The sequence below is a fragment of the Cupriavidus sp. 86D6 genome (assembly GCF_057815095.1).
The window spans coordinates 342,396-398,761 of record NZ_JBYPSB010000002.1 but is presented as its reverse complement, the minus strand read 5'-3'; the positions used below and the strand labels follow the sequence as shown (position 1 = coordinate 398,761).

General features: G+C 67.1%; 52 protein-coding genes and 1 pseudogene (2 of these 53 cut by a window edge). 36 read left to right on the top strand and 17 right to left on the bottom strand.

The features are described from left to right. Window positions 1–566, bottom strand: the 5' portion of a protein-coding gene (locus tag AC3G88_RS06855; RefSeq protein ID WP_488771079.1) for a DNA translocase FtsK. The gene continues 1,768 nt to the left of window position 1, outside the view; 566 of the gene's 2,334 nt are visible here — the first part of the coding sequence; its start codon is at window positions 564–566; its stop codon lies off the left edge, out of view. A 181-nt stretch (window positions 567–747) separates the two neighbouring features. Here AC3G88_RS06855 and trxB point away from each other — a divergent pair, with 181 nt between their 5' ends. The 3 genes from trxB to AC3G88_RS06840 all read left to right on the top strand — a co-directional run bounded on the left by trxB (window position 748) and on the right by AC3G88_RS06840 (window position 3,138). Then, window positions 748–1,701, top strand: a complete 954-nt coding sequence (trxB, locus tag AC3G88_RS06850) for a thioredoxin-disulfide reductase (protein WP_488893250.1) — start codon at window positions 748–750, stop codon at window positions 1,699–1,701. Between the two features lie 115 nt (window positions 1,702–1,816). Beyond that, the gene (locus AC3G88_RS06845; protein ID WP_400393241.1) at window positions 1,817–2,482 is read left to right on the top strand and encodes a Smr/MutS family protein; all 666 of its coding nucleotides are present in this window, start codon (window positions 1,817–1,819) and stop codon (window positions 2,480–2,482) included. A gap of 8 nt (window positions 2,483–2,490) precedes the next feature. Beyond that, window positions 2,491–3,138, top strand: coding sequence for a trimeric intracellular cation channel family protein (locus AC3G88_RS06840; protein WP_153946764.1), 648 nt, complete (start codon window positions 2,491–2,493; stop codon window positions 3,136–3,138). Window positions 3,139–3,198: 60 nt separating this feature from the next. Here the strand turns inward: AC3G88_RS06840 and glnK are convergent, their stop codons facing one another. Beyond that, window positions 3,199–3,537, bottom strand: a complete 339-nt coding sequence (gene glnK / locus AC3G88_RS06835) for a P-II family nitrogen regulator (protein WP_006162803.1) — start codon at window positions 3,535–3,537, stop codon at window positions 3,199–3,201. Window positions 3,538–3,653: 116 nt separating this feature from the next. Then, complete coding sequence (locus AC3G88_RS06830; RefSeq protein WP_488771077.1) at window positions 3,654–5,744, bottom strand: NAD(+) synthase; 2,091 nt, start codon at window positions 5,742–5,744, stop codon at window positions 3,654–3,656. A gap of 165 nt (window positions 5,745–5,909) precedes the next feature. On the opposite strand from AC3G88_RS06830, the gene AC3G88_RS06825 reads away from it, so the two are divergent. Continuing rightward, window positions 5,910–7,109, top strand: coding sequence for a GNAT family N-acetyltransferase (locus AC3G88_RS06825; protein WP_488771076.1), 1,200 nt, complete (start codon window positions 5,910–5,912; stop codon window positions 7,107–7,109). Window positions 7,110–7,133: 24 nt separating this feature from the next. Here AC3G88_RS06825 and AC3G88_RS06820 read toward each other — a convergent pair whose 3' ends face one another. Then, a complete protein-coding gene (locus AC3G88_RS06820) occupies window positions 7,134–7,709 on the bottom strand; it encodes a cytochrome b (RefSeq protein WP_488771074.1) in 576 nt (191 codons plus the stop codon). 137 nt (window positions 7,710–7,846) lie between these two features. After that, window positions 7,847–8,374 (bottom strand): inorganic diphosphatase, encoded by a 528-nt coding sequence (ppa, locus tag AC3G88_RS06815; protein ID WP_066739261.1) that lies wholly within the window; start codon window positions 8,372–8,374, stop codon window positions 7,847–7,849. 184 nt (window positions 8,375–8,558) lie between these two features. On the opposite strand from ppa, the gene AC3G88_RS06810 reads away from it, so the two are divergent. The 4 genes from AC3G88_RS06810 (at window position 8,559) to AC3G88_RS06795 (ending at window position 12,433) form a co-directional block, all read left to right on the top strand. Next, window positions 8,559–9,995 (top strand): aldehyde dehydrogenase family protein, encoded by a 1,437-nt coding sequence (locus AC3G88_RS06810; RefSeq protein WP_153946760.1) that lies wholly within the window; start codon window positions 8,559–8,561, stop codon window positions 9,993–9,995. Further along, a complete protein-coding gene (locus AC3G88_RS06805; protein WP_153946759.1) occupies window positions 9,988–10,227 on the top strand; it encodes a hypothetical protein in 240 nt (79 codons plus the stop codon). Before AC3G88_RS06810 ends, AC3G88_RS06805 begins: the two co-directional genes overlap by 8 nt. A gap of 75 nt (window positions 10,228–10,302) precedes the next feature. Beyond that, on the top strand, window positions 10,303–11,064 hold the full coding sequence (locus AC3G88_RS06800) for an SDR family oxidoreductase (protein WP_400394205.1): 762 nt from the start codon (window positions 10,303–10,305) through the stop codon (window positions 11,062–11,064). A 55-nt stretch (window positions 11,065–11,119) separates the two neighbouring features. Further along, window positions 11,120–12,433, top strand: a complete 1,314-nt coding sequence (locus tag AC3G88_RS06795) for an MFS transporter (RefSeq protein ID WP_488893249.1) — start codon at window positions 11,120–11,122, stop codon at window positions 12,431–12,433. A gap of 58 nt (window positions 12,434–12,491) precedes the next feature. On the opposite strand, the gene AC3G88_RS06790 is transcribed toward AC3G88_RS06795, so the two are convergent. The 6 genes from AC3G88_RS06790 to AC3G88_RS06765 all read right to left on the bottom strand — a co-directional run bounded on the left by AC3G88_RS06790 (window position 12,492) and on the right by AC3G88_RS06765 (window position 22,928). Further along, complete coding sequence (locus AC3G88_RS06790) at window positions 12,492–18,542, bottom strand: Hpt domain-containing protein (RefSeq protein WP_488893248.1); 6,051 nt, start codon at window positions 18,540–18,542, stop codon at window positions 12,492–12,494. A gap of 38 nt (window positions 18,543–18,580) precedes the next feature. Continuing rightward, window positions 18,581–20,776, bottom strand: a complete 2,196-nt coding sequence (locus AC3G88_RS06785) for a methyl-accepting chemotaxis protein (protein WP_488771071.1) — start codon at window positions 20,774–20,776, stop codon at window positions 18,581–18,583. 55 nt (window positions 20,777–20,831) lie between these two features. Continuing rightward, complete coding sequence (locus AC3G88_RS06780; RefSeq protein ID WP_488771070.1) at window positions 20,832–21,383, bottom strand: chemotaxis protein CheW; 552 nt, start codon at window positions 21,381–21,383, stop codon at window positions 20,832–20,834. A 119-nt stretch (window positions 21,384–21,502) separates the two neighbouring features. Continuing rightward, complete coding sequence (locus tag AC3G88_RS06775; protein ID WP_092594954.1) at window positions 21,503–21,871, bottom strand: response regulator; 369 nt, start codon at window positions 21,869–21,871, stop codon at window positions 21,503–21,505. A gap of 33 nt (window positions 21,872–21,904) precedes the next feature. After that, window positions 21,905–22,399 carry a response regulator gene (locus AC3G88_RS06770; protein WP_153946821.1) on the bottom strand — a complete coding sequence of 165 codons (495 nt, stop codon included), beginning with the start codon at window positions 22,397–22,399 and terminating at the stop codon, window positions 21,905–21,907. Between the two features lie 358 nt (window positions 22,400–22,757). Beyond that, window positions 22,758–22,928: a rubredoxin gene (locus AC3G88_RS06765; RefSeq protein WP_011298773.1), complete on the bottom strand. Its 171-nt coding sequence runs from the start codon at window positions 22,926–22,928 to the stop codon at window positions 22,758–22,760. Between the two features lie 255 nt (window positions 22,929–23,183). Here AC3G88_RS06765 and hemL point away from each other — a divergent pair, with 255 nt between their 5' ends. Beyond that, entirely contained in the window at window positions 23,184–24,476 is a 1,293-nt protein-coding gene (hemL, locus tag AC3G88_RS06760; protein ID WP_488771068.1) for a glutamate-1-semialdehyde 2,1-aminomutase, read from the top strand. Between the two features lie 117 nt (window positions 24,477–24,593). On the opposite strand, the gene dapA is transcribed toward hemL, so the two are convergent. Next, window positions 24,594–25,472 (bottom strand): 4-hydroxy-tetrahydrodipicolinate synthase, encoded by an 879-nt coding sequence (gene dapA, locus AC3G88_RS06755; protein ID WP_488771066.1) that lies wholly within the window; start codon window positions 25,470–25,472, stop codon window positions 24,594–24,596. Between the two features lie 368 nt (window positions 25,473–25,840). Between dapA and AC3G88_RS06750 the strand changes: the two genes are divergently transcribed. The 3 genes from AC3G88_RS06750 to AC3G88_RS06740 are packed head-to-tail and all read left to right on the top strand — an operon-like array spanning window position 25,841 to window position 27,912. Further along, entirely contained in the window at window positions 25,841–26,458 is a 618-nt protein-coding gene (locus AC3G88_RS06750; RefSeq protein ID WP_488771065.1) for a LemA family protein, read from the top strand. Between the two features lie 37 nt (window positions 26,459–26,495). Then, entirely contained in the window at window positions 26,496–27,335 is an 840-nt protein-coding gene (locus tag AC3G88_RS06745; RefSeq protein ID WP_488771064.1) for a TPM domain-containing protein, read from the top strand. 40 nt (window positions 27,336–27,375) lie between these two features. After that, the gene (locus AC3G88_RS06740; RefSeq protein WP_488771063.1) at window positions 27,376–27,912 is read left to right on the top strand and encodes a TPM domain-containing protein; all 537 of its coding nucleotides are present in this window, start codon (window positions 27,376–27,378) and stop codon (window positions 27,910–27,912) included. A 30-nt stretch (window positions 27,913–27,942) separates the two neighbouring features. On the opposite strand, the gene AC3G88_RS06735 is transcribed toward AC3G88_RS06740, so the two are convergent. Further along, complete coding sequence (locus tag AC3G88_RS06735) at window positions 27,943–29,205, bottom strand: MFS transporter (RefSeq protein WP_488893247.1); 1,263 nt, start codon at window positions 29,203–29,205, stop codon at window positions 27,943–27,945. Window positions 29,206–29,295: 90 nt separating this feature from the next. Here AC3G88_RS06735 and AC3G88_RS06730 point away from each other — a divergent pair, with 90 nt between their 5' ends. From AC3G88_RS06730 to AC3G88_RS06715, 4 genes are all read left to right on the top strand, one after another. After that, window positions 29,296–30,219 carry a LysR substrate-binding domain-containing protein gene (locus AC3G88_RS06730; protein ID WP_488771061.1) on the top strand — a complete coding sequence of 308 codons (924 nt, stop codon included), beginning with the start codon at window positions 29,296–29,298 and terminating at the stop codon, window positions 30,217–30,219. A gap of 1,027 nt (window positions 30,220–31,246) precedes the next feature. Further along, window positions 31,247–32,623 carry a sigma-54 dependent transcriptional regulator gene (locus AC3G88_RS06725; protein ID WP_488771359.1) on the top strand — a complete coding sequence of 459 codons (1,377 nt, stop codon included), beginning with the start codon at window positions 31,247–31,249 and terminating at the stop codon, window positions 32,621–32,623. A 180-nt stretch (window positions 32,624–32,803) separates the two neighbouring features. Further along, window positions 32,804–33,181 (top strand): GtrA family protein, encoded by a 378-nt coding sequence (locus tag AC3G88_RS06720; protein ID WP_488771060.1) that lies wholly within the window; start codon window positions 32,804–32,806, stop codon window positions 33,179–33,181. A 55-nt stretch (window positions 33,182–33,236) separates the two neighbouring features. After that, window positions 33,237–34,457: a glycosyltransferase family 87 protein gene (locus AC3G88_RS06715; RefSeq protein WP_488771059.1), complete on the top strand. Its 1,221-nt coding sequence runs from the start codon at window positions 33,237–33,239 to the stop codon at window positions 34,455–34,457. A 47-nt stretch (window positions 34,458–34,504) separates the two neighbouring features. Here the strand turns inward: AC3G88_RS06715 and AC3G88_RS06710 are convergent, their stop codons facing one another. The 3 genes from AC3G88_RS06710 to AC3G88_RS06700 are packed head-to-tail and all read right to left on the bottom strand — an operon-like array spanning window position 34,505 to window position 38,070. After that, window positions 34,505–35,521: a glycosyltransferase family 2 protein gene (locus AC3G88_RS06710; protein ID WP_488771058.1), complete on the bottom strand. Its 1,017-nt coding sequence runs from the start codon at window positions 35,519–35,521 to the stop codon at window positions 34,505–34,507. Continuing rightward, window positions 35,514–36,800 (bottom strand): glycosyltransferase family 87 protein, encoded by a 1,287-nt coding sequence (locus tag AC3G88_RS06705; RefSeq protein WP_488771057.1) that lies wholly within the window; start codon window positions 36,798–36,800, stop codon window positions 35,514–35,516. The genes AC3G88_RS06710 and AC3G88_RS06705 overlap by 8 nt, the downstream gene beginning before the upstream one ends. A gap of 1 nt (window position 36,801) precedes the next feature. Further along, a complete protein-coding gene (locus AC3G88_RS06700; protein ID WP_488771056.1) occupies window positions 36,802–38,070 on the bottom strand; it encodes a glycosyltransferase family 87 protein in 1,269 nt (422 codons plus the stop codon). Between the two features lie 1,076 nt (window positions 38,071–39,146). Here AC3G88_RS06700 and AC3G88_RS06695 point away from each other — a divergent pair. The 20 genes and pseudogenes from AC3G88_RS06695 to AC3G88_RS06600 all read left to right on the top strand — a co-directional run bounded on the left by AC3G88_RS06695 (window position 39,147) and on the right by AC3G88_RS06600 (window position 55,805). Further along, the gene (locus AC3G88_RS06695) at window positions 39,147–39,323 is read left to right on the top strand and encodes a Flp family type IVb pilin (protein ID WP_488771054.1); all 177 of its coding nucleotides are present in this window, start codon (window positions 39,147–39,149) and stop codon (window positions 39,321–39,323) included. A gap of 93 nt (window positions 39,324–39,416) precedes the next feature. Then, the gene (locus AC3G88_RS06690; protein WP_487523224.1) at window positions 39,417–39,593 is read left to right on the top strand and encodes a Flp family type IVb pilin; all 177 of its coding nucleotides are present in this window, start codon (window positions 39,417–39,419) and stop codon (window positions 39,591–39,593) included. Between the two features lie 41 nt (window positions 39,594–39,634). Then, window positions 39,635–39,808 carry a Flp family type IVb pilin gene (locus AC3G88_RS06685; protein WP_488771053.1) on the top strand — a complete coding sequence of 58 codons (174 nt, stop codon included), beginning with the start codon at window positions 39,635–39,637 and terminating at the stop codon, window positions 39,806–39,808. Window positions 39,809–39,843: 35 nt separating this feature from the next. After that, the gene (locus AC3G88_RS06680) at window positions 39,844–40,347 is read left to right on the top strand and encodes an A24 family peptidase (protein WP_488893246.1); all 504 of its coding nucleotides are present in this window, start codon (window positions 39,844–39,846) and stop codon (window positions 40,345–40,347) included. A gap of 74 nt (window positions 40,348–40,421) precedes the next feature. Further along, complete coding sequence (locus tag AC3G88_RS06675; RefSeq protein WP_488771050.1) at window positions 40,422–41,834, top strand: DUF8689 domain-containing protein; 1,413 nt, start codon at window positions 40,422–40,424, stop codon at window positions 41,832–41,834. A 45-nt stretch (window positions 41,835–41,879) separates the two neighbouring features. Beyond that, window positions 41,880–42,728: a Flp pilus assembly protein CpaB gene (gene cpaB / locus AC3G88_RS06670; protein WP_487523227.1), complete on the top strand. Its 849-nt coding sequence runs from the start codon at window positions 41,880–41,882 to the stop codon at window positions 42,726–42,728. A 66-nt stretch (window positions 42,729–42,794) separates the two neighbouring features. Continuing rightward, the gene (locus tag AC3G88_RS06665) at window positions 42,795–44,666 is read left to right on the top strand and encodes a type II and III secretion system protein family protein (RefSeq protein WP_488771049.1); all 1,872 of its coding nucleotides are present in this window, start codon (window positions 42,795–42,797) and stop codon (window positions 44,664–44,666) included. A gap of 26 nt (window positions 44,667–44,692) precedes the next feature. Next, window positions 44,693–45,040, top strand: a complete 348-nt coding sequence (locus tag AC3G88_RS06660) for a hypothetical protein (protein ID WP_488771048.1) — start codon at window positions 44,693–44,695, stop codon at window positions 45,038–45,040. Between the two features lie 34 nt (window positions 45,041–45,074). Next, the gene (locus tag AC3G88_RS06655; protein ID WP_488771046.1) at window positions 45,075–46,382 is read left to right on the top strand and encodes a pilus assembly protein TadG-related protein; all 1,308 of its coding nucleotides are present in this window, start codon (window positions 45,075–45,077) and stop codon (window positions 46,380–46,382) included. A gap of 9 nt (window positions 46,383–46,391) precedes the next feature. After that, window positions 46,392–46,913 carry a TadE/TadG family type IV pilus assembly protein gene (locus AC3G88_RS06650; protein ID WP_488771045.1) on the top strand — a complete coding sequence of 174 codons (522 nt, stop codon included), beginning with the start codon at window positions 46,392–46,394 and terminating at the stop codon, window positions 46,911–46,913. Further along, window positions 46,910–47,368, top strand: a complete 459-nt coding sequence (locus AC3G88_RS06645; protein WP_488771044.1) for a TadE/TadG family type IV pilus assembly protein — start codon at window positions 46,910–46,912, stop codon at window positions 47,366–47,368. The genes AC3G88_RS06650 and AC3G88_RS06645 overlap by 4 nt, the downstream gene beginning before the upstream one ends. Window positions 47,369–47,417: 49 nt before the next feature. Further along, window positions 47,418–48,611 (top strand): CpaE/TadZ family protein, encoded by a 1,194-nt coding sequence (locus AC3G88_RS06640; protein ID WP_488771042.1) that lies wholly within the window; start codon window positions 47,418–47,420, stop codon window positions 48,609–48,611. 70 nt (window positions 48,612–48,681) lie between these two features. Continuing rightward, window positions 48,682–50,052, top strand: coding sequence for a TadA family conjugal transfer-associated ATPase (locus tag AC3G88_RS06635; protein WP_488771041.1), 1,371 nt, complete (start codon window positions 48,682–48,684; stop codon window positions 50,050–50,052). A gap of 42 nt (window positions 50,053–50,094) precedes the next feature. Then, window positions 50,095–51,072 carry a type II secretion system F family protein gene (locus AC3G88_RS06630; protein WP_488771039.1) on the top strand — a complete coding sequence of 326 codons (978 nt, stop codon included), beginning with the start codon at window positions 50,095–50,097 and terminating at the stop codon, window positions 51,070–51,072. Between the two features lie 52 nt (window positions 51,073–51,124). Then, window positions 51,125–52,096 carry a type II secretion system F family protein gene (locus AC3G88_RS06625; RefSeq protein WP_488771037.1) on the top strand — a complete coding sequence of 324 codons (972 nt, stop codon included), beginning with the start codon at window positions 51,125–51,127 and terminating at the stop codon, window positions 52,094–52,096. 221 nt (window positions 52,097–52,317) lie between these two features. After that, a complete protein-coding gene (locus tag AC3G88_RS06620) occupies window positions 52,318–53,106 on the top strand; it encodes a metallophosphoesterase (protein ID WP_488771036.1) in 789 nt (262 codons plus the stop codon). Window positions 53,107–53,322: 216 nt separating this feature from the next. Continuing rightward, window positions 53,323–53,634, top strand: a pseudogene (locus AC3G88_RS06615) (type VI secretion system tip protein VgrG); the annotation flags it as partial. 50 nt (window positions 53,635–53,684) lie between these two features. Continuing rightward, on the top strand, window positions 53,685–54,584 hold the full coding sequence (locus AC3G88_RS06610) for a T6SS immunity protein Tli4 family protein (RefSeq protein ID WP_488771034.1): 900 nt from the start codon (window positions 53,685–53,687) through the stop codon (window positions 54,582–54,584). Window positions 54,585–54,714: 130 nt separating this feature from the next. Then, window positions 54,715–54,906: a hypothetical protein gene (locus AC3G88_RS06605; protein WP_488771032.1), complete on the top strand. Its 192-nt coding sequence runs from the start codon at window positions 54,715–54,717 to the stop codon at window positions 54,904–54,906. Beyond that, window positions 54,903–55,805, top strand: coding sequence for a T6SS immunity protein Tli4 family protein (locus AC3G88_RS06600; RefSeq protein WP_488771030.1), 903 nt, complete (start codon window positions 54,903–54,905; stop codon window positions 55,803–55,805). Before AC3G88_RS06605 ends, AC3G88_RS06600 begins: the two co-directional genes overlap by 4 nt. Window positions 55,806–56,135: 330 nt before the next feature. Here the strand turns inward: AC3G88_RS06600 and groL are convergent, their stop codons facing one another. Next, window positions 56,136–56,366 carry the final stretch of a chaperonin GroEL gene (groL, locus tag AC3G88_RS06595; protein WP_092595012.1) on the bottom strand. It continues 1,413 nt past the right edge of the window, so only the last 231 of its 1,644 coding nucleotides appear in the window; the start codon falls outside the window, past its right edge — the gene reads right to left on this strand; the stop codon is at window positions 56,136–56,138.

The following is a 56,366-nucleotide window of genomic DNA, read 5'->3' as shown; positions in this document are numbered from 1 at the left end:
AAATGGAAGAACAACGACAGGCCGATGGCAAACATCAGCAGCAGCAGCAGCGTGGCGCCCGAGAAACCCAGCGCCAGCTGCAGCCAGCCGCCGAGCAGGTCGCCCAGTACGCCACCGGGGGCGCGCGGCAGGGCCGAGCGCAGCGGGTACATGCGGATGGCTTCCAGGCCCATGCTGGACACCAGCGTCAGCGCAAACCCGATCCAGCTGACGGCGGTGCTGTGCTGGGGTTCTGGCATGCGCTCGGGCAGTTCGGCGGTCAGCACGCGCCAGCCGCGCCAGCAGCGGCGCATCAGCAGCACGCTCCACCAGTAGGCCGAAAAGCCGAAGATGAAGAAGAGGATATCGGCCACCCAGGCGCCCACGCGGCCGCCAAGGTTGCGGATATCGGACACCTGGCTGGCATGCGACCAGCCGGGGTCCGCCTTGCTGTAGCTGGCCAGCACGCACAGGAAGCCGAGCGTCACGGCAAGCAGCAGGAACCAGCGCACCTCGCCAAGCAGCTTGCCGATGCGCGATGGAAGTGCCGACGGGTCGGTCCGGGTAGTCGTGGTAGCGCGAGCCATGCGTCAGGGTCTGTTCGATCGTGCGAAGTGGACGATGGCGGCCATTTTAACCTCGCCCGCCCCTATCGCCTTCATTGGAATTTGCAACAGTCGGCAAACGCCGCGCCACATATAATGGCGGTTTCGAGTGACACCGGGGCGAATGCCGCACCGGCTCACTTGCTGTCTACAGGAACGCATCATGTCCGCAAAACACGCAAAAGTGCTGATTCTCGGGTCCGGCCCGGCCGGCTACACCGCCGCCGTCTACGCGGCCCGCGCCAACCTGAACCCGGTGCTGATCACCGGCCTGGCCCAGGGCGGCCAGCTGATGACCACGACCGACGTGGAAAACTGGCCCGCTGACGCTAACGGCGTCCAGGGCCCGGACTTGATGCAGCGATTCCTGGCGCATGCCGAGCGTTTCAACACCGAAATCATTTTCGATCACATTCATACGGCCAACCTGACCGAGAAGCCGATCCGGCTGATCGGCGACGCCGGCGAGTACACCTGCGACGCACTGATCATCGCCACCGGCGCCTCGGCACAGTACCTGGGCCTGCCGTCGGAAGAAAGCTTCATGGGCCGCGGCGTGTCCGCCTGCGCCACCTGCGACGGTTTCTTCTACAAGAACCAGGAAGTGGCCGTGATCGGCGGCGGCAATACGGCCGTGGAAGAGGCGCTGTACCTGTCGCATATCGCCAGCAAGGTTACCGTGATCCACCGCCGCGACAAGTTCCGCGCCGAGCCGATCCTGGTGGACCGCCTGCTCCAGCGCGTCAAGGAAGGCCGCGTGGAACTGCGCTACGACCATACGCTCGACGAAGTGCTGGGCGACCAGTCCGGCGTGACCGGCCTGCGTATCCGCAGCACCAAGGACACCACGAAGACCGAGGATCTCAAGCTTTCGGGCGTGTTCGTGGCCATCGGCCACAAGCCGAACACCGACCTGTTCGTGGGCCAGCTGGAAATGAAAAACGGCTACATCGTGACCAAGAGCGGCCTGTCGGGCGATGCCACGGCCACCAGCATCCCGGGCGTGTTCGCCGCCGGTGACGTGCAGGATCACGTCTATCGCCAGGCCATCACCAGCGCCGGCACGGGCTGCATGGCCGCGCTGGACGCCCAGCGTTATGTGGAAGCACTGAAGTAACTTCCCGCCGGTCGGCCGCTGGTCGGCCCCGGCGCGACGCCTACGGGGACGCCCGCCTTGCAGCGGCCGTCCCCGATTTCCTTATAATCGGTGCCGAGATTCCAGAGATTCTGCTATGTCGCAAGGCGCCAAAACCCCACCCAAGCGATTCGGCCTGCACGACCTGGCCGTGGTGCGTGACGGCCTCAAGGCCGATGCCGAGCGCCGCGAGGCCGAACGCAAGGCTGCCGAGGCCGCTGCGCGGCGGGCCGAGGAAGAGGCCAATGTCTTCCGGTCCAGTATCGGCTCGGTCAGCTCCCTGCGCGACCGCAATCGCGTGCAGCATGCCGCCAAGGCGCCTGCCCCCATTCCGGTACAGACCCAGCTCAATGACAAGGCGGTGCTGGCAGCGTCGCTGTCGGACGAGTTCGACGTCGAGAACCTGCTCGATATCGACGAAACCATGTCGTTCCGCCGGCCCGGCATCGGCGAGGATGTGATCAAAAAGCTGCGCCGTGGCGAGTGGGTGCCGCAGGACAAGGTGGACCTGCACGGCCTGCGCAGCGACGAAGCCCGCGAGGCGCTGGCCAGTTTCCTGCGCCGCTCGGTACGCAACGGCGTGCGTTGCGTACGGGTGATCCACGGCAAGGGCATCGGCTCGCCGGACAAGCTGCCCGTGCTCAAGGGCAAGGTCCGCAGCTGGCTGGTGCAGAAGGAAGAAGTGATCGCTTTCGTCCAGGCCCGCGAGTCGCAAGGCGGCGCGGGCGCCCTGATGGTCCTGCTGCGCCAGCCCAAAGCCTGACGCCCCCTATGCACCTTCACCTGCCGTTCGATCTGCTGATGGGGCGGCTGCCCCTGATCCTCCATGTCATGGAGATCACCGGGGTACTGGCGTTCGCCGTGTCGGGCGTGGTCGATGCCCGCAAGCAAAGGCTGGACGCTGTGGGCACGTTCATCGTGGCCTTCGCCACCGCCTTTGGCGGCGGCACCGTGCGCGACGTGCTGCTGGACCGGCGGCCGTTCTACTGGGTCGAGCACGAATACTACGTGCTGCTGATCTTTGCGATGTCGATTGGCGCGGCGATGGTGTTCCGGGTGGTCAGCACCGTGGCGTCCGACCGCGCGATGCTGGTGGCCGATGCCATCGGCCTGGGGCTGTTCTCGGTCACGGGCACGTCGCTGGCGCTGGTGGCGCAGATGACCCCGACCGTGGCCGTGATGATGGGCATCATCTCCGCCGTGTTTGGCGGCGTGCTGCGCGACGTGCTGTGCAACGAAGTGCCGATGATCCTGCGCGACCGCTCGCCCTATGCCAGCTGTTCGTTCGTGGGCTGCTGGGTCTACGTGGGGCTGACGTGGCTGCGCGCCGACCAGGAGGTGGCGCTGCTGTCCGGAGCGCTGGTGACGATGGGAATGCGGCTGCTGTCGGTCCAGTTCGGATGGAAGCTGCCGAGTTAGCCGCGCACAGGCATAAAAAAACCGGCCCATAAGCCGGTTTCTCTTCAAACGTGGTGTCGCTCAGACCGCCGCTTCGTCCTGTTCGCCGGTACGAATGCGGATCACGCGTTCGATTTCGGTCACGAAGATCTTGCCGTCGCCAATCTTGCCCGTGTGGGCGGCCTTGACGATGGCATCGAGCACGGTGTCCAGCTGGTTCTCAGCCACCACCACTTCGATCTTGATCTTCGGCAGGAAGTCGACCACATACTCGGCGCCGCGGTACAGCTCGGTATGACCTTTCTGGCGGCCAAACCCCTTTACCTCGGTCACCGTCAGACCGGTCACGCCCACGTCGGCCAGTGCTTCGCGCACTTCGTCAAGCTTGAACGGTTTGATGATGGCGGTAATCTGCTTCATGGCTGGCCTCTGTCTCTAAAGGTGTCGGAAGATGTCAGATTCTAGCCCGAAACACCACACGCCGATTGCGAGAAGTCCCACATTGCCCGCAATCGGCGTGCCAGACGCCAGGACAATTAGTCCGCCTGATCCGGAATCCGGGCCAGATCCCGGACCCACACGACCGACTCGCCGTCGCTGGGCGCCCGCCAGTCGCCGCGCGGCGACAGCGATCCGCCCGACCCCACCTTGGGCGCGTTCGGGATGCACGACCGCTTGAACTGGCTGGTCCGGAAGAACCGGTCGACGAAAATCCCGAGGATGCGCTTGATTTCCGGCAGTTGATAGCTGTTACGGGCGACATGCGGCCCGTTCGGCCACGTGCCGCGCGCCACGTCGCCCCACGCGTGCAGCGCCAGGAATGCGACCTTGGACGGCGCATAGCCATAGCGCAGCGTGTAGTACAGGTTGAAATCCTGCAGTTCGTACGGCCCGATGATCTGCTCGGTCTTCTGCCCAGGCGCCTCGTCCTGCCCGTTGGCGGCGGGGGCGCCCGGCACCAGTTCGGGGCTGATATCGGTGTCCAGCACCGCCAGCAGCACGTCCTCGCCGCCCTTGCCGATCTGGCTGGTCTCGGCCACCCAGCGCACCAGGTGGCTGATCAGCGTCTTGGGCACGCTGGCGTTGACGTTGTAGTGCGACATGTGGTCGCCCACGCCATAGGTGCACCAGCCCAGCGCCAGTTCGCTGAGATCGCCGGTGCCGATCACGATCGCGCCGTTATGGTTGGCCAGCCGGAACAGGTGGTTGGTGCGCTCGCCGGCCTGCACGTTCTCGAACGTGACGTCATAGACCGGCTCGCCCCGAGCATAGGGGTGATCCAGATCCTTCAGCATGGCCAGGCAGCTTGGCCGGATGTCGATCTCGCGCGCCGTGCAGCCCACGGCCTGCATCAGTTCGCGCGCCTGCTTCAGCGTGCGGTCGCTGGTGGCGAACCCAGGCATCGTATAGGCCAGGATATTGGCGCGCGGCAGGCCAAGGCGGTCCATCGCCTTGGCGCAGACCAGCAGCGCATGCGTGGAATCGAGCCCGCCCGACACGCCTATCACCACTTTCTGGATGCGGCTTGACGACAGCCGTTGCACCAGCGCCTGCACCTGGATGTTGTAGACCTCCATGCAACGTTCGTCGCGGCGGCGCGGGTCGGCCGGCACATAGGGGAACCGCTCGACCTTGCGCTCCAGCGGCAGCGCCTGCGCGGTCGGCAGTGCCACCTGGAAAGCCACCACGTCGAACTTCTCGACCTCTTCCTTGTGCCGGCGCACCGACTGGCCGAACGACGTCTGGTGCATGCGCTCGCGCGACAGGCGCTCCAGGTCGATATCGGCGAACAGCAGGTGCGAGGTGTCGGCAAAACGCTCCGATTCGCCCAGCAGCTCGCCGTTTTCGTAGATCAGCGCCTGGCCGTCCCAGGCCAGGTCGGTGGTCGACTCGCCCTTGCCGGCCGACGTGTAGAGGTAGGCCGCCAGGCAGCGCGCCGACTGCTGCGACACCAGCTGATGGCGGTAGCCCGACTTGCCGACCACGATATTCGACGCCGACAGGTTCACCAGCACCGTGGCGCCGGCCAGCGCCGCAAACGACGACGGCGGGATCGGCACCCAGACGTCCTCGCAGATTTCGGCATGGAAGCGGAAGAACGGGATATTCTCGATCTCGAACAACAGGTTCGCCCCGAACGGCACTTCGGCGCCCAGCAGCGACACCGTGTCGACGGCCGCACAGTCGGCACTGCTGAACTGGCGCGCCTCGTAGAATTCCCAGTAGTTCGGCAGGTAGGTCTTCGGCACCACGCCCTGCACCACGCCGTTGGCCACCACCACGGCGCAATTGAACAGCTGGTGCTCCACCAGCACCGGCATGCCGACGATCATGGCGGCGCCGATGCCGGCCGAGGCTTCGACGATGGCCTGCAGCGCCAGCTCGCATTCGCGCAGCAGCGCGCGCTGGTGGAACAGGTCGTCACAGGTATAGGCCGGCAGGCCCAGTTCGGGAAACGCCACCAGCACGGCGCCGCCGTCGGCGGCCTGGCGCGCCAGGGCAAGGGTCTGTTCGGCGTTGTAGGCGGGATCGGCCACGCGGCACTCGGGCACGCCAACGGCCACGCGCGCAAAGCCGTGGGAATAGAGGTTGAAGAAGGGGTGCGTGGGGTGCGTGGGGTGCGTCATGTCTGGACCCGTACCGGGAAGGCACGTCGGGGGAGTGGACATCGGAAAACGGATATGCGCATTCTACGACGCCCTGCGCCAGGCCGGCGTCAGCGTCACGCTGACGACGCCTGCAGCACAATTTCAATTCCGGTAGACTCGCCCGGCACCTATGCCCACCCGTCCATGAGTGATTCGCGCCCCAACTACCGCACGGAAATCGTGCTGGACCTTGCCGAAATCGATGCCGCCGCCTGGGACGCGCTGCTGGCCGCACAGACCGAACCCACGCCGTTCCTGCGCCACGCCTTCCTGCACGCCCTGCACGCCAGCGGCAGCGCCACCGACGCCACCGGCTGGTCGCCCCGCTTCCTGACGCTCTGGGTGCCCGACGGCAACGGCCCGGGGCGCGACCGCCTGGCGGCGGCCATGCCGCTCTATGCCAAGTCCCACTCGTATGGCGAATACGTCTTCGACTGGGCCTGGGCCGACGCCTATCGCCAGCACGGGCTCGACTACTACCCGAAGTGGCTGGCGGCGGTGCCGTTCACGCCGGTGCGCGGCGCCCGGCTGCTGGCCGAGGACGACCTGGCGCGCACGGTGCTGCTGCGGTTCGCGCTGGCGCTGGCCGAGGAAAGCCAGCTGTCGTCGCTGCACATCCTGTTTCCGTCCGACCACGAGGCCGACCTGATGCAGGAGGCCGGCATGATGATGCGCCACGGCGTGCAGTTCCACTGGACCAACCCGGGCTACGCGGACTTCGACGCCTTTCTGGCCACGCTGTCGCAGAAGAAGCGCAAGAACATCCGCGCCGAGCGGCGGCGCGTCGCCGAGGCCGGCATCACGTTCCGCCAGTTGCGCGGTGCGGCGATCGACGACGCGGCCTGGAAGTTCTTCAACGGCTGCTACCGGCAGACGTACCGCGAGCACCATTCCACACCCTACCTGAACCTGGATTTCTTCCGGCGCATTGGCGAGGCGATGCCGGAGAACCTGCTGCTCGTCATCGCCACGCGCAACGGCGCCGATATCGCCAGCGCCCTGCTGGTCTACGATGCCGATCCGGCGGTCAGCACACTGTATGGCCGCTACTGGGGGGCGCTGGAACACCACCCCTGCCTGCATTTCGAGACAGCCTACTACCAGCCGCTGGAGTTCTGCATCGCCGAGGGCATCGGCACGTTCGAAGGCGGGGCGCAGGGCGAGCACAAGATGGCGCGCGGCTTCCTGCCCGTGGCCACCCGTTCGGCGCACTGGCTGGCCCATCCGTCCTTTGCCGACGCCGTGGAACGCTTCCTGGAGCGCGAGCGCCAGGGCATGGATGCCTACCTGGACGAGCTGAACGACCGCAATCCGTTTGCGCGGCCGGCGGGCGGCGGCGACTGAGGCACACCGGGCCCGCCTGCCAGCCTATCGGCGCGGCAGCATCCGCCGCATCGTGTTGTCGCCGAGCATGTAGTGGTGGAACAGCGCGGCCATCGCGTGCAGGCCGATCACCAGATAGAAGGCGTTGCCTATCGTCTCGTGGATCTCGCCCAGCCAGTCCTTGCGCGCGGCGTCGGGCGCGATCAGCGGCGGCAAGCCGATGTCCGTGCCCGGCAGCATCAATTCGCGTCCGGCCGCGTTCATCATCAGGATGCCCAGGATGGGCTGCGCCACCAGGAACAGGTACAGCAGGCCGTGCACGGCCGCCCCGGCCAGCTGGCCCAGGCGCGGATACGCTTCGGGCGCCGGGGCACCGCGCACCGCACGCCAGAGCAGGCGTGGCACGATCAACGCCAGCACCAGCGCGCCCGACCACTTGTGGACTTCCATGGCCACCATGCGCGCGGCGGTGCCCTTGTCGGTAAAGCCGCGCAGTTCGATCGCGGCGTACGCCACGGCCACCAGCACGAACATCAGCCAGTGGAACGCGATGGCCACCGCGTCATAGCGGGCGAATGTGGCCGCGTCGGGCGCGGTCGCGGTGCCTTGTTGGACAGGCATCGGTACTCCATTTGGTTGTGGGGATCGGCCGGAAGCTTAGGGCCTGGTCCGGTGCCTCGCCTTGCCGCCGATCATCGCCCCAACAAAAAACCCCGCCGTGAAGCGGGGTTTTCCTCGGACCATCGGCAGCGACGCGATTACTTCTTGAAGTTCGCCACGCCGTCGGTGATTTCCTTGTGGGCTTCCTCGATGCCGGCCCAGCCTTCGACCTTGACCCACTTGCCTGCTTCGAGTGCCTTGTAGTTCTCAAAGAAGTGCTTGATCTGGTCGAGCGTATTTTGCGCCACATCCGACAGGCCCTTGATGTGGGCGGTGGCAGGGCTCAGCTTGTCCACCGGCACGGCCACCAGCTTGGCGTCCACGCCCGACTCGTCGGTCATCTTCAGCATGCCCAGGGCGCGGCAGCGCACGACGGCACCGGCCAGGATCGGGAACGGGGTCAGCACCAGCACATCCACCGGGTCGCCGTCGCCCGACAGCGTCTGCGGGATGAAGCCGTAGTTGGCCGGGTAGCGCATGCCCGTGCCGATGAAGCGGTCCACGAACAGCAGGCCGGTTTCCTTGTCGGCCTCGTACTTCACCGGATCGCTTTGCGCGGAGATCTCGATGATGACGTTGAAATCGTTGGGAAGGTCCTTGCCCGGGGAGACGAGGTTGAAGCTCATGCGAGTTCTCCGAATACCTGTGGAATGGGATGGGCGGCATTATAGCGGGTCGGCCCTGACCGCAGCCTGACACCCGCCGCCACGCCGTGTGGCGCTTGATGCCTTGCACGCCCGGCGCGGTGCGCGATAATGCGGCATTCCCGATTTCAGCATTTGCTCCATAACCGGAGCCGTGGAGACCTGCATGCATGCCCAGCATTTCGTCGCCAATCGCCTGATCGCCCCCGATTCCGGCCTGCGCATCAAGGTGTTCGACCCCTCCAACGGCGAGCCGTTCGCCGAGATCGCCCGCGGCAACGCCACCGATATCAGCGTGGCCGTCCGCGCCGCCCGCCAGGCTTTCGAAGGCCAGTGGGGCGCGATGAACCCGGCAGACCGCGTGCGCCTGCTGAACCGCGTGGCGCTCAAGCTGATCGAGCACGAGGACGAACTGGCCGCGCTGGAAGCGCGCGACACCGGCAAGCCGCTGCGCCAGGCCCGCGCCGACGCCCGCGCCGTGGCCCGCTATTTCGAGTTCTACGCGGGCGCGGCCGACAAGCTGCACGGCGAGACCATTCCCTACACCACCGGCTACACGGTACTCACCGTGCGTGAACCCCATGGCGTGACCGGCCACATCGTCCCCTGGAACTACCCGCTGCAGATCTTCGGCCGCAGCGTGGGCGCGGCGCTGGCCACCGGCAACGCCTGCGTGGTGAAGCCCGCCGAGGACGCCTGCCTGTCGATCCTGCGCGTGGCCGAACTGGCTGCCGAAGCCGGGCTGCCCGAGGGCGCGCTGAACATCGTCACCGGCTACGGCCACGAGGCGGGCGCGGCGCTGGCCCGCCATCCGGGGATCAACCATATTTCGTTCACGGGGTCGCCGGACACCGGCAAGCTCGTGTCGCAACTGGCCGCCGAGAACCATGTGCCGGTGACGCTGGAACTGGGCGGCAAGTCGCCGCAGGTGGTGTTTGCCGATGCCGACCTCGACGCGCTGCTGCCCGTGGTGGTCAACGGCATCGTGCAGAATGCCGGCCAGACCTGCTCGGCCGGCAGCCGCCTGCTGGTGGAGCGGCCCGTCTACGAGGCCCTGCTCGACCGGCTGTCGGGCGTGTTCGAGTCGCTGCGTGTCGGCCCGTCGGCGCTGGATCTGGAATGCGGCCCGCTGATCAGCCGCAAGCAGCAGCAGCGCGTGTGGGATTTCGTATCCGATGCCCAGCACGACGGCATTGCCGTGATGGCCCAGGGCCAGATCGTGGGCGAGGCGCCGGAGTCCGGCTACTACCAGGTGCCGATGCTGTTCCGCGACGTGCCCGCCACGCACCGGCTGGCCCAGGAAGAAGTGTTCGGGCCGCTGCTGGCCGCCATGCCGTTCGATACCGAGGACGAGGCCATCCGCCTGGCCAACGGCACCGCGTATGGCCTGGTGGCCGGGGTCTGGACGCGCGACGGCGGCCGCCAGATGCGGCTGGCGCGCAAGCTGCGGGCCGGCCAGGTCTTCATCAACAACTATGGCGCCGGCGGCGGCGTCGAGCTGCCGTTCGGCGGCACAGGCCAGTCGGGCTATGGCCGCGAGAAGGGCTTCGAGGCCCTGTACGGATTCACCACTCTGAAAACCATCGCCATTCAACATGGGTAGCATCAACTTTCTATCGGTCGCCTTCGCCATCTTCTTTTTCTGGATGGCGTGGCATGTGCGAAACAAGCGCGCCACCAATCCGTCCGGCATGCCCCGCCTGCAGGTGTTCAAGCGCAAGTGGGGCGACACCGTGGGCGACCGCGTCCACTGGTGCATGTACGTGGCCCTGCCCTTCCTGCTCGGCATCATGATGGTAGCCAACGCCCTGCAGAACAAAGGCCCCTTCCACTGATTAAGACAATTCCGATGTTCCGCCCGTAGTGCGGCAACAGACCGCGCCGGGCTTCACCCAACTGGAGACAAGGCAATGACCAGACTGGCTGGCAAGGTAGCGGTAGTGACGGGCGGCGGCTCGGGCTTTGGCGAAGGCATCGCGCAGACATTCGCGCGCGAGGGCGCCAGCGTGATGGTGGCCGACCTGAACCTCGACGCCGCGCATCGCGTGGCGGCGGCCATCCGCGACGCGGGCGGCAAGGCCGACGCGGTGCGCGCCGACGTATCGCGCGGCGACGACGTGGCTGCCATGCGGGATGCCACGCTGGCCGCCTTTGGCGACGTCCACTGTGTGGTCAACAATGCCGGCACCACCCATCGCAACAAGCCGATCCTGGAAGTCACCGAGGAAGAGTTCGACCGTGTCTACGCGGTCAACGTAAAGAGCATCTACTGGTCGGCGCACCATTTCATCCCGCACTTCCGCCAGCGTGGCGGCGGCAACTTCGTCAACGTGGCCTCGACGGCCGGCATCCGGCCGCGCCCCGGCCTGGTCTGGTACAACGGCAGCAAGGGCGCCGTGATCGTGGCCAGCAAGGCCATGGCCGCCGAACTGGGCCCCGACAACATCCGCGTCAACTGCGTGAACCCGGTGATCGGCGCCACGGGCCTGCTGGAGCAGTTCATGGGCGTGCCCGACACCCCCGAGAACCGTGCCCGGTTCCTGGCCACCATCCCCATGGGGCGCATGTCCACGCCGCAGGACGTGGCCAATGCCTGCCTGTACCTGGCGTCGGACGACGCCAGCTTCATCACCGGCACCTGCATCGAGGTGGATGGCGGCCGCTGCGTCTGACCATCCGCGGGCATCCGCAACACAACTAGAACCACATCCCAACGAGGAGACACCGATGACAACCACCGCAGTCAACGCCGGCGCGCGCGACGCCGCCTTCGAGGACGCCACTTACCGCAAGGTGACGTGGCGCCTGGTGCCGTTCCTGCTGCTCTGCTACGTCGTGGCCTACCTGGACCGCGTCAACGTGGGCTTTGCCAAGCTGCAGATGCTCAACGACCTGCAATTCAGCGAAACCATCTACGGGCTCGGCGCCGGCATCTTCTTCATCGGCTATTTCCTGTTCGAAGTGCCGAGCAACGTGATCCTGCACAAGGTGGGCGCACGGCTCTGGATCGCCCGGATCATGATCACGTGGGGCCTGATCTCGGCGGCCATGATGTTCGTCACCACGCCGACGATGTTCTACGTGCTGCGCTTCCTGCTGGGTATCGCCGAAGCCGGCTTCTTCCCGGGCATCATCCTGTACCTGACCTACTGGTATCCGGCCAGCCGGCGCGGGCGCACCACCACGTTCTTCATGACGGCCATCGCGCTGTCGGGGGTGATCGGCGGCCCGCTGTCGGGCTGGATCATGCAGTCGTTCGACGGCCGCAATGGCTGGGCCGGCTGGCAGTGGATGTTCCTGGTCGAAGGCATCCCGTCGATCCTGGTGGGCATCTGCGTGCTGCTGTACCTGGACGACCGCATCGCCCACGCCAGGTGGCTGAGCGACGACGAAAAGGCGCTGCTCCAGCGCAATATCGCGGCCGAAGACCAGCACAAGGAAGATCCGCCCGTCACGCAGGTGCTGTCCAGCCCGCGCGTCTGGCTGATGAGCGCGATCTACTTCAGCTTCGTGATGGGCCTGTACGGCGTGAGCTTCTGGCTGCCGACGATCATCAAGCAGACCGGCGTCAAGGGCGCGCTCGACGTGGGCCTGCTCACCGCCATTCCGTATGGCTGCGCCGTGGTGGGCATGATCCTGTTTGCCTATAGCGCCGACCGCCGCGGCGAGCGCCGCTGGCATATCGCCGTGCCGGCACTGCTCGGCGCGCTCGGTCTGGTGCTGTCGGTGCAGTGGCATGGCGATACGACGATGGCCATGGTGGCGCTGACGCTGGCCACCGTCGGCATCCTGACCACGCTGCCGCTGTTCTGGAGCCTGCCCACGGCCTTCCTGGCCGGCACGGGCGCCGCCGCCGGCATTGCACTGATCAACTCGCTGGGCAACCTGGCGGGCTTTATCAGCCCCTACGCGGTCGGCTGGCTCAAGGACATGACGCACAGCACGGACTCGGGCATGTACCTGCTGGCCGCCTGCATGGTGGTGGGCGCGGCACTGACGCTGTCGGTGCCGGTGCGGATGGTGAATCAGAAGCAGGATTGAGTTTGCACCTCCCCTCTCCCGCCGTGCGGGAGAGGGGCGCCAACACAGGCTGGGCGGCTTACGCCTCGCCCAGCATCTGCGCCACTGACGATGCGGTGGCGGCGGCCTTCTCGCCGATCAGCTGCTGCAGCGTGCGCAGCAGTTCGTCTTCGTTGAACGGCTTGCCCAGGTAGACGTTCACGCCGATCTCGGCCGCATAGCGGCGATGCTTCTCCGCCGTACGCGACGTGATCATGACCAGCGGCATGCGGCTGGTGCGGGCATCGGCCCGCACGTTGCGCGTCAGGTCGAAGCCGTCCATGTTCGGCATCTCGATATCGACCAGCATCGCGTCGGGCATCACTTCCTGCAACTGGCGCAGCGCGTCCACGCCATCGCGTGCCAGCACCACCTGGTAGCCGGCGCGCGTGAGCAGGCGCTGGCTGGCCTTGCGCACGGTCAGCGAATCGTCCACCACCATCACGGTCGGCTGCGTCATCAGCCCCGGCACGGGCACCGCCGCGCCAGCGTCGATGAACTCGGCCACCGCGCCGGTCTGGCCGCCGTGTTGCAGCGCGGCCAGCACCGGCCTGGCCGGCGCCGTGGCGCCGCGCTCGCGCTCCCAACGCTGGGCCAGCACCACCGGGTTGTAGATCAGCACGATCTCGCCATCGCCCAGCGTAGTCGCGCCGGCAATGCCTTCCATCCGGGCCAGATGCGGGCCGATGTGCTTCACCACCACTTCCCGGTTGCCCAGCACGTCGTCCACGTGCACGGCCACGCGCTCGGCACCCGAGCGCACCACCACCACCGGGGAATACTTGCGGCCCGACGCCATGCCGGCGGTTTCCTCCAGCAGCGCGCCAAAGTAGAAGAACGGCACCTCGATGCCGGCGGCGCTGAAGCGCCCGGCGTTGTAGGCCTCCAGCAGCGGCTTCTCGCGCAACTGGTGGACCTGGTCGATCATGCCGCTCGGCATGGCGAACAGGCGTCCGCCCAGCGACACCAGCAGCACCTGCGTGATCGCCGTGGTCAGCGGCAGGTGCACCGTGAAGCTGGTGCCACGGCCGGCTTCGGTCGACAGTGTAATACGGCCGCCCAGTGCCACCGTTTCGGCCCGCACCACGTCCATCCCGACGCCACGGCCAGCCAGTTCGGACACCGCGTCGGCAGTCGAGAAGCCCGGCGCGAAGATCATTTCGGTCAGGCGGGCCTCGCTGGCGTCTTCGTCGGGGGCCATCAGCTGGCGCGCCACGGCACGCTCGCGGATGCGCGACAGGTTCAGGCCGCCGCCGTCGTCAAAGAACGTCAGCACCACCTCGTTGCCTTCCTGCTGCACTTCCAGCGTCAGCGCGCCGGTGGCCGACTTGCCCGCCGCTCGCCGCACGTCGGCCGGCTCGATGCCATGCACCACGGCGTTGCGGATCAGGTGCTCGATCGGCCCGGCCATGCGGTCCAGCACCGAGCGGTCGATTTCCACGGTACCGCCCTTGATCAGCAGGCGCACTTCCTTGCCGGTCTCGGTGGCCGACTGGCGTGCCACGCGGTACAGACGTTCGGCCAGCGCATCGAACTGCACCATGCGCGCCTGCATCAGGCCGCGCTGCAGGCCACGCGTCAGCCGCGCCTGCGCCGCCAGGTCGCCCGACGCGCGGTCGAAGCCGCGCTGCAGGTTCTGCTCCACGGTGGCCACGTCGTTGACCGACTCGGCCATCATCCGCGTCAGCTCCTGGAAGCGCGTGAAGCGGTCGAATTCCAGCGGATCGAATTCCTGGTTGTGCTGCTGGTCGGCGATCCGCGACGCCATCTGCGTTTCGGCCTGGATCTCGATCTCGCGCAGCTGCATGCGCAGACGGGCGACGTTGTCGTTCAGTTCGCCCAGATAGCTGCGCAATGCTTCCAGTTCGCTGTCCAGGCGGGCGCGCGTCGCGCTCACTTCGCCGGCGTCGTTGATCAGCGTGTCCAGCGCGCGGGCCTGCACGCGCACCAGTGCCCGCTGGCGGTCGGCGTCGGTCGGCAAGGCGGCCGGGGTAGCCGGCATCAGCGGCGCCACCGGGGCTACCGCGTGCTGCGGCGCGCCTTGCGTCGCCGCATGGCCCAGGGCCTCCGGCGTCGCCAGCGCGGCGGGGCCGGCGGGCGCGGCGACCAGGCCGTTGACCACGTCGGCATCGTCCACCGGCAGTAGGCGGCCGTTCTGCAGCGCGTCCACGTGCGCCAGGATGCGGTCGTACCACGCGTACAGCTTGCCGAACAGCTCCGGCGACACGCGCTGGCCGCGCACGCTGGCTTCGAGCAGCGTTTCCATTTCGTGGGCCGCCTGGCCCAGCGCCATGGCCCCGGCCATGCGCGCACTGCCCTTCAGCGTGTGCAGGCCGCGCAGGATCAGGCCGCCGTGCTGCGCGTCGTCGGGCGAGGCTTCCCACGTGCGCACCAGCTTGCCGAGATCGGGCAGCGCGCCATGGGCTTCTTCCAGGAAGATCTCGACCAGCGCAGGGTCCAGCGCCGATGCGTCGGTCGAGGTGTCCTCGGGCGGCATACCGGCCATGTCGGGCGCGTCGGGGGAATGCGGCGTGACGTGCGCCACCGCGATCGAATCATGGCGCGGCGCGGTCGGCAGCGAAATCACCACGGCGTCCTGCACCGGGGTGACGGGTGTCAGTACCGGGCCCGCCGGCGCCGACACCGGCGGCAGCGACGTGATCGGCGTCAGCTTCACGGGCGGCAGTTCCGCCTCCCGCGCCTGCACATCGGCGTCGATCTCGGGCAGCGGCGTCGTCGAATTCTGACCAAACAGTTGCGACACCGAGCCTTCCTGCCCGGTGGACTGGGCGGCCGGCAGCGCGGCGCGCGGACGCACCAGCGCGCGCTCGCCGAAATCGTTCAGGTCGCGGCACAGCGAGGCATCGGCATCGGGCCAGATGCCGGCGGCAAACTGATGCAGCATCGCGCGCAGGCGGTCCACGGCCATGTCCAGCAGGCGGAAGTCGGCCGGATGCATGACCACCGGATGGCGGCCCAGCAGCAACAGCAGATGTTCGAGCGCCTCGGCAATCTCGCGTACCGGCTCCAGCCCGACCGTCGATGCGCTGCCCTGCAGCGTGTGCGCCACGCGCATTGCCAGCTCGCTCGGACACGGATGGTTCTCGTGCCGCCACTCGGACAGGTCCGTGGCGAACTGGCGCAGCAGGTCGTCGGCTTCCTGCAGGTAGACGTTGTACAGCGCCAGGCCAATGCGAACCGGACCGATGACCTTGTAGCCCTCGTCCTCGTCGGCCAGCCCGCCGGACAGCCGGAACGGCAGCACGTTGTCGTCGGCCGGCGCGGCCTCGTCGGCGCCGTCCAGCGCGGCCGTCTCCCCGCCGGTTCCGGCGGGCTCGGTCATATCGATGCCATCCGACACGTCCGCAGGCTCGGCGGACGTGAATCGCGTGTCCACCGATGCCGGCGGCGCCGATGCCTGCGCCAGCAGCGCATCGAGTGAATCGATCGAGCCGAACGGGTCGGCCTCGGCCGCGTCCTTTGCCACGCCGCCCGGCTGGCGCAGCGCCTGCGCGGCATCCACCAGCGGATCGATCTCGCGCAGCGTCGAGGGGTCCTCAAGCAGGGCCAGCGCCCATTCGCGCAGCAGGTCGTGCGCCTGTTGCAGCAAGGCGGGTAGTGCGGGCACCGGCTCGCGCGCCTCGGCAATCCACAGGTTCATCACCTGCTCGACGGCCCATGCGGCTTCGCCGTAGCGGTTCAGGCCGACCATGCGGCTCGATCCCTTGAGCGTGTGGAAGGCCCGGCGCAGACGGCTCAGCACGTCGGTATCGCGCAGGGCATCCAGGCCGCCGGCCAGGTCGGTGGCGATATTGCCCAGCACCTCTTCGGCTTCGGACAGGAAGATTTCCAGCAGTTCGGCGTCGATCGCGGCGGCATCGGACGGCATCGACGCGGCGGGCGCGGCCGCCACTGGCGCGACGGCGGCAGGCAACGGATCGGCCAGCGCCACCACCATGCGCTCGGCCGCCGATTCGCTGCCGGCCAGCCAGGCGTGCAGCTGCGTGGTGGCCTCGCTGGCCTGGCGGCGCAGCGCGGCATCGTCGTCGATGGCAGCCTGGTCGGCCACCGCCTGCAGCGCGGCACGCAGCCGCTGGATCTCGGGAGCGTCCGCAGTCGCCGCCACACGGATGGCATCCATCGCGGCACTGCGCGCCGCGCCCAGCGCGCCTTGCGGGGCGGCGTCCTGGCGTTGCGTGTGCAGCGCGAACGGATCGTCGCTGGCGGCATCGTTCTGCTTGCGGCCAAATTCGAGCAGGTCGGCAAACGCATGGACCGCGCCCAGTTCGGCAGCGATATCCGACAGCTGCCCGATACGCGCGGCGTGGTCGGTAGTCTCACGCAGCACGCCAAGGCGCTGCAGCACCGAGCGCACCGACGCCAGCGCGGCTTCGGTCTCGACGTCGATGCCCTCGGGCAGCGCGGCGCTGCCGTGGATGCGTTCGACCGAGGCCAGCAGCGCGCCAAAGGCTTGTGCGGCATCGTCCAGGGCATTGCCCGCATCGGCCCGTGCCGCATTGCGGTCATAGGTATCGAGCCACGATTCGCCGCTGTCCAGCTGGGCACGCACCTGCGCCACGGCTTCGGTGCGCTGCGCCTGGGCGCCGGCGGACTGCACCAGTTCGGCCAGCCAGGCGGGCGCTTCCGCCTCGGCGTCGGCCAGGCAGGCGGCCAGCGCCTCGCAGCGCGCGGCGAACTCGGCCGCCGATGCGTGGCCGGACTTGCCGTGGACGCGCCACGGCATGGCCAGCGCGCGCGACAGGAACAGCGCCACGCCGCCACGGCCCAGCGCATCGCCCGTCGGCCGCTGGCCCGCGTACGCGGCGGCGGCGGTCAGGCATTGCTGCAGCGCCGGCTGCGCCAGCGGCATGGCGGCCTCGGCCAGCGATGCCAGCGCAAGCTCCCAGTCCGACTGGTCGTCGGCAGCGGCCCGCTCGATGGCGGTGGCGGCATGCTGCAGGTTGCGGGTATCGATCGGATCGAGCCAGCCGTAGTAGCGTTGCCGGTAATCGGCCCGTGCCACCACGTGCGCCGGGTCTACCCGGTACGCCTGCAGGCTGCGCGCGATATCGACGCGCAGTACCTGCACGGCGGCCTGCACCACGGGCGGCGTGGTGTCCTCGGGGCCGTCGGGGGTCAGGCCGGTGCTGACCAGCAGGAAGACGGCGTCGTTGAGCAGCGCCTGCGGCACACGCACCTGGCCCTGCAGGTACTGGCGCACCAGCAGGTGGGTGCGGGCGGCAAAACGCTTGGCCAGCAGATCGGACGGCAGCAGGCCGTGGGCCAGCGCACGGAACACCAGGGCCAGCGTGTGCCAGATGCCGCGGTCGGGCGTGTCGGTGGTGCGGCGCGCGTCCTGCTCGTGGTTGCGCACATCGTCGAGCACCGACTGCAGCGGCAGCCAGGCCTCGCGCAGCAGCGACGTTTCGGTGCACGGCGTGGGCAGGCGCAGCGCCTTCAGCAACGCGGCCTCGAAACGCTGGCGCGCGCGCGTCACGGCGGACGCCGAGCGCGTGGGCAGCAAGATGCCGGGCAGCATCTGCAGCTCGTCCAGCCACAGGTCGGCCGGATGCACGCGCTCTTCCTTCATCAGCGAGAGCGCGGCGGCATAGGGCTGGAACAGGCGCAGCGGGTCTTCCGCGTCGCCCGTCATCAGGTCGTCGACGTATTCGGCCAGGGCCTGCACGCCGGTGCGGAATACCGCCAGCATGGCGGCGTCGGCGGCCACGGTGCCGGCATCGACGGCTTCCAGCAGGCGGCGCAGCGCCTGGCAATAGGCATCCACCCCGCGCAGGCCGACGATATGCACGGCGCCGGCGGCCTGGTGCAGGTGCTGGCCGGCCAGGCGCAGCGACGTGGTGTCGCGGGCGCCCAGTGCTTCCGGCGTTTGCCGGATCTCGTCGACATAGTGGCCCAGCTCGCTGGCGGCGTCGTCCAGCGCGGTGCGCAGGCTTGGCGCGAGCCAGGCCAGCACCGACAAGTCGCGCTGGGGGGCAGCCGGCACCCCGGCTGCGGCCGTATCCGGCGTGGCATGCGGTTGCGACGCGGCCATGGGGGCCTCGTCGCTGGTAAGGATGGAATTCAGGGACATGACCAGTTCCGGTGCGGCCGTCAACGTACGGGCGGGCGTCAGGCGATCTTGAATCGCGACACCGAGTTACGCAGTTCTTCGGTCAGCGCGGTCAGCTGGCGCACCGACGTGGCGGTGTGGCGCGTGCCGGCCGTCGTCTGGGCGGTCACCTGCAGGATGCCTTCGATGTGATGGGCCACGTTGGTGGCCAGGCTCGCCTCGTGCGACGTGGTCTGCGCGATCTGTTCGATCAGCTCGGCCAGCTGGCGAGACACGCGTCCGATCTCCACCAGTGCGGCGCCGGCGTTGTCCGACAGCCGCGCCCCTTCCACCACGCCCGCCGTGCTCTGCTCCATGGCGTGCACGGCGTCCTGCGTGTCGGTCTGGATCGTGCGGATCAGCGCGCCAATCTGCTTGGTGGCCTCGCCCGAGCGTTCGGCCAGGCGCTGCACTTCTTCCGCCACCACCGAGAAGCCGCGACCCGCTTCGCCTGCCGAAGCCGCCTGGATGGCGGCGTTCAGTGCCAGCACGTTGGTCTGTTCGGTAATGTCCGAGATCAGCTCGACGATTTCGCCGATCTCCTGCGACGATTCGCCCAGGCGCTTGATGCGCTTCGAGGTTTCCTGAATCTGGTCGCGAATGTCGTTCATGCCCGCGATCGCGTTCTGCACCGCCTGCTGGCCCTGTTCGGCCGCCGACAGCGACGCACGCGCCACGTTGGCGGATTCGGCCGCGCCGCGCGATACCTGCGTGATGCGGTCCGCCATCTCCACCACCGACTCGCCGGTCTGGCGGATCTGGCGCGACTGCTCTTCGGTCGTGGCCGCCAGCTGCACCGAGGTGTCCTGCACCTGCGACGAAGCGTGCTGCACCTGCCCGGCGGTCTGCTGCACGCGGCCCACCAGCTCCTTCAGTTCTTCCACCGTGTAGTTCACCGAATCGGCGATGGCGCCGGTGATGTCCTCGGTCACGGTGGCCTGGCGCGTCAGGTCGCCGTCGGCGATGTCCTGCAGCTCGTTCATCAGCTGCAGAATGGCCTTCTGGGTGGCGTCGTTGTTGCGCTTTTCCTCCAGGCGGCGCGCTTCGGCTTCGCGCTCGCGCGCTTCCGCTTCCAGCGCACGCACGCGCGAATCGCGCAGGTACAGCGCCGCCAGCCCGGCCAGGCACAGCAGCGTGGCCACGGCCGACACCACCATCGCGCCAAAAGTCCACGGGCGGAACCGCGCCCCTTCGGCGTACGACGTCTGCAGTTCGGCCAGCTCGGCGCGCAGCGCCTCGTTGTCGTTGAAGATCTGCTGCTGCGCGCGCTTGGCGGCGATCAGGCCCGGCAGGTTCTGCAGGATGGTCTGCGTGGTCTTCTGCACCGCCTCGAACCGCTGCGACAGCTGCTGCAGGTAGTTGCGCGTCTCGGCGTCGGTGGCCGGCGCCAGGCGCAGGGCTTCGGAGCCATTGGTCAGCCCGTCCAGCGTTTCGCGAAAGGTGTTGGTGTCCTTGCCCAGCAGGAACGCGGTTTCGGGGTTGACGCCTTCGCCCGAGAGGAACTCGTTCAGGTTTTTACCCAGGCGCTGCGTCAGCATCACCAGCTGCGCGGACGCGGCCACCTCGCGGGTGTTCGATCCGGCCTGCAGCTTGATGGCGGCCACCTGTTCGGCCGCTTCGAGCAGTTCGGGGTTCGACGCGTTGAAGATCTGCAGCGTCTGGCCGATCGTGGTCAGGATGGGCTGCTGGGCCAGCACGTCGGCCGCGCTCTTTTCCGATCGCTTCCACGATCCGAACGCCTTTTCGAGCAGCGGCTCGGCCGGGCCCGACGTGGCACGCACGTGCTTTTCGTCGCTGCCGTTCTGCAGCGCCAGCAAGTCGGCGGTCAGCTGTTCCTTGGACTGGCGCAGCTGCGTGAACGCCTGTGCGTTGCCGAGCAGCGCCACCGGCACCGCTTTACCCAGACGCTGCGAGTGCATCAGCATGTTACCGGCGATCTCGATCTGCGCCGCGCCGTTGTTGGCCTGGCGGTTATCAAGATAGACCGATGCCAGCAGCGCCAGCAGCGACGCCACCACGCCGCCGGTCAGCAACCGTTGCTGGGAAGAGAACGGCATGCGCGTCAGCCAGCCCGACATCCTCTCCACCGGCGTCTGGCCCGCGCCACCCTTGCCCGCGCCGGCCTTGGCGAATACCGATGCGCGCGGCGCCGCCGCGTCGGCAGCGGCACCGGCGGTAGCGGTGCGACGGCCCAGGCTGATCTTCTTGATTCCCATGGCAACCCTCTGTTCGTTCGTTTTCTGTTTGGTTCTTGTGCCCGGACGTCAGGCCTCAGGCCGCATCGCGGCCGGCCTGCAGGAAGGCGGGCGCATCCAGCAACTGGCGGATGTCCAGCACCTGCCAGTCGCGCCCGTCCCGGTCCGCGAAGGCGGCACCGCGCCAGGCTTCGGGTTCGGCGCCACCGGCCGGCGTCAGGTCCACGGCGTGCCGCAGCCCCACCACGCGCGTGGCGATGATGCCGCAGGCACGTTCGACATGGCGCGACAGCACCACGATCTTGCTGCCCGGCTGCAGCGGGGTCGGACCGTCGCCGCAGAACATGCCGAAATCGATCACGCCCAGCAGGTTGCCCCGCGCGTTGACCAGGCCGCGATACCACGGCTGCGTCAGCGGCACGGGCGCCGGCGCGCGCATTTCCAGCACCTCGCCGGTGTCCATCAGCGGCAGCAGCCAGTTGCGCTGGCCCACCAGCACGCCCAGGTAGCTGTCGACGGCGGGCAGGTTGCGCGCCTCGCGCAGGCGCCGTGCCAGCATGGCCTGATAGTCATGCAGGCGGGTCTGGCGAGTCTGGCGGGTTCGGATGTCTTGGCGCGGCGCGTTCATGATCGGATACCGGTGAAACCTGGAAACCAGTGGTGAGACCAGTTGTCATGGCCGTGCGCGGGCACCGCCGGCGTCCCAGGACACCCGCGCCCACTGCGGCCCCTTGGCTGCCGCGGCGCTCAGTGCGCCAGCGCGGCGATCTTCGAAAGCAGTTCCTCGCCGTCCACCGGCTTGACGATGTAGTCGGACGCGCCCTGGCGAATGCCCCAGATGCGGTCCGTCTCCAGGCCCTTGCTGGTGCACATGATCACGGGGATGTCCTTGAAACGGTCGTCGCGCTTGATCGCGCGGGTGGCCTGGTAGCCGTTCTGGCCCGGCATCACCACATCCATCAGGATCAGGTCGAAGGTTTCGGCCTCGAGGCGCGTCATGGCCTGTTCGCTGTTGCCGGCCACCGAGACCTTGAAACCCTTCTTGCCGAGCAGATCGGACATGAACAGGGCTTCGGTGGGCGAATCGTCGACGATAAGGATTTTGCTGATGGTCATTGTTTCATTCCTGGATACTTCGGGCGGCATGCGTCATGCCGCCACGGCCGCACCCTCTTCCGGCACGCAGCCCGCCAGGCAGGTCTGCACCGCCTGTAGCAGGGCTTCGCGGGAAAACGGCTTGGCCAGATGGTTGTGCGCGCCGACGAGCTTGCCGCGCGAGCGGTCGAACACGCCGTCGCGGGACGACAGCATGATCACGGGGATGGCGTGGAAGCGTGGGCTTTTTTTGATCAGGGAGCAGGTCTGGTAGCCATCGAGCCGCGGCATGAGGATGTCGCAGAAGATGACGTCCGGATGGAGGTCGCCCACCTTGGCAAGCGCCTCGAAGCCGTCCTCGGCCAGCATGACCTGGAAGCCTGCCTGCGTCAGAAAGATCTCCGCCGTCCGGCGGATGGTGCTGGAGTCGTCGATCACGAGCACCTTCACAGCGGCCTTGCGCGCTGTGGATGCCTCGCTGGCACCGGCGGTGGCGCCGGCGTTGACCCCATCGACAGACGTGTCTTGTTCTGTTTGAGTGACCCGCATCTTGTTCCCGCGACCCACGTCCTGCGTGACACAACAGGCGTAGGCATTCACTTGAGAACTTCCGCACGGCGCCATGAACGGCTGGCCGGCGGCCCCCGATTTTCCATTTCCCAGTCAAAAAAATACCCGGCAACCCGGCCGGTGGCGGCGCGCTTCTTGTCCGCGCCTGCCCGTTACTGCCATGTTCTTGTGCCGCGGCACCCTGTCTTCAGCCTGCCAGTGGGGCGCGGCCGGACGGATGTTCAGTTTTGCCGCAGAGTGTGACAACTCGTGGGGGGGCCGTCAATCCGGACACCCCGCTGCCACGGGCCGTTCTGTCGCTTTGGCGCGACGCACGGCCATTTCCGGACGACAGGCCTCAGATGGCCACCATCTCGAAATCTTCCTTGCGTGCCCCGCATTCCGGGCAGGTCCAGTTGATGGGCACGTCCTCCCATTTGGTACCCGGGGCGATGCCGTCTTCCGGCGCGCCGGTGGCCTCGTCATAGATCCAGCCACAAATCAGGCACATCCAAGTCTTGTATTCCATATGCAGGCTCTTGCCAGTCTCCATTAAAATCCAGCGCATGATGGTACCCAATCGGCGCCGATGACGCCACCCATGGGCCTGCGCAAATGGCCCAATATCGCCGCGTTCGTGCAATTTGACGTGCAGATGCCGCCTGAACGGCACCCTTTCGGCCAGGATTGCCCCCATTTCGGGCAGACCGCGGCTTGAGGCACGAGCAAGCCGCCCCCGGCCGGACGCCTGTCTTACCCAGTCTTCTCTTTTGGCCAGATTCCCATGTCCCGTAACCAGCAGCTCTTCGACCGCGCCCAGCAGACCATTCCCGGCGGCGTCAACTCGCCCGTGCGCGCCTTCCGTTCCGTCGGCGGCACGCCGCGCTTCATCACCCGTGCCGAGGGCGCGTACATGTGGGACGCCGACGGCCAGCAGTACATTGACTACATCGGCTCCTGGGGTCCGATGATCGTCGGCCACGCTCACCCGGACGTGGTGCGCGCCGTGCAGGAAACCGCCGTGCAGAGTTTCTCGTTCGGCGCCCCCACCGAGGCCGAGATCGTGATGGCCGAGGAAATCTGCAAGCTCGTGCCGTCGATCGAGCAGGTGCGGCTGGTGTCGTCGGGCACCGAGGCCACCATGAGCGCGCTGCGCCTGGCGCGGGGCTTCACGGGCCGGGACCTGATCATCAAGTTCGAGGGCTGCTACCACGGCCACGCCGACAGCCTGCTGGTCAAGGCCGGCTCGGGCCTGCTGACGTTTGCCGATACCACGCAGAACGCGCCGTCGTCGGCCGGCGTGCCCGCCGACGTGACGCGCCATACGATGGTGCTCGAGTACAACAACGTGACCCAGCTCGAAGAAGCGTTCGCGCGCCACAAGGGCGAGATCGCGGCGGTCATCGTCGAGCCCGTGGCCGGCAACATGAACCTGGTGCGCGCCAGCGAGGCCTTCCTGAAGGCGATGCGCAACCTGTGCAGCGAACACGGCAGTGTGCTGATCTTCGACGAAGTGATGACTGGCTTCCGTGTGGCGCTGGGCGGCGCGCAGTCGCACTACGGCATCACCCCGGACATGACCTGCCTGGGCAAGGTCATCGGCGGCGGCATGCCAGCGGCGGCGTTTGGCGGCCGGCGCGACATCATGGCCAGGCTGGCGCCGCTGGGCGGGGTCTACCAGGCCGGCACGCTGTCGGGCAACCCGCTGGCCGTGGCCGCGGGCCTGGCCACGCTGAAGCTGATCCAGGCACCGGGCTTCTACGACCGCCTGGCCACCCAGACGCGCAAGCTGACCGACGGCCTGACCGCCGCCGCCCGCGCCGCCGGCGTGCCATTCTCGGCCGATGCCATCGGCGGCATGTTTGGCCTCTACTTCACCAACGCCGTGCCGGCCAGCTTTGCGGAGGTCACCCAGGCCGACGTGGGCCGCTTCAACCGCTTCTTCCACGCCATGCTGGCCGAAGGCGTCTACCTGGCGCCGTCGGCCTTCGAAGCCGGCTTTGTCTCGGCAAAGCACGACGACGCCATCATCGACGCAACGGTCAAGGCCGCCGAAAAGGCATTCAAGGCGGGCTAACACCCCGGAACCAGAAAGAAGCCGCCGGTTGGATCCAGCCCGGCGGCGCCTGATTCGCCCGCCCTCTCCCCCAACCCCCTCTCCCGCCTTGCTGGAGAGGGGAGCAAACCCGTGGCGTCAAGCAGGGAGCCTCTCGAACATCTCCGCGAGCTGGTTCGCCAGTTCCGGCGATGCGCTGGTCATCGGCGCGCGCAGTTCGTCGCGCAACCAGCCAAGGCGGGCCAGCAGCGCCTTGGCCGGCCCCGGGTTGGGCTCGGCGAACAGGGCCTGGACCAGCGGCATCAGCGCATGGAACAGGCGGCGCGCCTCGGCGAGCCGCCCTGCTTCCACCGCGCGCCAGATCTCCACGAACAGTTCGGGCCGGAAATGCGCCGAGGCGATGATCGCCCCGCGCCCGCCCAACGCCAGCGTGCCCAACAACTGGTGATCCTCTCCCGCCAGCACTGATAGCCTGCCATCCGCGATCAGCGCCTGGGTAGTCTGCGCATTGCCGCCGCAATCCTTGATGGCGACGATATTGTCATGGTCAGCCAATGCCAGCAGCGTGTCCAACGTCAGCGTGGCGCCGGTGCGATAGGGAATGTCATAGAGCACCAGCGGTGCCCGGGCAGCATCGGCCAGCCGCATGAACCAGTCGCGCAATCCCGCCTGCGACGGGCGGATGTAGTAAGGCGCGGGCGCCAGCACCCCAGCCAGCGGACGGCTGTCCAGCTGTTCCAGCCGCGCCATGATATGCCCCAGGTGGTTACCGGCCAGACCCATCATCACCGGCAGGCCGGCGGCCGCTTCCAGCACGGTATCGAGCACAGCCAGTTGCTCGGATGCGTCGAGCGCGGCCGCCTCGCCCGTGCTGCCGCAGACCACAAAGCCGGCCAGCCCGGTGGCGCGGTAGTGCATCACCAGGCGGCGCAGTGCGGCATGGTCGACGGCATTGTCGATAAATGGGGTCACCAGCGGCAGCCAGATGCCCTGGAAGGAAGTTTGCGTGGTTTGCATCCATACACTCCGGATCGACCGGTTGAGAAAACCGTCGATACGCGACGAGGCAGGACTTGCGGCAAGGGGAAGAAAAACCAGGCGGCTACGCCCTCTCAGCCGGTGGGTGCTGTTCCGTCGCCCATCTGACGGAACAGCGCGCTCCGGTCAGACGAGCGACTGTTTTTTGGCTTTGGCGCGCGCAGCCTGGTCCACCGTGCCCAGGACGGGTACGGACAGGACGAAGGAAAGGCGGTGGGCGCACGGCATGGGCATGCAATCTACCGGCCGGCAGCGACCATCGTCAAGCGGCACGTACTTTGCCCGGCGGCTTGACCACGCTGCGCTACACTGCAGAATTGCCATTCCGGAGATCGAGGAGTCCCTTGATGCGCACTGCCACCGCCCCTGCTGCCACCACCCCCGCCCTGTTCCGCTGGCTGCTGCTCGGCCTGCTGGCCAGCCTGCTTTCCGCCTGCGGCTACAACGATTTCCAGAAGAAGGACGAGGCCGTCAAGGCCGCCTGGGGCGAAGTGGTCAACCAGTACCAGCGGCGCGCCGACCTGATTCCGAACCTGGTGGCCACCGTTAAGGGCTACGCCAGCCACGAGCGCGAGACGCTGGAAGCCGTGACCAAGGCCCGCGCGCAGGCCACCAGCATCCAGGTCACGCCGGAAACGCTGAACGACCCCGAAGCGTTCGCCCGCTTCCAGCAGGCGCAGGGCCAGCTGACCAACGCGCTGTCGCGGCTGCTGGCGGTGTCCGAGAACTATCCGAACCTGAAGGCCGACGCGTCGTTCCGCGACCTGCAGAGCCAGCTGGAAGGCACCGAGAACCGCATCACCGTGGCCCGGCAGCGATATATCGCCGCCGTGCAGGACTACAACGTGCTGGCGCGCAGTTTTCCGACCAACGTGACGGCGATGGTCTTCAAGTATCCGGTCAAGCCATCGTTCACCGTGGAAAACGAGAAAGCCATTTCCACCCCGCCGGCCGTGAAGTTCTGAGCGCCCGGCACTGAAACGCAAAACCCGAAAGGCCATCATGCGAAGACTGGTCACGCTCTCGTTCCTGGCATGGATGCTGGCCATCGTGCTGGCAGCGCCGGCCCGGGCCGCCGACGGCTTCGTGGCCGTGCCGCCGCTGATCGCGCGCGTGACCGACCTGACCGGCACCCTGAGCGCCGATCAGCGCAACGCGCTGGAAAACGTGCTGGCCGAATACGAGCAGCAGCGCGGCAGCCAGATCTTTGTGCTGATGCTGCCCACCACCGACCCCGAGACCATCGACGCGTACAGCATCCGCGTGGCGGACGCGTGGCGCGCGGGCCGCAAGGGCATCGACGACGGCGTGATCGTGATCGTCGCCAAGGACAATCCGCCCGGCCTGCGCAAGATGCGCATCGAGGCCGGCCGCGGCGTGCAGGGGTCGCTGACCGACGCCATGTCCGGCCGCATCCTGCGTGACGTGATGGCACCGCATTTCCGCCAGAACGACTTCTATGGCGGGCTGGCCGCCGGCATCTCGGCCATCCAGGCCGCCATCGACAAGGAAGGGCTGGCCGCGCCGGACCGCCGCAAGCCGCAGGGCAATGTCGATATCGGCGATTGGCTGCCGGTGCTGTTTCCGCTGGCCATCATCGTGTTCTTCTTCCTGTCGGCCATGCTCCGGCGCGGCGGCAGCCCGCACGTGGTGACGGGCCGCCGCGGCTGGCCCACCGGCACGGCCGGCGGACTGGGCGGCATGACCGGCTACGAGATCGGACGCCACTGGGGTAGCGGCGGTGGCTTTGGCGGCGGCGGCTTTGGCGGCGGGGGCGGTGGCGGCTTTGGCGGCGGCGGGGGCGGCGGCTTCGATGGCGGCGGCGCGTCCGGCAACTGGTAACGGTGGATAACGGTGGCTAATCGTGGGTAACGAAGATCCGATGCACAAACCCCAGGCGTCGCACCCCGCGTCCAGACGGTCGCTCAGGCGCGTCCTGCGCCATCTGGGCACCGGCCCCGGCACGGCCCGCAAGGCCTTTCCCGACCAAGCGCGCCATCAGCTCCAAGTGGCCGTGCACAAGGGCGAGCAGCATCACCGTGGCGAAGTGCGCGTGGTGATCGAAGCCAGCCTGCCGCTGGCGCTGGCGTGGCGCGGCACCTCGGCGCGCGAACGCGCGCGGGCGCTATTTGGCGCGCTGGAGGTCTGGAATACCGAGGACCATACGGGCGTGCTGCTGTATATCAATCTGGCCGACCATGCCGTGGAACTGCTGGCCGATCGCGGCATCGACGCCTGCGTCACGTCCCGGCAATGGCAGCAGATCTGCGCCCAACTGGCGCAAGGGCTGGCCAGCGACCTGTCGGTCAAGCCCGTGCTCGACGCGATCGCGCAGATCCACGCGCTGCTGACCACGCATTTTCCCACCCACGGCGGGCGCAACCCCAACGAACTCGACGACCGGCCCATCGTTCTGTGACCGGGCGGGCCGCCACGGCCTGACGGCGCCCTAGGGCTGCTTCTCCATCAGATACCAGATCGCCGCCAGCACCTGGACCGCCACCAGTCCGGCCCAGACCCACAGATGGGCCGCCGCCGGATAGTGGCCGCCCGTGGCCGGAAAGAAATCGAGCACGAAGCCGATGCCGACCTGGAACACGAAGGTGGCCAGGAACACGGTCAGCGTCATGGCCGTGGTGGCGCGGCCGATCAGCGCATCGGGGAACCGCCGGGCCAGCAGCGCGTAGGTCAGGATGCCGCTGGAGCCGAACACCCCATAGGCACCCCACAGCACGGCAAGCGGGATAAACGGCAGGCGGGCCATCAGCAGTAGCTGGACCACGATAAAGCCGATCATGCCGAAACCGGCGAAGGCATAGAGGCTGATGCCGCGCCGCTCCAGATGGCGGGCCGCCCAGCCCGCGCCCACGCAGCCGGCCATCATCGCGATACCGATTACCGACACCAGCCGCGCGCCCGCGCCTGCGGTCAAGCCTTGCACATCGCGCATATAGGCGCTGACCCACAGCGTCTGCACGGCCAGGAAGATGCCCTGGTTCAGCAGGGTCAGCGGCACCACGCGCCAGAAGCGTTCGCTGCTCAGGATCGTCCGCGTACCGCGCAGCTGCTCGGCAAAGCTCTCCTTGCCCACGCGCTTGACGTCGGGCACCCCGAACCAGAGCAAGACGGCCATGCCGAACGAAATCGCGGCCAGGCCGGCGCTGAGCGTGCGCCAGTCCGTCCAGGACAGCAGCCACGACAGCGGGGCGCCCACCACCACGGCGCCCAGGCCGCCAATGGCCATCACCAGCCCGTTCAGCAGCGGCATGCGCGATAGCGGAAACCACATCGACAGCGCCTGGATGGCGGCGCCCAGGCACACCGACACCCCAACGCCGATCATCGCGCGGCCCACGGCCAGCCCGACCATGCCCGGCGCCCAGGCAAACACCAGCGATCCGGCCACCGCCAGCATCAGCAGCGCAGCCTCGGTGCGGCGCGGGCCGAAACGGTCCAGCAGGATGCCGGCGGGCAGCTGCGCGCAGGCGAAGCCAAGGAAGTAGAAGCTCGTCAGCAAGCCCAGGTCGCCGGCGGTCAGCCCCAGCTCGCGCGTCAGGAACGGCGCGAAACCGAGGTTCACGCCACGGAAGATATACGACACCAGAAATCCGAGCGAAAAGAACGCCAGGACACGCCAGCGCGCCGGCGCGGCATGATTAGGCTGCGCCGCGGCGGCAGCCGGTCGGGTGGGATGAGCGGTGGAAGTGTTCATGCCCTGCATTGTGATCACCAGCTTGGTGCAAGACCAGCGAAAGATACCCGCGGCAATTGTGAGTAAAATTTGACGACATTCCGCACCGCCATGGTCAACAGTCGCCCCCCTCACCTGCCCCCGCTCCAGGCGCTGCGCGCGCTGGAAGCCGCCGCGCGGCACCGCAGCTTCTCGCGTGCCGCCGAAGAACTGGCGCTGACGCACAGTGCCATCAGCCATCACATTCGCGCGTTGGAAGACAACCTCGGCACCAAGCTGTTCCGGCGCACCGGGCTGACGATGACGCCCACCAGCGCCGGCGCCCGGCTGGCCGAACAGGTGCGCGGCGCGCTGGACCAGCTGGAAGTGGCCCTGCGTGAGGCCAGCGACGTGGCGGCCCCGCCCGTGGTCCGGCTGCAGGTCAGCGTCATGGCCGACCTGGCCAACGCCTGGCTGATCCGGCGCCTGCCGAGCCTGCATGCGCAGGCACCCGAACTGGATTTGCATCTGCGCCTGCATGCGGAGATTTCGCCACCTGACCCGTACTCGGTCGATGTCGGCATCTGGCACCAGCGCGTGGACCTGCCCGGCTTCGAGTGCCACAACCTGATTGAAGACCATGTGATTGCCGTCGCCAGCCCGGCCTTGCTGGCCCGGTACCCCGGCTTTACCGTGGCCGATCTGCCGCGGCTGCCCATGCTGCGCTTTGCGCTGCGCCCGTGGCGCGACTGGCTGCTGATGGCCGGGCTGCCGCCCGAGGAACCCGAACGCGGCCCGATCTTCCAGGACGCCGGGCTGATGCTGCAATCGGCAGTGGCCGGGCTAGGCGTGGCCACGGCCCGGGCGCAACTGGCGCAGGACTATTTGGTGAGCGGCCAGCTGGTGCAGATCGGCACCACGCGTATCCCGTCGAGCCTGCATTACTGGGTGACCTGGCGCGAAGGGAATCCGCGCGAAAAGGCCATCCATCGCTTTCACGCGTGGCTCAAGGAGCAGATTGCCGGCATTGCGCCTGCGGAGGTACTACAGCAGTGAAACAGACTGCGCATACCGTCTGACGGCTTGTTTCACGTTTGCAACCATTTAGAGCAGGGGTTGGAGGTCAAGTGCAAATCCCCTCCAAACTCATCCGTACAGGCGAGGCCAAACCGCAGAATTCGACCAAATGACGGACGGAAATCGGCATGCCATCCCGTGCGGAGGACGAGTATCGATAATGATTTTCAACCCCCCAGCGGTTTCTTCAGCCTTCGTTAAGGTAACCGACCGCAGCGCAGCAATGTCTGCGACCCCAAGTATCAAAAGAGAGACATCCTTCCACCGAAATATCCGTAAGGGATCGGCCCCCGGGAAGTGGCGTAGACATTCCCTGTCCCCCCTTGCGTGGGGAGAAAGATGCCATACGGTATATCTGCGTTTGTCACCGATGGGCGGTGCTCCCCGGATATGGCAGGCCCTTCCACCCTGCCGCCCCAGGGCAAAGTTTCATAAATGGAACACTTTTGCCGCAGCCAGCGGCCGCAAATTTGGGTCAATGAAAAAATACAATTTAAATCAATGACTTAACATAGGCCAACGATGGATGACTATATTGCCATCAACGGGCTGATTCCAGGGACGGGTCGGTCTTGCGGAGCTGGAGCGTTCCCAGGCGAGCCAAATCCGCAACCAGTGATGGACTGACGCAGCAATGTGCAGATCCAATCCGCGTGGCGGCATCCGGGCAATCAGCCGGATTGCCGCCACGACATATATGCCCAGGGTTTTTTCTTCTGTTGCACGCGGCCGAATGGGGTGAACAGCGTATCCGGCGGGCCGACCGGAAAGTTTGCGGGAAAACGGGAATCGGCGAATTCAGAGCCGGACCGGGGGAATACACTCATCACGAAGCAGCGGCACGGGTCACGCATCACTGCCGCTACGCTCGGTCAGGCGCAACCGCGCCGGATGGGCTTGCCTCCAGCGATTCAACGTTTCCTTTCTCCCGCAAGCCAGGTGGTGGAGTCCGTATTTGACTCGTCGCCACGGCAGTTGGAAAAAACAAAAAATGCTGGGGGAAATCATGAGCTATTACGTCAACCGCCCGTTGCTGTATCTGTCCAGGCATCACGATGCGTCGTTGTGCCGCTTTCTGTCCGGCCAGGGATGGAAGCTGGTATTTGCCAACAGCCTTGAGGACCTGGCCGGTCTGCCGCTGGACGGACCGTTCTCGGCGGGCCTGCTCGATTTCCACAGCGGCTTCAGCGACGTCGAAATCGAGCTGATGGAGCCGTGGCTGGCTGCGCGCCACATCGGCTGGATCGGCGCGATCAGCAGCTCTGACGCACTGACCGACACCACGCGCAAGCTGCTGACGCTGTACTTCATCGACTACTACACGGCGCCGTTCAACACGGCCGATCTGAGCCGGGCGCTCGGTCACGCGGTCGGCATGGCCGCCCTGCGTCCGGGGCGCGAGCAGCCAACAGTGCCCGAGGCGCGTCCGCACGGCATCATCGGCGAATGCCACGCCATGCAGGCGCTGTACCGCAGCATCGACAAGGTGTCCAGGTGGGACACGCCGGTGCTGATCTCGGGCGAGTCCGGCACCGGCAAGGAACTGGCGGCACAGGCCATCCACCGTGCGTCGCGCCGCGGCAGCCAGCCGTTTGTCGCGGTCAACTGCGCGGCCATTCCGCCCACGCTGCTGATGTCCGAACTGTTCGGCTACGAGCGCGGCGCCTTCACCGGCGCCACCAAGCGCAAGCCCGGCCGGATCGAGATGGCGCAGGGCGGCACGCTGTTCCTCGACGAAATCGGCGACATGCCCCTAGAAAGCCAGACCAGCCTGCTGCGCTTCCTGGAAACCGGGCGTATCGAACGGCTGGGCGGCACCGAATCGGTGGCGGTCGATGTCCGGGTCATCTCGGCCACGCACGTCGACCTCGAAGCGGCCGTGGCGGCCGAGCGGTTCCGTGGCGACCTGTATCACCGCCTGTGCGTGCTGCGCGTCAAGCAGCCGCCGCTGCGCGAACGCGGCTCCGATGTGCTGCTGCTGGCCGAACATATCCTGGAGACCGTGCGCAAGGATTCGCCCGAGCATATCCGCGGCTTTTCGCCGCTGGCCTTGCGCGCCATCACCGCCCACTCCTGGCCGGGCAATGTGCGCGAACTGCTGAACCGCATTCGCCTGGCCGCCGCCATGTGCGAGAACGGCGTGATCCAGCCGTCCGATCTCGAACTCGGCGCGCCCGTGGAGACCAAGCCGCTCACGCTGGCGGCTATTCGGGAAACGGCCGAACAGAACGCGATTGTCGAAGCCCTGCAACGGCACCACGAGCGCCTGATCGACGTGGCGGCCGAGCTTGGCATCTCGCGCGTCACGCTGTTCCGGCTCATGCGCGACTACAAGCTGCAGGTGCGCAAGGGCAACGTGGGACTGGTCTGCGTCCAGAACTGAACTGAACTGACCAGATCGGCCGATCAGCGGATCAGCCGGCAGCCGACGCGGAGCCCGACCATGCAGCACGCCCAGTCTCCATCCCGCCTGCGCGACAGCGGCGCGCCAGGCCAGACGACGGACAGGCCGACGGACAGGCCGACGGACAGGCCGACGGACAGGCCAACGATATGGCAGCGCATGCCGTCGCGGGACACCTTCGTGCGGCTGGTTCGCTTCGGCGTATCGGGCGTCATCGCCACGGGCATCCACGTGGCGGTGGCCACGCCGCTGATCTACCTGCTGCATGCGTCGCAGGTGAGCGCCAACGGCGTGGCGTTCGTCGTCGCCAATATCGCGTCGTACCTGCTCAACACGCTGTGGAGCTTCGGCGCCACGCCCTCGCGCGACAGCTACGTGCGCTTTCTGATCGTATCGCTGCTGGGCCTGGGCCTGACGCTTGCCATATCGGCCGGCGCGCAGGCGCTGGGGCTCGGCTACTGGGCCGGCCTGGCGGTGATCCTGTCGGTGGTGCCGGCCGTCACCTTCGTATTTCACCGGACCTGGACGTATCGCTAGCCGGGCCGGCCTTCACTTCCAGCGGGCCGGACCGGCCCATCAAGAGGAGCCCCCCATGCCAGCGGTCACCGACATGCCCACGCCCGCGACACACGGCGGCGCGCAACCCGCCCGCTGGCTGACGCCCGGACGGATCTGCCTCTATGCGGCCACCTTGCTGGCCCTGGAGTGCATCGTGATTGGCGCATGGTGGTACAGCCACGCGATCATCGCCAATCCAACCGTGCCGGGGATGGGCTGGGATTTCGTGGTGTACTGGTGCGCGTCCTCGCTCGCGCACCTGCATGGCGCACCGGCCGCCTATGACTGGGAACTGCTGCGCGCCGCCGAGCGCCCGCTGCTGCAGACCGCCTTCGGCCCGTTCGCCTATCCGCCGACGTTCCTGCTGCTGATCTATCCGCTGGCCCTGCTGCCGTTCGGGCTGGCGCTGGTGCTGTTCTCGCTGGCCGGCGTCGCGGTGTATCTGGGCTACCTGCGTACCGTGATTGGCCGGATACACCGCTACTGGTTCGTGCCGGCACTGGCCTTCCCCGGCGTCTGGGTGGCGCTGATCGCGGGGCAGAACTCGCTGTTCACCGCCGTGGCCGCCGGCGGGGCACTCTGGCTGCTGCGGCGCCATCCGATTGCCGCTGGCGCCTGCATCGCGCTGCTGTGCGTCAAGCCGCAACTCGGCGTGCTGTTTCCGCTGATGCTGCTGTGCGAGCGGCGCTGGGTAGCCTTTGTGGCGGCGGCAGGCGGTACGGCGCTGTTCGTCGGCCTGACCACCGCTGCGTTCGGCGTGGACGTCTATCCGGCGTTCTTCCGCAGCATGGCGATGTTCCGTGAGGCGGTGGCAATCAACAGCGGCGTCCTGCGTGGCGCGCCGACGCTCTTCGGCATGTTGCGCGTGGCCGGCATCGACGTGCCGCTGGCCTACGCCGTACATGCCGCCGTGGCGCTGTGCGCGGTGGCCGCATGCGTGTGGATGTGGAGTGGCCGGGCGCGGCTTGCCCTGGGTGCGTCGGCATTGGTGGTCGGCACGCTGATCGTCCAGCCCTATCTGATCTACTACGATCTGGCCTGGCTGGCGATACCGCTGGCCCTGCTGTGCGTGGACATGGTCCGGCATGGCAGTCGTGCGTGGGAGCGCCTGCTGCTGGCGATCACGTGGCTGGTACCGGCGCAGGCGATGAGCCCACTGGTGATCGGTGGCATGCCGCAGATCACCCCCTTCGTGCTGGCCGGCCTGCTTGCGCAGATCGTGGCGCGCCATCAAAACAACGCCGCCCGATCCTGACCGGACCGGGCGGCGTCCCACCCCTCGGAGAAATCCCCCGGAAAAACCTATTGCCGCTTGCCGCCCGCCGCGATCGAGATCACCCGGCCGCCGCTGCCGAAGCGCCCTTGCGGCCGGCGGTCCTGATAGCGGCGCTTGACCAGGTAGATCGGGCGCGCCTTCGATTCGTCGTAGATGCGGCCGATGTACTCGCCCAGCACGCCCAGCCCGATCAGCTGCAGCCCGCCGAAGAACAGCAGCAGCGACAGCACCGACGCATAACCGGGCACATCGACACCAAGGACAATCGTCCGGGCCACGATGAACGAGCCGTAGCAGAACGCGACCATGGCGACGATCGAGCCGACGTAGGTCCAGCTGCGCAGCGGCAGCGTGCTGAAACTGGTGATGCCCTCCAGCGCCAGGTTCCAGAGCCGCCAGCCGGAAAACTTGGACTCGCCGGCGCTGCGCGGGGCCCGTTCGTACTGGACGATCGCCGTGGTGAAGCCCACCCAGGCAAACAGGCCCTTCATGAACCGGTGCCGCTCGGGCAGCTGCTTCAGCGCGTTGACCACGGTGCGGTCCATCAGCCTGAAGTCGCCGACATTCTCGGGGATCTTCAGGTCCGACAGCCAGTTGTGCACGCGGTAGTAGGCGGTGGCGGTCACGCGCTTCAGGAAGGTATCGCTGGCGCGGCTGGCGCGTTGGGCCAGCACCACCTCGGCACCAGCGCGCCATTTCTCGACCAGCGCGGGAATCAGCTCGGGCGGGTCCTGCAAGTCGGCGTCGATCGGGATCACCGCGTCGCCAAACGCCTCGTCGATGCCGGCGGTCAGTGCCGCCTCCTTGCCGAAGTTGCGCGTCAGGTCGATCACGCGGACACGTGCGTCGCGTCGCGATACCGCGATCAGGCGCGCCAGCGTGTCGTCGCTGCTGCCGTCGTTGACACAGACAATCTCGAAGCGCGTCCGCGGCACCGATTCCAGCACCGGCACCACGCGTGCGAAGAAGGCCTGCAAGGCGTCCCCCTCGTTGTAGAACGGCACCACCAGCGACAAGAGCTGGTTCTCGTCATAGTCAGCCATGATCTCTTTCCTCCCGGCGCGTCTGGTCGCGCGCCATGTCTGCCGGCATCAGGCGATGCCCCTCCATCCTTTCCATCCGGATTCGCCACACGCCAAGCCCGAGTGCAAGCATCAGCCCGAGCGGCAGCGGCTGCAATCCAATCCCCGCATCGGTCACGCGGGTCCACAGCGGCATCAGCCACAGCACGGCCAGCAGTTCCCGCTCGCCACGCAGCCAGCCCACCCGATGCGCATGCGCGCCAAGCCACGCAATGGCCAGCCCGAGACACACCAGGTCGTAGTCGTACAGGTAGGCAGGCAGCAGCAGCCCGCCCGTGACAAGCACCGCCGCACGCAGCGCGAAGCTGCAGGGCCCGGTCCACGCATACATGACCGATGCCAGCGCAGCCGCCGCCACCACGCCGTGGATGGCATAGGGCAGCAGCACACCGCCACTGATCAGCTTCACCGCCGCAAACACCGTGGGCATGCGCGCCAGGAGCGCGGCGCCCTGCTCCACCGATTCGCGCGCCATGGCGGCGTTGCGCAGGAACGCAGCGAACGGCTCGGTGCCAAACGCGAGCAGCGAGATCAGCGTCAGCAACAGCGTCGTGGCGACCATGGCGCCTAGCGCACGCCAGGCACGCGCGCAAAGCAGGGCCACCGGGAACATCAGCGCAAGCTGCGGTTTCATCGCCACCGCGCCCAGCAGCACGCCCGCGAGCACCGGACGCCGTTGCAGGCAGGTCAGCGCGAGTCCGGCGCACCCCGCCAGCCACAGCGCGTTCTGTCCGGTAGCCAGTACGACGACGATGCCCGGAAACGCCACCGCCGCCAGACGCGCGTCACGCCAGGGCAGCGTGCGGTGCATCGCCCACGCGTACCAGGCCGCGCCCCCCGCCAGAAAGACAAAGGTGGCGAGCCCATAGGGCAGCAACCCGAACGGCAGCACGAACCACAGCGATGCGGGCGGATACAGCCACGGCAGCACCCCGTCGCCAATGGCAAGACCAGGCACGGCGGACAGTTCCATCTGCCGCAGCGCGGCGAAGTCGTAGGGTGCGGCCGCCCCGCTGGACAGCGCCAGCTTTGCCGCGCTCCAGAACACGACAAAGTCGCCGCCCGGCGCAAACACGCCAGGGCTCTTCAGCACGCAGGCGCGCAGCAGCCAGATGCCGAAATACAGCGCGTAGCACCCCAGCGCCACGCTTGCGTAGAGACGCAGGCGCCGCTGGTCGAGCCAATGCGCTGGGGACGCAGCGGCCCCGCTGCGGTGGGCGGCGGCGTGTACCGTGGCCATGTCAGGTTCCCACCGGCGCCGCAACCGGCGCGCAAGCGGTGCGGGCCATCGCCCGGCGCACGGCCACCAGCACCAGCAATGCCGATACGACCGGGCCGATCTGGGGCATGCCAAGCTTGGGATTCAAGTGCTCAAAGACCGGCAGCCACCACACCACCAGCAGCAGCGCGCGCTCGCGGCCGGCCAGCCCGTGGCGGATGCCGTCCCCGACCAGTCCAGCCGCAGCAAGCCCCATCCATGTCAGTTCATAGTGGCGAACGTACGGCGTGGCCAGCAGCGCGGCGGCGGCGAGTACCGCCACGCACAGCGGCACCTCGCGCGTGCGGGACCAGACGTAGGCCACGGACGCCGCGGCCGCCACGGCAGCCATCGCCTGCACCGCATAGGCCGCGGAAGCACCGAGCCCGGCCAGCTGCGCGGCCGCCAGGACGGACGGCATGCAGTACCACCCCTCGGGCGTGCCTTCCACGAGATTGGCGCGGGCCCACGCGATGCTGCGCAGGAACGCCGGAATGGTCTCCCAGCCGCAGATGGCCACGCTGACCGCCGCAAAGATCGCGGCCGTGGCCGCCGCGCTGGCCAGTGTGCGCAGATGGCGCCCCGCGATCAGCGCCACCGGCACCAGCAGCGCGAGCTGGGGCTTGATGGCCAGCAGCCCGATCAGCACGCCGGCGAGCACCGGGCGGCTGCCCATCAGGCACACCGCGCCGCCGATCAGCGACGCCGTCAGCAGCGAGTTCTGGCCCAGGATGACGGAAATCAGGACGGCCGGCGATGCCAGCACCGGCAGCCACAGGCCACGCCGCAGCAGCGATCCGGCGCCCACCAATCCGCCGATCGCCCGCAGGTAGGCGTAGGCGCCTGCCATTGCGAACAGCACATAGCTGAACGCGAGCGGCAGTGCCGCCAGCGGCAGCACGACCAGCAGGAACGTGGGCGGATACAGCCAGGGCAGCACGGCTGTGCTGTCGGCGCCGAGCGGCCCATAGGCCGCCATCACATCGAGGTGCCGGGCCACGTCGTAGGCATGCACCGCGCCTTCGCTCAGTGCCAGGTACGACGCGCTCCAGAAGACGGCAAAGTCGGCGCCGGGCCGGCTGACGTGGCTGTCGGTGAAGCCCCGGCTGTACCAGGCCCAGGTCGCCATCAGGAGCACGAACAGGAGCAGCACCGCCGCGCTGTAGACGCGCGCCCGGTCCAGATCCAGCCATGCGCGACCGGCGTGCTGGCCATGCTTCCCGGTGTCTGTCCGGACTGCTTCCTGATTCATGACTTGCCCCGTTCCGTTGTTGTCCTGCAGGCCGCTTGTCGCCGCTCCATGAACCTCGGCAATGCCTGGCGTTGCCTAAGTCTTGTCATGCGACGACGTTTGCGCAAGACACGCCAGGCCGCAAAAACAGGCCGGAGACCGCCTGCGGCCCGGTTGGCGCCGACAACGTTTCGGTTCTGAATCACGGGTGGGTTCCCGACCGGAAATGGCGCCACGCAAGCGTTTGCGGGCCACGCGGGAAAGCCGGCGCGCGCGTCGGCCTGCACACGACGACGCCGTGGATGATTCCATTCGGAAACGTCGCCCCCGCGGCCGGGCCGTTCATCCATCAGACGGGCCATGCCAAGCGCCGCATGGATCCACCCGGGCGGTTGTCATCCAACGGCGTGACCAGGCCCGGCCACCGGCTTCGTCCGCCTCATGCTTTCGGATGAGCGCGGCCGCCGTGCAGCCGCGTCACCCCGGAACGGCGGTCGGATAGGCCCTCATCCCTGGGTGGCCTCATCCAAAAAAAATCGCCTCGGCAGCGTTTCCGGCTGGCAACGACGAAGGCCCGAAACGGCGTCAGCAGCACGCATCGCCTCGCCCGCCGTCGGACACACCTGCCCGCAAAGCCTTGCGGCACAAGGGTCCTGGCGTGGCTGGCCCGCGGTTTGCCTATGCCTGGCATGCGGCACCGATTCACCGGACTGCCGCACTGCCCGCGATGACTGTGATTGCAGGCAGACGACCACAACGATTCGGGGAGCCGCACCATGCCAGCTATCGGTCCGCTCGTGAGATTGCATCGGGCACAGGGTCGCACCGTCTCCGCCCGCGGCGGCGGCAGCGTGCCCTTCCGATGCATGGCACGCGCCAGCCACGCCCAACATGCGGCACGGTGCATCCATGCGTCCGCCGAACGCCGTCTGCAGGCACGCAGCCCGCAGGGCCCCGGCACGGGCGCCGGCCGATGGCCATTCCACTGCTGCGCCATCTGCGCGCCGCCGCACTGTTGCCGTGCCCGCATCTGAATGTCGGATTGTCCTTACGTAGTTCCCATAGAAGCGTTTGTTCCACAACACAAGGAGCTTGCCATGCAACAACTGACCCAAAACCTGACGCGTTTTGTCCGTGACGACGACGGCGTGACCGCCATCGAATATGGCCTGATCGCCGCGCTCATCGCCGTGGTGATCATCGCCACGGTGCAGACCGTCGGCACCAACCTGAGCAAGGTGTTCAGCTTCATCGGCGCCGAGCTCGCCGCCTGATGGGACCGCAGGTTCCGCGGCGTAAAGCGTGCGTGCCCCACGCCGCGGAACCTGCGACGCCCCGCCTCACGGACCCCACCCAGGAGAGCACCCATGCGCAACCCCATTGCCAGCCTGAAGACGTTTCTTCGCGACGACGACGGTGTCACCGCCATCGAGTACGGCCTGATCGCCGCGCTCATCGCCGTGGTGATCATCGCCACCGTGCAGACCGTCGGCACCAACCTGAGCAGCGTCTTCAGCTTTATCGGCGCGGAGCTGGCCGCCTGACGGACCACTCACCAAGCTACGGCCCCACTGAGGAGACCACCATGCGCGGCATCCAAGCCCTGTGCCGGAACTTCCGCTGCGATACACGCGGTGTGACGGCAATCGAATACGCATTGCTGGGCGCATTGATCGCGATGGTGATCATTGGAGCCGTGAGCGTCCTTGGCAGCAACGTCAAAGCGCTCTACGAACTCATTGCAGCGGAGATGCCCTGAAACGGCCACGCCAATCCAGACGAACCGAGCCCGCCATGTCCACGATCCCGTCGCTCTCGCCCTTTGTCGGCCCCATCGCCATCGTGGTGGTACTGACTGCCGCCGCCATGGACCTGCAGCGCCGCCGCATTCCGAACTGGCTGACGTTCGGCGCATGGCTGGTGGCGCTGCCGGTCCAGATGATGGTGCACGGGCCGGCTGCAGGCACCTCCGCATGGGCGCTCGGCTGGCTGACCGGCTTCGGCATCTTCCTGCCCGTTTATCTGCTCCGCGGCATGGCTGCGGGCGACGTCAAGCTGATGGCCGCCGTGGGCGCCTGGCTGGGCGCCAGTCTTGCCGCATGGATCGCCCTTGCGTGCTTCGTGATCGGCGGCGCCTGGGCGCTGATGCTGGTACTCGCGACCGGCAAGGGCCGGCAGTTGCTGCGCAACCTCGGCGGCATCGCGCTTACCGGCCAGGCGGGCCCGTCGGTGGGCTCGCTGCCCTACGGCGTGGCCATCGCCGCCGGCACGCTGACCATGCTGTTCGCCCGGACATGACGGGCCCATCGATGTCTCCGGGCGGCGCCATGCAACGCCACGGCAATGCAGACCAACATTCAAGGGGAATGGCAATGTCAGAACACCACGACGACCAGGCGACACAACTGCCCGAGGCGCTCGCCTCGGTGGTCCGGCACGCCCAGATCGACCAGGCGCCGCCACCCGCCTGGGCCGTGCCGCCGCGCACCATCGCGGATACCGGGCTCGAGGTGTCGCTGCTGCTGGGGCTGCTGCTGAAGGCCGCCTACCTGCACCGCAGCGTCTCGCTGGCCATCCTGATGGATACGCTGCGGCTGCCCGCTTCGGTGGTGAACGAGATCGCGGCGCTGGGTGTGCGCGAACGGCTGCTCGAGGTGGCGCATCGCGGCGCCAGCGACATCGACGTGCGATTCCGCCTCACCGACGCCGGCTATGCCCGCGCCGCCGAGACCGCCGCGCGCTGCAGCTACACGGGCGCCGCGCCGGTCACGCTGCAGGCGTACATCGACGCCATCGCCCTGCACTCGATCCACCATACGTCGGTGACCAAGACCGAAGTGACCCGTGCCTTCCAGGAACTGGTGGTGCCGGGGGCGCTGCTCGAATCGATCGGCATGGCCCTGAACACCGCGCGGGCGCTGATGATCTACGGTCCGCCGGGCAGCGGCAAGACCTACCTGGCGCAGCGCCTTGGCGCGCTGCTGCCCGGTGCCGTGCCCGTGCCGCACGCGATCACGGTGGCAGGCGAGATCATCCAGGTGCTGGACCCGCTGGTGCACACGCCGGTCGCCACCGGCGACGCACCGGGCTCCCACCGCGCCATGGACCGCCGCTGGGTGGTCTGCCATCGGCCCGTGGTGCTGACCGGCGGCGAACTGACGCTGTCGATGCTGGACCTGCGCTACGACAGCGCCTCTGGCTTCTACCAGGCGCCACCGCACATGAAGGCCAACAACGGCATCTACATCGTGGATGACCTGGGCCGGCAGATGGTGGGCGTGGAACAGCTGCTGAATCGCTGGATCGTGCCACTGGATCGCGGCATCGACATGTTCACGCTGCACAGCGGCGTGCGGTTTTCGGTGCCCTTCGACGTATGGCCGGTGTTCTCCACGAACATGGAACCCGGCCAGCTCGGCGACGACGCCTTCCTGCGCCGCCTGGGCAGCAAGCTCTACGTGGGGCCGCTGTCGGTCGACCACTATCGCGAGGTCTGCCTGCGCACGGCCGCCGACCTGGGCCTCGCCTGGCCGGAACCGGCCTTCGAATTCCTGCTGGAGAGCCTGCACTTTTCCAGCGACATCCCGTTGCTGGCCTGCATTCCGCGCGACCTGCTGCGGCTCGTGGCGTCGCACCTGCGCTACCACGACGATGCCCCGCACGTGACCGCAGAGGGGCTTTGCCGGGCCTGGCAGAGCTACTACGGCCTGCGCGCCAGGCCGGAAGTGTCGTCACCCGTCACCAGCGAACACTGCTGGCCAGTCGGCCATCCTGAAGCGGGCTGAACCGGCCCGGCCAGGAAGCACGTACCTACGTAGGGGAGAGTCATCATGAAGAACACGCGAGCAATCCTGATGCTGCTGGTTGCGCTGGTCGCCGGCGCGGCAGCGGTGGTATCCGCATCCCGATGGCTGCTCCAACAGTCGTCGAGTTCGACCAGGCAGGTGGTGGTGGCCGCCAACGACCTCGACCTTGGCCAGCCGCTCAACGGCAGCCAACTCAAGCTGGTGAGCTGGCCGGCCGCCAGCGTGCCGCCGGGCGCATTCGAGGACCTCAAGGCCCTGGACGGGCGCGTGGTACGGACCAGCCTGCAGCGCGGCGAGCCCATCCTCGACGCCAAGCTGGCGCCCATCGGCACCAAGGGCGGCCTGTCGGCGGTCATCAACGACGGCAAGCGCGCCATCACGGTTCGGGTCAACGACGTGGTCGGCGTGGCGGGCTTCGCGCTGCCCGGCAACTACGTCGACGTGATCGTCAACACGAACGAGGAAGCCAGAAGCACCCAGAACGGCAACATCTCGAAGATCGTGCTCGAGAAGATCCTGGTACTGGCGGTGGCCCAGCAAGTGAGCCGCGACGACACGCAGCCCAAGGTGGTCAACGCCGTGACGCTGGAAGTCACCCCCGACCAGGCCGAAAAGCTCGATGTGGCGCGCAGCGTGGGCACGCTGTCGCTGGTACTGCGCAACCAGATGGACGTGGCCGACATCAACACCGGCGGCGCCACCAAGCACACGTTGCTGGGCCGCGCCGATCCGCCCGCGCCGGCTCCGGCCGCCACGCCGGCCGCTGCGCCGCGCACCGTGGTCAAGACCCGCACCATCGTGGCCGCGCCGGCGCGGCCGGGCAATTGCGTCGGGGTGCTGGCAGGTGTTCAGGGCAGCCTTGAGTGCTTCTGAACACGGACGGTGACGAACGAGACGCGCAACGCATCCATCCGAATCATTCTCCGGGGGGAGATCATCATGAAAAAGAAGACATCCGAAGCAGCACGCGGCACACGCCTGGTCGTGCTGGCGGCCATCCTCTGCACTCCGCTGGCCGCCGCGGCCCAGGTTGCCGTCGATGCCGGCAACATCGCCAAGGCCACCACGCCGGCGGCATCCGCGGCGCCCGGGGTCAAGGTCCCGGCAACGGGCGGCCCCGTGCAGATGACCATCAGCATGACGCCGGTTCCGGCCGCGCCGTCGAACGCCGCCGATGTGCGTGGCCCGAGCTGCTCCGGCGCCATCCGCAATGAATCGAGCGTGATCGTGCCGGTGGGCAAGTCGCAGCTGATTCCGCTGCCTGAGCCCATTCGCAACCGCACGCTGGGCAACCCGAACGTCGTACAGGCCACGATGGTGTCTCCGCAAACGCTCTATGTGCTGGGCCGCACCGTGGGCACCACCAACATGATCGTGCAGGGCCGCAGCGGCGCCTGCAGCATCATCAACGTGGTGGTCAACGCGGACGCGAACGGTCTGCAGACATCGCTGGCTCAGCTGCTGCCCGGCGAATCGGGCATCCGCGTGATGACCGCCGCCGATAACCTGGTGCTGACCGGCAGCGTGTCCAGTTCGCAGGCGGCCCTGCAGGCCATGGACATCGCCCAGGCCTATGCCAACGCGGCCCAGGGCGACGGCGGCAATGCCAGGAAGGGCGGCGTGCTCAACATGATGTCGGTGGATACCCCGCAGCAGGTGATGCTGGAAGTGAAGGTTGCCGAAGTCTCCAAGACACTGCTGAACCAGCTGGGATCGGCCGTCAACATCCAGGGCGGCTTCGGGTCGTGGACCGGTGGCGTGCTCACCAACCTGCTCACGGGCGCGGCGGCCGGCTTCTTCGGCAGCAAGGCCAACAACAGGCCGTTCAACCTGGCCATCGACGCGCAGAAGAACGACAGCCTGGTGAAGGTGCTGGCCGAGCCGAACCTGGTGACCATCAGCGGCCAGGAAGCCAGCTTCCTGGCGGGCGGCAAGATCTACATCCCGGTGGCACAGAGCAACGCGCTGGGCGGTGCCTCGACCATCACACTGCAGGAAGAGGAATACGGCGTGGGGCTGAAGTTCACGCCCACGGTGCTGGCCAATGGCCGCATCCACCTGAAGGTGTCGCCCGAAGTGTCGGAACTGTCGCCCACGGGCGCCACGGTCAGCGGCAGCAGCCTGACCGGCCAGACCATCCTGCCGCTCATCACGACGCGGCGTGCATCCACCACCGTGCAGATGCGCGATGGCGAGAGCTTCGCGATCGGCGGCCTGCTGCAGGACAGCGCACGGGGCGCGTTGAAGGCCCTGCCCGGCGCGGGCGAAGTGCCGGTGCTTGGCACGCTGTTCCGCAGCACGCAGTTCCAGCAGGACCTGACCGAGCTGGTGTTCATCATCACGCCGCGCCTGGTCAAGCCGATGACGAACCAGAACTACCCGCTGCCGACCGATGGCTTTACCACGCCTGACCCGCTGTCGCTCTACTTCATGGGCAACATGGAAGGCCGTGGCAAGCCGCCGCAGCAGCCCGCCCCGGCCCCTTCGCAACCGGCCGCACCGGCCACGGCCCCGGCACCCGCCCCTTCGGCACCGCGCACCGAGACCACGCCGGGCACGTCGGTCCCGACGGTTCCGGTCGGCAAGGTCCTGGACGAACCGGCGCCGTCGGGCCCCGCGTCTCCGGCCGCACCCGTGGCTGCCGCCGGATCACGGCCACCCCGGGCGCCCGTAACGGGCACCGTGTCGACCATCACGAGCGAGGACCACAGCGCGCGCGTCGCACGCATCGAAGCCACCGCGCAGCGCCTGGCCCAGGCCCGCGCGGCGACGGCCGCCGCCACCGGCCCCGGCACCACGGGCAGCAACTGATCCGCCGCGCCACCAGGAGAACGATCATGAACAAGACACACAAGCTTTCGCGCAGCGCCGCCACGCTGGTAGTCGGCACCCTGACCTGCCTCGGGCTGTCGGCCTGCATGACCTCGACCCCCGTGTGGGACCACCACCGGGGCGAGGCGCTAGCCGCCATCAAGCAGCAGCAGATCATCAACCCCGAAGCGCCGGCCGGACTGCCCACCGTCGAAGGCACCGACGGCAAGACGGCCGTGGCCGCGATGCGCAATTTCGACCGCTCGCTGATGCGGATGCAGCAGGGCAGCGGCGCACCCAGCGTCTTCGGCATCGATTTCGGTGCGGGCGGCGGCTACGGTGGCGTCGGCATGGGCGGCGGCGGCCAACGCTGAAGCCAACGCAACGCTTTCCGGGGAGGGTGCCATCATGTCCAGAACCAGGCCTCGCGGCAAGCCACTGCCTTGCATTCATGCGCGGCAGCGCGGCGCCGTCGCCATCATCGTCGGCCTCATGATCGCGGTGCTGGTCGGGTTCATCGGCCTGGCACTGGATCTGGGCAAGCTGTACGTGAGCAAGAGCGAACTGCAGAACCGGGCGGACGCGTGCGCGCTGGCCGCGGCGCGCGACCTGACCGGCGCCACCCCGCTCACGGTTTCCGAGGCCGCAGGCTTTACCGCCGGGGCCCGCAACCTGGTGCTGTTCCAGGGCAAGCTGGAACAGCAGCCGGGTATCACGTCCACCGAGGCCGTGACCTATACCGATTCGCTGGCCAACCCCTTCCTGGACAGGAACTCGGTCACGTACCCGCTCAACACCATCAAGTACGTGAAGTGCGAGGTCTCGCGCGCCGGCATCGCCAACTGGTTCGCACAGGCGCTCAATGCCCTGCCCGGCACGCACATCGGCCCAAGCACGGTAGCCGCCTTTGCCGTGGCCACGACCACGTCGGCGCAAACCACCTGCGCGATTCCGGTGTTCGTCTGCAAGGCCGACACCGCCACGCCGCCCGTGCCAGGCGGCTACACCATCGGGCAGTGGCTGACGACCAAGGCGGGCACAGCGGACGTTCAGGATTTGTCATACGGAGGCGGAAACTTCGGCTGGGCGGACCTGAGCGGCGGCACCAGCGCCAAGGACCTGGCCAACCAGCTCAAGGGCGCCGGCCAATGCAACCTGCCGGCCACGGGCGCCGAGATCGGCACGACCGGCAACAAGGCGTCGATCTCCGACGAATGGAACAGCCGCTTCGGTATCGTCAAGGGCAGTACCGTGGGCGTGACCGACTTCACGGGCTTCGCCTACACCCCCACGTCGTGGAAAGCGCAAAGCAACGCCTACAGCGGCACGTCGACCGACACCAAGGGGGCGACGCAGTCCAACTTCCTGGCCAACCGCAAGGCCTACGCGCCCTATCAGGGCGACACGGCCGCCGGGCTGACCACGCAGGGCACCACGGCGAGCGGCCCCACCTACCAGGCCGGCGCCGACCGCCGCCTGGTGCTGGCACCCATCGTCGACTGCTCGCCGCTCGGCACCCCGGGCGCGCACAAGGTGACCGTGACGGGCTGGGCCTGCCTGCTGATGCTCGACCCGATGCAGAAGGGGGGCGCCAACGACACGGTGCATCTCGAGTATCGCGGCGATTCGAGCATGCCGGGCAGCCCCTGCGCCACGCAGGGCATGCCCGGCGCCAGTACCGGCGTCGGCCCGCTCGTTCCCGTGCTGGTGCAATAGGAGTCGATCATGAAACCGCTGACACACTCCCGACCCCACACCCGCAGGTACCAGCGCGGCGTGGCCGCGGTCGAGTTCGGCATCCTGCTCGTACCGATGGTGCTGATGGCCTGCGGCGTCACCGAATTCGGACGCGCGGTCTATCAGTACGACACGCTGACCAAGGCCACGCGCTCGGCGGCCCGCTACCTGTCGCAATTCTCGCCCGACGACGTCACCTACCCGACGGCGGCGACCAAGTGCCTGGCCGCCTATGGGAACACCGGCTGCTCCGGCCAGCCGCTGGCGCCGGGACTGACCACCGCGATGGTCGTCATCTGCGATCGCGTCGATGGCACCGGATGCCCGGGTCAAGCCTTCAGCAACGTCGCCACCTACGACAACCCCTCAGGCACCGGCACGCAGGCCGGCACCGTGAACCTGGTGGCCGTCCGGATCAGCGGCTTTGCCTACTCGCCGCTGCAGTCGTTCATCAATCTTTCCGGGCTGAAGTTCGGCGATATCACCACCGTCATGAGGCAAGTGCTATGACACATCGTGCCCACCCCCTCGGGCTTGCCCGGCAGCGCGGCGTTGCCGCGGTGGAGTTCGCGCTGATCGCGGGCGTGTTCTTCACGCTGCTGATCGGCATCTTCGAATTCTCGCGGGTGCTCTTCTATTGGAACACCGCCGCGGAGGTCACGCGCCTGGCCGCGCGGTCGGCCGTGGTGTGCGACTCCAACGCCAGCATCATCAAGACGAAGATGGAGAACATGCTGCCGCTGCTGCAGAACTCGAACATCAGCGTGGCCTACTCGCCCACGGGCTGCGACAGCGATCCGGCCACCGCACGCGCCAGCTGCCAGTCCGTGACCGTCAGCGTGACCAATGTGACGATTGCCACGGTGATCCCGGTGATGCGCCTGCGTATCGGCATGCCGGCGTTCACCACGACCATGACGCGCGAAAGCATGCAGACATCGACCGGCGGGTCGGTGTGCAGCTGACGCGCAGGCACCCATTCGCTCCATCCGACCCGAACATCGCGAGGACACCATGCTCAAGATCCTGATCGCATCCGACGACGCCGAACGGCTGGCTGAGATCAACCGGCTCACGGCCAACGCCGGCAACTTCCAGACCATGTCGATGCAGGAAGGGCTGGCCCGCCTGCCACTGCAGGCGAGCCGGCTGCGCATGGCGGACCTGCTGATCCTGGAGTTGCCCGATATCGCACCCGCCCAGATGTTCGCGGTGGAAACGCTGCGCCAGCAGCATCCCGACCTGCCCTGCATCCTGATCACGCAGTCGCACGATTCCAGCGTGCTGATCCAGGCCATGCGCGCCGGCGTGCGCGACGTGCTTTCCTGGCCGCTGGACAAGAGCCAGCTGGCCGAAGCCCTGAAACGCGTGGAAGCCACGCATGTGCCGCGTTCGCACGACGTCGCGCAGGTGGTGTCGATGATCTCCTGCAAGGGCGGCGCGGGCACCAGCTTCATCGCCGCGAACCTGGGCGATGCGCTGTCGCGCCACTTTGGCAAGCGCGTGCTGGTGGTGGACCTGAACCGGCACTTTGGCGATCTCACCTATATCGTGACCGACAAGGCCCCCCCCAGCACGCTGTCGGAAATCTGCAGCCAGATCGATCGCATGGACGCGGCGTTCCTGGAGGCTTGCCTCGTGCATGTCAGCGACGGCCTGGACATGCTCGCGGGTGCCGCAGACCCGGTGCGGGCCAGCCAGATCCAGAAGGAAAAGCTGGAGTGGATCCTGTCGGTCATGCAGCCCAACTACGACTACGTGATCTTCGACGTGGGCCAGAGCATCGATCCGCTGTCGATCAGCATGCTCGACCACAGCGACCGCATCTGCGTGGTGACCGAACCCAGCATCGCCTTCGGGCGTCCCAGCCGCCGGCTGCTCGACATCCTGCGCGCCCTGCACTATCCCGACGACAAGATCCGGGTGGTACTGAACCGCACGGGCCGCAAGAACGAACTGCCGCGCGCCACGATGGAAGAGATCTTCGGCATGAAGGTGGCGTTCACCCTGCCGGACGACCCGGCCACGGTGGACGAGGCCGTCAGCCACGGCGAGCCGGTGGCCAAGCTGAGCAAGCGCAGCAGCATTGCGCGCGCACTGCAGTCGATGGCCATGCAGCTGGCCCCGAGCCAGGAAGCCGAGCGCCGCAGCCGGCAGGAAAGCGTGTCGCCGCTGCGCAAGCTGATGCTGCGCGCGCGCAGCACCTGAAGCCGCTTGTCCCAATCAGACCGATCCGCCCGAACACCCGGAACCGAATCCGCCAAGCCAGGAGTCCATCATGTCGATCCGCGAACAGCTCGCCAATGCCGGGGCGCCCTTCACGGCGAACGGCCATGCCACGATCCACTTTGGCACCGCCGCCGGCACGAACACTGCCGGATACCACGCGCTCAAGCGCGATGTCCACGAGTCCGTGCTCGACCGGGTGGAACTGGAGCGTCTGGCGCACTTTCCCCAGGAGCAGGTGCGTCAGGAGATTTCCACACTGGTGAACCTCATCATCGAGGAGCAGAAGGTGCTGCTCAACGACAACGAGCGTCGCCAGCTGACCGTGGAGATCTACGACGAGATGTTCGGCTTCGGCCCGCTGGAGCCGCTGCTGAACGATCCCACCGTGTCTGACATCCTGGTCAACACCGCGCGGCAGACGTATGTGGAGCGGCGCGGCAAGCTCGAACTGACGAACGTGGTGTTCTACGACGACGCCCATCTGATGAAGGTGATCGAGAAGATCGTGTCGCGCGTGGGTCGCCGGATCGACGAAACCAGCCCCATGGTGGATGCCCGGCTGCCGGACGGCTCCCGCGTCAACGCCATCATTCCGCCTTCTGCCATCGACGGGCCGCTGCTGTCGATCCGCCGGTTCTCGGTGAATCCGCTGCAAGTGTCGGACCTGGTGGCGCTGAAGAGCCTGACGCAACCGATGGCCCAGTTGCTGCAGGCGCTGGCGCATGCGAAGGTGAACGTGCTGGTCTCGGGCGGCACGGGCAGCGGCAAGACCACGCTGCTGAACATCCTGTCCGGCTTCATCCCCGAAGACGAACGCGTGGTGACCATCGAGGACGCCGCCGAACTGCAGCTGCGCCAGCCCCATGTCCTGCGCCTGGAAACCCGGCCGCCCAACATCGAGGGCAAGGGCGAGATTACGCAGCGCGCCCTGGTGCGCAACGCGCTGCGGATGCGGCCCGACCGCATCATCCTTGGCGAAATCCGCGGCGGCGAGGCGCTGGACATGCTCAACGCGATGAACACCGGCCACGAAGGTTCGCTGACCACCATCCACGCCAATACGCCGCGCGACGCGCTGACCCGGCTCGAGAACATGGTCAGCATGGCCGGGCTGACCATGCCCGCCAAGGCCATGCGGCAGCAGATCGCCTCGGCGATTACGGTCGTGGTCCAGGCCGCGCGCATGACCGACGGCAGGCGCAAGATCATCAGCATCCAGGAAATCACCGGCATGGAAGGCGACATCATCAACACGCAGGAGATCTTCACCTTCCAGCGCACCGGCGTGGCCGAGGATGGCGCAGTCAAGGGTCACTTCAAGGCCACCGGCGTGTATCCGAAGTTCGCCGAGCGGCTGCGTGTATTCGGCGTCGGCCTGCCGGACGAGATCTACGACCCCGCGCGCCGCTTCGAAGTCTGAACCCGTGCACGCGCCAAACGACAACATCCCCGGGGGTCACACATGAGCACGATCTTTTATGCCTTTGGCATCCTGCTCTTCGTCGCCGTGGTGCTCGGCGTCGAAGCCATCTACCTATGGTGGAACAACGCCCACGGGCCCGCCGCCAGGCGCATCGAGGCGCGCCTGCGGGCGCTGTCGGCCGGCGGCCATGTCAGCGCCGAGCGCCTGTCCATTCTCAAGAAGCGGCTGCTCAGCGATTCACCGCGCATGCAGCGCTGGCTGATGAACGTGCCGCGCATCGGCGCACTGGACCGCTGGCTCGAACAGTCCGGCAGTTCGTGGTCGGTGGCCCAGTTGCTCGGCTACTGTGGACTGGTGGTGCTATGCGCGGTGGCCCTGATTCCGGTCGCGCCCTTGCCGATGCCCGTCATGCTCGGCGGCGCGGCGTTCGCGTGGACCCTGCCCTTCCTGCACGTCATGCGGCAGCGCGCCAAGCGGCTCAAGCAACTGGAATTGCAACTGCCAGACGCGGTGGACATGATCAGCCGGGCGCTGCGTGCCGGCCACTCGTTCTCCGGCGCGCTGGGCATGGTTGGACAGGAAATCAAGGCGCCGCTGGGCCCCGAGTTTCGCATCACGTTCGAAGAGATCAACTACGGGGTTGCGCTTGACGAGGCCATGACGAACCTGGCCATTCGCGTGCCGGTGGCCGACCTCCGCTACTTTGTCATCGCCGTGCTGATCCAGCGCGAGAGCGGCGGCAACCTGGCGGAGATCCTCGACACCATCGCTACGATGGTGCGCGAGCGGCTCAAGCTCTTCGACAAGATTCGGGTGTTGTCGGCGGAGGGCCGGCTCTCGGCCTGGATTCTTGGCCTGCTGCCTTTCGGCACGGCCGGCATGATCCTGGTCGTCAACCCCGACTTCATGAAGGTGCTCTGGGAAGACCCGCTTGGATGGCGAATGATTGGCGGCGCCATCACGTCGATGATCTTCGGTGTGGTGTGGATGCGCAAGATCATCCGCATCCGGGTATGAGTCGGATAACAACAGCCGGCCTTGGACGGTCAACCTGAGGGGGAGTTCGATCATGCAAGACATCATGCAGGGCTTTCGGATAGATCAGTGGATCGTGCTGGCACTGATCTTCGTCGCAGCGTTCGGCACCGTGTTCGGCGTGCTCTACGCGTTTTCGCCCGACCGGATGCGTGGCCGGATGGAACGGATTGCCACCGAGACGGGCGGCGTCACCGGCGACGCCGGGCAGCGCCAGGCCCTGATCGATACCATCGTCCGATGGGCCCAGCCTGTGTCGCGGCTGTCGCTGCCCAAGGAGGGCTGGGAACATTCGCAGCTGCGCATCCGCTTCATGAACGCCGGATGGCGCAACGCGAATGCCGCCCCGCTGTACTTCGCGGCCAAGACGCTGCTGGCGGTGGCGCTGCCGATGCTTGGACTGGTGGCAACGGCCAGCACCCCGGCATTCCAGCAGGAAAGCGCGATGTTCGCGACGCTCGCGGTGCTGGCCGCCATCGGCTACTACATTCCGAACATCCTGCTCTCGCGCAAGGTCGCCACGCGCCAGCGGACGGTCTTCGAGGAATTTCCGGACGTCATCGACCTGCTGACCGTCTGCGTGGAAGCCGGCCTGGGGCTCGACGCCGCGCTGATGCGCGTGGCCGACGAACTGGCGCTGCGTTGCCCCGTGCTTGCCGACGAGCTGCAGCTGATGCTGCTGGAACTGCGCTCCGGATTCTCGAAAGAGAAGGCGCTCGGCAATCTGTCGCTGCGCACCGGCGTGGAAGATGTCGACAAGTTCGCATCGATGCTGGTCCAGGCCGACCGCTTCGGCACCAGCCTGGGCGAGTCCCTGCGGGTGCTGTCCGACATGCTGCGCACCAAGCGCCGCATGCGCGCCGAGGAACAGGCCGCGAAGATCGCGCTGAAGCTGCTGTTCCCGCTGATCTTCACGATTTTCCCCACGCTGCTGCTGGTCCTGCTGGGGCCGGCGTTCATCCAGATCTACCGGGTTCTGCTGCCCACCATGGCGGGCAACAACTAACGCCACATCAAGCGGCGCATCGTCATAACGGTTCCCCCGGCTGTCCTCCCCTGGTGCAATGCCAGGCAGACAGTCTTGCCCGGACAAGTCCGGGCTTTTCTGCTTGGTGCACCACCGGCGCGCCGCCCAGGCAACCTTGCAGCTTGACGGGAGGCCCAAGTCTTCTTAAGAATGCTTGCAGACCAATTCGCGCCCGTATGCAGATACGGAGGGCCAGTCCCATGAAAATCCGCATCCTCAGTGATCTCCACATCGAACACCACATGCCCGAGGATGTCCCCGGCTGCAGCGCCGATCTGACGATCCTGGCCGGCGACATCGCCAACGGCCGCGACGGTATCGACTGGGCCGCCCGTACCTTCGCGGGCCCTGTGCTCTACATCCCCGGCAATCACGAATACTACGAAAGCGCGTTCGATCCGGTGGACCAACAGATGGCGGACGGCGCCGCCGCGTCCGGCAATGTGACGCTGCTCAATGGCGCGGTAGCGGAATTTTCCGACGCCCCGGGCGGCCCGGTGCGGGTGATCGGCACCACGTGGTGGACCGACTATGCGTTGTACGGCGAGAACCGTATCGACGAGGCCATGGCGGCCTGCGCCAAGGTAATGGTCGATCACCGGCTGATCTCCACCACTGGCGACGACGGCCTGCCCCGCCCGTACACGCCCGCCGACGCCCTGGCGCGCCACCGCGCGGCCACGGCGTGGCTGGCCGACACACTGGCACAGCCGTTCGCCGGGAAGACCGTCGTGGTCACCCACCACGGCCCGGATCTCGGCAGCCTCGATGCGCGCTACGCCCACGACATCGTCTCCGCCGGCTTCATTTCACGGCGTCCCGACCTCGTGGCCCAGGCCGATCTCTGGATCCATGGCCACACGCACACCAGCTTCGACTACTGGATCGACGACACGCGCGTGGTCTGCAATCCGCGCGGCTATATCTCGCGCAGAACCGGCGCGCCCGAGAACGCCTTTTTCGACTGGGGCAAGGTCGTGGAAGTCTGAGGCAATCTCGGATTTCTCTGATCCGAGGAATTGGTCGGTCCGATCGGTACGTCGGCGCTATCGCAGGTCATCGTTTCGCGCACGCCATTGTCAATCGCAAAGCCGCGATTGTGACGACGGCTTGCGTCGGATTAGTTGCCTGCTGATTCGTTGACGCACTCGGCAGCCAGTCGGTGTAGCGTGCCACCCACAGCAAACAGCATGTGGCGCGAACCGATGATCGACAAGGACGCTCTGGTATCCGGCGGGCAGTGGTTTCTTCAGAATGCGGGTCTGAAGTCCTACCGCCTCGAAGTCCCCGCCGCGCCCACCGCCATCGCCCTGTCGGTGGTCTCGTTCAAGGCCGTTGAGACCCTCGGCAAGCCTTACGAGGTCACCGTCCAGCTGACCCATCCGCTGGAACTGGACCGTGCCGACTACCTGAATCGTCCGGCCACCTTCGTCATCGACCCCGGCGATGGCAGCGAGCCGCGCCGCTTTGCGGGATGGATTCCGGCGTTCTCGAAGACCCGTCAGACGCGCGACTTCCAGATCGCCCAAGACGCCGACTGGTATCCGACGTTTGAACAGGAGTCCGCATGAGCAGCTCGAAGACTATGGCCATCGGACGTCATTTGGTAGATGTGCCCGACAATGCCGTGATTGTTCCTCAGTGGAGATTCAATAACAGCCCGCTGGCTTTTCGCGACGACATTCGTACAGATGTAGCGTATGACGCCATGATCAACCAGCGTGAGCAGGCCCTGCGTGCCGCTCCGCACGAGCAATACGGCAGTCTGTTCGTTAAACGAGTGGACCATTCGGCCCATCGCGGCGTGACATTGGTTTCCTGGAATCGTCCGAGCGGCACGATCATGTACCAGTTCGACTCATACTTCCGCATTGGGGGCCGGACATTGTCGTATCTGATGAGAGTGTCGAACGACCGTCGCGACTCTCAGCTGAAGCTTTGCGCGGAGATTGCCGATAGGCTGCGGCCGGTGGATGACGCGTCGGTGCCTCGGCGAAAAGGCTTTGTGGCGGGCAGCGTCATTCTGGAAGACACCCGATTCAACCGCGAAAGCTGGTCCTTGACCATCAAGCTCCCCAACAAGCCCGACGCATGGATCCAGGTGTCGGCCTTCGCTCAATATCGCGTAGAGCCCGGCCTGCGCAAGCGGGCTGGCGGCTTGCTGACCAGCTTGCTGGGCTCGATTGCCGGGATGCATCAACTGCGCAACCGTGAGCGGCCCGTTGGCCCCATCGAGGCCGACGAGATCCTCATCGCGGGGACGGAGAAGGGAAAGCGACTCTACGCCTTCAAATGGGAAGCCTCCGGCAAGGAATACTCGCTCGCCGAGCCGCAGCTCAATGCCGAGCTCGACGTCATCGAAAGCGTCTACAAGACCAACAACGAATCATTCGCCAGCGACGAGGAAGCCCTGGAGCTATGGGACAGGCTGATCGATTCCATCCGCCTGCGGCCGGGAGCCGTCTGATCACGGATACAGCCCAACCCATTACACCCATGACAAACACGAACCGCTCACGCCGGCGGGTGCTGCTCGCACTCGCCCCGGCATACTGCTTCACGATACCCCGGATGGCAAAGGCGCGGACCGCAGAGGCATGCCGCGCAAGTGGCCGTCGCGCATCGTGGCCGAGAACGTGATTGTGGTTACGCATTCCATGGGCGGCTTCGTCAGCCGGGCACTGACCGAGATCCACGGCTGCGACAAGGTACTTCGGGGTGTCTCACGGCGTGCCACGATCGCTCAGGATGCCCAATGGTATCCGTTACTCGAACAGGAGTCCGCATGACCCCAAGTTGGATAACCACGTCCATCGGCCGACACCTCGTGGACGTGCCGGAGGATGCAACGCTCGTACCGCAATGGCGGTACAACACTGACCCTCTAGTCTTTCGCAACGACATCCGCACAGACTTGGCGTATGACGCCATGATCAACCAGCGTGAGCAGGCCCTGCGTGCCGCGCCGCACGAGCAATACGGCAGTCTGTTCGTTCGGCGGGTGGACCATGGCATCAATCGCGGCGTCACGCTTGTGTCATGGAATCGGCCTGGGGGCACAATCATGTATCAGTTCGATTCGTACTTCCGCGTGGGCGGCCGGACTCTAACCTATCTCAGGGAAGTGTCGAACGACCGTCTCGATTCGCAATTGGAGTTTTGCGCGGAGATTGCCGACAAGTTGCGGCCGGTGGATGACGCGTCGGTGCCTCGGCGAAAAGGCTTTGTGGCAGGCAGCGTCATATTGGAAGACACCCTTTTCAACCGCGAAAGCTGGTCCCTGACCATCAAGCTCCCCAACAAGCCCGACGCATGGATCCAGGTGTCGGCCTTCGCTCAATATCGCGTCGAGCCCAGCCTGCGCAAGCGGGCCGGCGGCTTGCTGACCAGCTTGCTGGGCTCGATTGCCGGCATGCATCAACTGCGCAACCGTGCGCGGCCGGTCGGCCCCATCGAGGCCGACGAGATCCTCATCGCGGGGACGGAGAAGGGCAAGCGGCTCTACGCCTTCAAATGGGAGGCCTCCGGCAAGGAATACTCGCTCGCCGAGCCGCAGCTCAATGCCGAGCTCGACGTCATCGAAAGCGTCTACAAGACCAACAACGAATCATTCGCCAGCGACGAAGAAGCGCTAGAGCTATGGGACAGACTGATCGATTCCATCCGCCTGCGGCCGGGAGCCGTCTGACCATGGATACAGCCCAACCCATGACACCCATGACAAACACGAGCCGCTCACGCCGGCGGGTGCTGCTTGCACTTGCGTCGGCTCCCCTGCTTCCCCACGCCGGCCTTGCGCACGCCGGCGGGTGGCAACGGCACGCTGCCGTATCGACTGGCGCGGCATTGCAATGGCTGAGGGCGGAATTGCTTCCGTCCTTGCGCCAGCGGCAAGACGCCGCGCACGCGATTGTGGCGCGCGCTCGCTGAAGGCCGCACAAAACAAAAACCCCCGAGGGCTCGCACCCTCGGGGGTTTTTTGACAGTCAGGCCGTCTGGCCCGGCAGTCCGGCGCGATTTACATCATGCCGTCCATGCCGCCCATGCCGCCCATGCCGCCCGGCATTGCCGGAGCCGACTCTTCCTTCGGCGTTTCGGCAACGGCGCAGTCGGTCGTCAGCATCAGCGAAGCCACCGAAGCGGCGTTCTGCAGCGCGGTGCGGGTCACCTTGGTCGGGTCCAGCACGCCCATTTCCACCAGGTCGCCGTACTCGCCCGAAGCGGCGTTGTAACCGTAGTTACCCTTGCC

Bases quoted from the DNA above. Each gene is read 5' to 3' on its own strand.
- AC3G88_RS06765 (WP_011298773.1), bottom strand. From the start codon at position 22,928: ATGGAATACAAGACTTGGATGTGCCTGATTTGTGGCTGGATCTATGAC.
- AC3G88_RS06780 (WP_488771070.1), bottom strand. From the start codon at position 21,383: ATGAACGCGCCGCGCCAAGACATCCGAACCCGCCAGACTCGCCAGACC.
- AC3G88_RS06800 (WP_400394205.1), top strand. From the start codon at position 10,303: ATGACCAGACTGGCTGGCAAGGTAGCGGTAGTGACGGGCGGCGGCTCG.
- AC3G88_RS06650 (WP_488771045.1), top strand. From the start codon at position 46,392: ATGAAACCGCTGACACACTCCCGACCCCACACCCGCAGGTACCAGCGC.
- ppa (WP_066739261.1), bottom strand. From the start codon at position 8,374: ATGAGCTTCAACCTCGTCTCCCCGGGCAAGGACCTTCCCAACGATTTC.
- AC3G88_RS06665 (WP_488771049.1), top strand. From the start codon at position 42,795: ATGAAAAAGAAGACATCCGAAGCAGCACGCGGCACACGCCTGGTCGTG.
- AC3G88_RS06790 (WP_488893248.1), bottom strand. From the start codon at position 18,542: ATGTCCCTGAATTCCATCCTTACCAGCGACGAGGCCCCCATGGCCGCG.
- AC3G88_RS06795 (WP_488893249.1), top strand. From the start codon at position 11,120: ATGACAACCACCGCAGTCAACGCCGGCGCGCGCGACGCCGCCTTCGAG.
- AC3G88_RS06750 (WP_488771065.1), top strand. From the start codon at position 25,841: ATGCGCACTGCCACCGCCCCTGCTGCCACCACCCCCGCCCTGTTCCGC.
- AC3G88_RS06725 (WP_488771359.1), top strand. From the start codon at position 31,247: ATGAGCTATTACGTCAACCGCCCGTTGCTGTATCTGTCCAGGCATCAC.
- AC3G88_RS06690 (WP_487523224.1), top strand. From the start codon at position 39,417: ATGCGCAACCCCATTGCCAGCCTGAAGACGTTTCTTCGCGACGACGAC.
- AC3G88_RS06720 (WP_488771060.1), top strand. From the start codon at position 32,804: ATGCCGTCGCGGGACACCTTCGTGCGGCTGGTTCGCTTCGGCGTATCG.
- AC3G88_RS06680 (WP_488893246.1), top strand. From the start codon at position 39,844: ATGTCCACGATCCCGTCGCTCTCGCCCTTTGTCGGCCCCATCGCCATC.
- AC3G88_RS06610 (WP_488771034.1), top strand. From the start codon at position 53,685: ATGAGCAGCTCGAAGACTATGGCCATCGGACGTCATTTGGTAGATGTG.
- AC3G88_RS06710 (WP_488771058.1), bottom strand. From the start codon at position 35,521: ATGGCTGACTATGACGAGAACCAGCTCTTGTCGCTGGTGGTGCCGTTC.
- glnK (WP_006162803.1), bottom strand. From the start codon at position 3,537: ATGAAGCAGATTACCGCCATCATCAAACCGTTCAAGCTTGACGAAGTG.
- AC3G88_RS06685 (WP_488771053.1), top strand. From the start codon at position 39,635: ATGCGCGGCATCCAAGCCCTGTGCCGGAACTTCCGCTGCGATACACGC.
- AC3G88_RS06715 (WP_488771059.1), top strand. From the start codon at position 33,237: ATGCCAGCGGTCACCGACATGCCCACGCCCGCGACACACGGCGGCGCG.
- AC3G88_RS06830 (WP_488771077.1), bottom strand. From the start codon at position 5,744: ATGACGCACCCCACGCACCCCACGCACCCCTTCTTCAACCTCTATTCC.
- AC3G88_RS06770 (WP_153946821.1), bottom strand. From the start codon at position 22,399: ATGCGGGTCACTCAAACAGAACAAGACACGTCTGTCGATGGGGTCAAC.
- AC3G88_RS06740 (WP_488771063.1), top strand. From the start codon at position 27,376: ATGCACAAACCCCAGGCGTCGCACCCCGCGTCCAGACGGTCGCTCAGG.
- AC3G88_RS06705 (WP_488771057.1), bottom strand. From the start codon at position 36,800: ATGGCCACGGTACACGCCGCCGCCCACCGCAGCGGGGCCGCTGCGTCC.
- AC3G88_RS06640 (WP_488771042.1), top strand. From the start codon at position 47,418: ATGCTCAAGATCCTGATCGCATCCGACGACGCCGAACGGCTGGCTGAG.
- AC3G88_RS06845 (WP_400393241.1), top strand. From the start codon at position 1,817: ATGTCGCAAGGCGCCAAAACCCCACCCAAGCGATTCGGCCTGCACGAC.
- AC3G88_RS06600 (WP_488771030.1), top strand. From the start codon at position 54,903: ATGACCCCAAGTTGGATAACCACGTCCATCGGCCGACACCTCGTGGAC.
- trxB (WP_488893250.1), top strand. From the start codon at position 748: ATGTCCGCAAAACACGCAAAAGTGCTGATTCTCGGGTCCGGCCCGGCC.
- AC3G88_RS06825 (WP_488771076.1), top strand. From the start codon at position 5,910: ATGAGTGATTCGCGCCCCAACTACCGCACGGAAATCGTGCTGGACCTT.
- AC3G88_RS06730 (WP_488771061.1), top strand. From the start codon at position 29,296: ATGGTCAACAGTCGCCCCCCTCACCTGCCCCCGCTCCAGGCGCTGCGC.
- AC3G88_RS06675 (WP_488771050.1), top strand. From the start codon at position 40,422: ATGTCAGAACACCACGACGACCAGGCGACACAACTGCCCGAGGCGCTC.
- AC3G88_RS06625 (WP_488771037.1), top strand. From the start codon at position 51,125: ATGCAAGACATCATGCAGGGCTTTCGGATAGATCAGTGGATCGTGCTG.
- cpaB (WP_487523227.1), top strand. From the start codon at position 41,880: ATGAAGAACACGCGAGCAATCCTGATGCTGCTGGTTGCGCTGGTCGCC.
- AC3G88_RS06660 (WP_488771048.1), top strand. From the start codon at position 44,693: ATGAACAAGACACACAAGCTTTCGCGCAGCGCCGCCACGCTGGTAGTC.
- AC3G88_RS06785 (WP_488771071.1), bottom strand. From the start codon at position 20,776: ATGGGAATCAAGAAGATCAGCCTGGGCCGTCGCACCGCTACCGCCGGT.
- AC3G88_RS06810 (WP_153946760.1), top strand. From the start codon at position 8,559: ATGCATGCCCAGCATTTCGTCGCCAATCGCCTGATCGCCCCCGATTCC.
- AC3G88_RS06635 (WP_488771041.1), top strand. From the start codon at position 48,682: ATGTCGATCCGCGAACAGCTCGCCAATGCCGGGGCGCCCTTCACGGCG.
- AC3G88_RS06840 (WP_153946764.1), top strand. From the start codon at position 2,491: ATGCACCTTCACCTGCCGTTCGATCTGCTGATGGGGCGGCTGCCCCTG.
- AC3G88_RS06775 (WP_092594954.1), bottom strand. From the start codon at position 21,871: ATGACCATCAGCAAAATCCTTATCGTCGACGATTCGCCCACCGAAGCC.
- AC3G88_RS06820 (WP_488771074.1), bottom strand. From the start codon at position 7,709: ATGCCTGTCCAACAAGGCACCGCGACCGCGCCCGACGCGGCCACATTC.
- AC3G88_RS06645 (WP_488771044.1), top strand. From the start codon at position 46,910: ATGACACATCGTGCCCACCCCCTCGGGCTTGCCCGGCAGCGCGGCGTT.
- AC3G88_RS06605 (WP_488771032.1), top strand. From the start codon at position 54,715: ATGCCGCGCAAGTGGCCGTCGCGCATCGTGGCCGAGAACGTGATTGTG.
- AC3G88_RS06745 (WP_488771064.1), top strand. From the start codon at position 26,496: ATGCGAAGACTGGTCACGCTCTCGTTCCTGGCATGGATGCTGGCCATC.
- AC3G88_RS06695 (WP_488771054.1), top strand. From the start codon at position 39,147: ATGCAACAACTGACCCAAAACCTGACGCGTTTTGTCCGTGACGACGAC.
- AC3G88_RS06700 (WP_488771056.1), bottom strand. From the start codon at position 38,070: ATGAATCAGGAAGCAGTCCGGACAGACACCGGGAAGCATGGCCAGCAC.
- AC3G88_RS06630 (WP_488771039.1), top strand. From the start codon at position 50,095: ATGAGCACGATCTTTTATGCCTTTGGCATCCTGCTCTTCGTCGCCGTG.
- AC3G88_RS06620 (WP_488771036.1), top strand. From the start codon at position 52,318: ATGAAAATCCGCATCCTCAGTGATCTCCACATCGAACACCACATGCCC.
- AC3G88_RS06805 (WP_153946759.1), top strand. From the start codon at position 9,988: ATGGGTAGCATCAACTTTCTATCGGTCGCCTTCGCCATCTTCTTTTTC.
- hemL (WP_488771068.1), top strand. From the start codon at position 23,184: ATGTCCCGTAACCAGCAGCTCTTCGACCGCGCCCAGCAGACCATTCCC.
- dapA (WP_488771066.1), bottom strand. From the start codon at position 25,472: ATGCAAACCACGCAAACTTCCTTCCAGGGCATCTGGCTGCCGCTGGTG.
- AC3G88_RS06735 (WP_488893247.1), bottom strand. From the start codon at position 29,205: ATGAACACTTCCACCGCTCATCCCACCCGACCGGCTGCCGCCGCGGCG.
- AC3G88_RS06655 (WP_488771046.1), top strand. From the start codon at position 45,075: ATGTCCAGAACCAGGCCTCGCGGCAAGCCACTGCCTTGCATTCATGCG.